The sequence below is a fragment of the Bradyrhizobium sp. CCBAU 051011 genome (assembly GCF_009930815.1).
In the GTDB taxonomy this organism is placed as follows: domain Bacteria; phylum Pseudomonadota; class Alphaproteobacteria; order Rhizobiales; family Xanthobacteraceae; genus Bradyrhizobium.
On sequence record NZ_CP022222.1, the window covers coordinates 9,027,374 to 9,084,286 of the forward strand.

Here is a 56,913-nt window from a genome sequence, read left to right on the forward strand (position 1 = left end):
AGATACGAATCTCTCCGCAAAGAATTGCGACGATTCGGCTTCCCGATTGAGCGCGCTAACATTCCGGACGCACCAAAGCCGGAGGATGCCAATGGGTTTCCGTCGCGAGGCGTTTATGGGAATTTCCTTAGTCATCTCGATATCATTCGCAGGGCGGAAGCCGACCAATTGGAATCGGTCTTGATCCTGGAAGATGACGCAATTTTCAGAACCGCAATTGGCTCGCGGGCATCTGAGATCGCCGAAACCATTAGAACGCTCGATTGGGACATTCTCTATCTCGGCCATTCGCTTCGCAAGCCCCCACCCTCTGACAATGGCTTTGTCGCCTACTCGGGTGGATTCTATTGGGCTCATTGCTACGGTGTGCGAGCCAGAGCAATTCCGAAGCTTGCGAGATTTCTTGAATCGGCGATAGAGCGGCCAGCAGGACATCCACTGGGCGGCAAGTTGTATATTGACGGAGCGTTCACGTTGTTCCGACAGCAAAACCAAGACCTCAAATTCTTGATATCGTCTCCCCGGCTATCTATCCAGCGAGGTTCCGAAAGTTCACTCGGAAAGGCCACTGGTTTCGGACGCCTGCCCTTCATTTCTGCTATGAGATCAACGCGCGACGAACTCTGGCGCCATGGATTTATAGGTGGCGGGCCACATTGAAACGGGGTTTTGGGCTGCATTCAGCACTCGGCTTAACTACCCTTCCAATCTCTCAAGAAAGCCGGCTGCCGGGCCTGCAAATCCCAGCGATATTGTTTCCTGGCCAGTCCAGCATCGTGCTACAGCACGGTCGATTAATTAAACTCGGAAGCCGATCGCCGGAACCGCATTGCAATGTTTGAAAATATTCGAGCTGATTTCAACGCCCATGGCCGTGACGCGGGCGCCCAGGGCTTTTGGGCCATGGTGGTCTATCGATTCGGCCGATGGCGATACGGCGTGCGCCCGGCATTGCTGCGCAAGCTGTGTTCGTTCGTCTACAAGGTGCTCTACAAGATCATTCAAATCGTTACCGGCATAGAGCTGCCCTGCGAAGCGAGTGTGGGCCGCAACTTCGTCATCGATCATTTTGGCGGCATCATCGTCAGTGGCTATGCCCGCTTCGGAGACAATTGCCGCATCCGCAACGGCGTGGTTGTCGGGCTGCGACGTGTCGAGGAGCCGGTTGCGCCTGTCATCGGAAACAATGTCGACATTGGCGCGGGAGCCAAAGTGCTGGGGCCGATCAGGGTTGGCGACAACTCGATTATCGGAGCCAACGCCGTCGTGATCGAGGATGTTCCGGAGAACAGCATTGCCATCGGCGTACCCGCCATCGTCAAGCCGCGCCGTCAGCAATCCGAAGCAGGTCCCACCCGTGATGCCGGCTGAAACGTCACACCGCTACGGCGTCGTTGCGATCGGCCGCAACGAAGGCGAGCGCCTCAAGCAATGCCTGACATCCGCGCAAGGCGCCGACGCCATCGTTTACGTCGACTCCGGCTCGACCGACAGCTCGGTCGCCTGGGCCAGAAACTGCGGCGTCGAAGTCATCGAACTCGACATGAAGAAGGGCTTCACCGCCGCGCGGGCACGCAATACGGGCTTTCGCCGCCTGATGGAGCTGCGGCCTGATCTGGCGTACGTTCAATTTGTAGACGGCGATTGCGAATTGGCGAAGCAATGGCCCGAGCGTTCCATGGCGTTTCTGGATGAACACCCACGGGTTTGCGCAGCTTTCGGCCGGCGTCGAGAACGTCATCCCGAACATTCTTTTTACAACGCGCTTTGCGACCGCGAATGGAACGTGCCGCTCGGAGAAGCCCGCTTCTTTGGCGGCGATGTCATGATCCGGACGGCGGCGCTGACCCAGGCAGGAGGATATCGCGAAGAGCTGATCGCAGGTGAGGAACCGGAACTCAGCGTGCGGCTACGCGCGTTCGGATGGGCGATCTGGCGGCTGGATCAGGAGATGACCCTCCACGATGCCGCGATCAGCCGGTTCAGCCAATGGTGGCTGCGGATGGTTCGCAGCGGCTACGCGTTCGCACAAGGGCGCCATCTGCACGGATCGACGCTGGAGAAGTTATGGATTTGGGAGAGCCGCCGCGCCTGGCTTTGGGGCTTCTGGCTGCCACTTGTATGCTTGGGCGCGATCGCCTCGTTCGGGATATCTGGCCTTACCAGCCTCCTTGTCTATCCGTTGCAGATCCTGCGAAGAATGACGCGTCTAAGCGGGCCCTGGTCCGAACGGTTTCAGCTCGCACTGTTCGAAATGCTTGCGAGGTTTTCCGAAGCTCTGGGGCAACTCAGGTTTCTGCGCGACCGGCTCGCCGGACGGCATGGCCGGATCGTTGAATACAAGTAATTCGCTTTTTTGACTGACAGGATTATTTGATGACCAGCACAACCATCGTTACATGCGTCGAAGCCGGCGGGCTGGAAGCAGAGGTTCTGTTGCTGGCCGAATCATTGAGAGCGTTTGGAGGGGCGTGGTCAAAATCGGACTTCCTCGCCGTCAAGCCTCGACGCGGCCCCGCTTTGAAGGCGGCCACGAAATCGGAGTTCCGCCGGCTCGGCGTGGAATTTATCGACAAACCCTACAATTCGAAATTCGAATGGTGGAACAATGCCAATAAGAGCGCCGTCATGTCGGCGCTTGAGACGCAGATTTCGACGCCAAACATAACTTGGCTCGACGGCGACATGATCATTCTGAAGCAGCTGGACGACATCACCCCTGCCCCCGGCACTCAGTTCATTGCGCGAGCAGGCGAAGGTTATCTGGGTTCCGACGGAGCTGATGCGAACGCAGCCTATTGGAATAAACTCTGCGATCTGATTGGGATTGATTTCGCAACGTTTCCGCAAATCGTCTCGTTCCCCGAGCGGCGCAACATTCGGGCGTACTGGCAATGCGGCATATACACCTATGCGACTTCCAGCCGGCTCGGCGCAGCGCACTTTGACATCATATCGAGGCTGCTCTCTAACAACATTGGCTCAAAGCAGGCCGGCATTTATCATCAGGACCAGGTTTCCATTTCGCTTGCAGTCCAGAAACTCAAGCTTAAGCATTCGGAATTTGACCCGACCATGAACTTCAACATCAATCCCCTTGCTAAGAAAAACGCCGCTATCGTACCAATTTCAGATGTAAAGATCCTGCATTATCACAACTCTCTACATAAGGAAGGAATCGATTGGGCGACTCAATACATCCAGCAATTGCCTGCTGACCGAAGGGAGTTGATCCAGCGGTACGTTCCGATTTCCTCCGATGCCTCTCTGTTGGCACGCCTCCATCGGAAGGTCCTGAAATTGAGCCGGCAGAGGCGAGTTGATCAATTTGCGCAGAGAGCTATCCTCTACTAGGTGCAACGATGGCACAAAACGCAATTTATTATGCAGCTGTTGCTGGTGATATTAGAGGAACGTACCTGTGTTGGCGTGATGGGCGGCGCGATGAGCGCCAACTTGCGGCGACCTACTCGGGTCAATTTTTCGATCTATGTAAACGCCTCCGCCGCCGTGGCGTTGCTTCATTTCCGACTCACGAAACTGTTTTGATTAATGACGACAGCTTCGAAATTCGCAGCCGACCGCACCACACGGCTTTCACTGGTGTATGGTTTCATCTTGCCCAGCTACGCAATGCCTGGAGGCTATGGTTGGACGTCTGGAGATCAGGCGCGAGCGACGTCATCGTAATGGACGGCGTGACCAGCTTCTATCTCTTGGCTCCGCTAGCCATCAGCGGACGAAAAGTATTTCTTTCGATACATACAGTCTTGTGGCGTAAGAATGAAAAGCAAAACAGCCGCAAGCGCCTGCTTGATCGTTTCAATGGATGGTTCTTTCGAAATTATTGCGCCGGTTGCTTGGTTGCATCTCCGACAATCGAATCGCAGTTGCGGAGCTTGAGTCACGACAAAATTCCGATAAAGATGTTCAATCCGCTTTATCGCCACGAGGACTTCGAACGGTTCAACCCACCGACCATCGGCGCCAAGCCTTTTCGAATACTCTACATTGGCAGAATTGAAGCCGATAAGGGGATTTGGGACTTGCTTACCGCGGCAAAGAATCTCATTGCCAATGGATATAGCGTGCGAGTTGATTTTTGTGGTGATGGCAGTGAGTTGAAGCGGCTTACAGAGCGGATTGTATCATCCGACCTCGAAAGCGCAGCCTTTACACACGGGCATCTAAATCGACCTGAATTGAGCAATTACCTTGAACAAGCTCAGGTAATCGTAGTCCCCACTAGGAGCTCTTTTCCAGAAGGACTGAATCAGGTCGTGATAGAAGCGGTACTTGCGAAGCGGCCGGTTATTACGTCAAACGTCTGCCCTGCTCTCCAACTCGTCGCATCGGCTGCGTTAGAAGCCGAATCCGATAACGCCGCCAGTTACGAACGTTGCATTCAGCAGTTGATCGAAGACCCTAAATTTGCAAGCGAGTTAGTGGCAGCCGGCTCAACCGTCAGGGATCAATTCTTCGACGTCTCGCTGGCATGGACAGAACAGGCATTCCGATTGATGCAGTGCTGACCTGATGCACCTGCAGAGCACAGTCCATTTGGTCACGGACCAACAACGGCCTTCGGAAACTCTGTCCTGCTCTTTCTCCATGCGCGGCCGAGAGCACCCTCAAAGAGATCAGTGCTAGCCTCCCAGGAAGATGTTGCCACCGTCGCCAATGCATTGTCCGAAAGCCGGCCCCACTCATCCTCGGTCCGCAGAAGGATCCATTCAACGCCTCGAGCGAGTTCGGCCACGTCATCTACATCGGCGAGCCACCCGTTCCATCCCGGCTTGATTGCCTCTTCCGGCCATCCGGCGCGGGTTGAAACAACCGGAGTTCGACAGGCCATGGCTTCCATGGCAGGCAGGTTGAACCCCTCGGACCTGCTGGCCGTGAGCCAGACATCGCAGCTGGCGTAGATTTCGCGAATTTGATCCTGTGGCGGTGAACGCAGATACTCCGTACCGGCGGGAAGAGCGAGATGAGCCGACGGATCCTGGCTGCCGAAAGACACGATCTGGAGCTCCGGGATATTCGTCCGAACCAACTCCAGAGCGGCCAGAGCTATGTCCACCCCCTTGAACTCGGATGTTGCATAGAGCAGGCCAACAGTCGGCCGCCGTTGCTTGAGTCTCTGTTGGGCAAAGAACTGGCTCCGATCAACGCTGTTCGGCACCAGGTCTACGTTTGCATCTCCATACTCACTCTCCATCAGATCCTTGAGCCATCTAGCGACGACGATCTTATGGAAGGGGAACTGGTAGGTCGCGCGGCACCGCTCCACCGGAAGGTACGGGAAGACTTCATGATGCTGCACGAAATAGACCTTCACGCCCTTTCTGTCACTGAAGGAACGAATCCACTCAGCGGTTTCCCACCAGGTTGCAATCACTATGTCAGCATCGGGAACGTCTTCCTCCTCGACCCTTCGCCAATGATCAAGAAGTTTTACGTTAGTAGACCTTCCGTCGAAATGCGACGGCCTGCGACTGCGATATCGCGTCCACCCTTTGCCGGCTAAATAGTCTCGCACACGTTGAAAGCCGGGAACCGGTCGAGCCGGCGGAGCAACCACGAAAACCTCGTGACCTCTTCGCAATAATTCATCCGCATAGATGGCTACGACCCGGGTGCCCCCGCTCATATTGAGTCCAGGCAATACAAAGGTAACACGCACTCAAGTATCCTTCAGAATTCGAGGCGAGATCGCTGTCCGCCACCGGCATCGCTACAGCGATGTTTTGCCTGACGCTAGCCCACCTGCTCTAGCTGGTTAGTGAACGAAGTTAACGATGCCATGCTTAAGCATCCATCCGCAAACCGCCCCCAACAACGCAGCGGGAACCGGGAGCAGCTCTCTCTTGATGTCAACCAAGCCTGCCCGCGATGCATAAATCAAAGTGAGAGGGACACTCGAAAAGTACGAAAGTACAACGCCTCCGATCGCGCCAGGAAATCCCAGAAAATTAAAGCCAAATGGGACCGCCAAGAATAAAACGACAATCCTGATGAGGTGAAGCTGAAAATACACCTTGGCCAGCCCCAGCGCCAGAAACGTCTGCGTGGCTATACGAAACGGATAGGCTAACAGGGCGACCGACAATATCTGCAGTGCTGGCCCGGCCTGCTGATATCTCGCATCGTAAAGGACCGAGACGATTTTCTCGCCAGAGACCATCAGGCAGCCGGCGGAAAAATAAGCAGCTGATGCTATAGCCAGGTGAAACCGGTAATAAGAGCGCTTGAGATCGATAGGGCGACTGCGAACCACCTCGCTCAAGGCAGGAAAGGAAACATCCACAACCATCTTCGTGAGGACTTGGTCGACCGAACTGAACATGAGGAAGGCGACCGCATACGCGCCAAGGGTGGCGGGATCAACCATTGCGCCAAGAAGAATCCGGTCTCCGTTTGTCGCGACGAAGTATAAGGCGGACGATAGAAAGAGCCATTTACCAAACCGGATAATCTCGGCACAGGCTGCGCGATTCCACTGAGGCGTGTTTGAAGTACCCGGAAGCGCTGTGTGCGACAAAACCGTTCTAGTCAAGGTCGACGCGAAACCACCGGCAATCAAAGCCCATATTGATCTGTCAACAATAGCCCAGGTCACCATCGCCGCAAAGCCGACGATTTGAGAGACAATCTCAAGGCCTGTAATTCGGGCCAGCAACAGATTGCGACTTGCTTGGAGCGTCTTTGTGGACTCAAAGCCATTTACTATGACGGCTAATGAAAGCGCCGCGATGACGTAAGGAAGACTTGGATGCTCATAGACACTTCCAGTTGGGATCGCACCTAGGCGACCGGCAAATCCGACCCCGATGGCGACCAAGATCAGACAGCCGGCGAGCACTAGTCCGCGACAAATCTGTAATAGCCAAACTGTGTTCAGAAATGAGGGGTCGCTTCCTCGGGAATTCTGCACAACGCTTGGTTTTAACCCCAAGTCAGATAACATTGCTAAGCCGACCGAAATCATCGTCGCAATCGCCATGATTCCGAACATCTCCGGAACCAGCAATCGCGTCATGATCAAAGTGCTGCCAAGCCGAAACGCGTAGCTGAATGCATAGCCGGCCAGACTCCAGCTACCAGCGGCCAATACTCGCTGCTTCAGCGTTCGCGTTTCGGCAAATGACATTCGAATTACTGCGTCTTGAATGCGGACGGAGCGAACAGGCGTTCCGGAACCGCCACCGCGTTTCTTGCCTCTACTCCCTGACCCCTCGCCGCCATCTTGGACGCAGTCATGCTTCGGCCCAACAAGGCTCCCGCAAGCAACCAGCCCCAAGGGTTGATCGACGCGTTCGGAATCTGCTCCACCGCCGTAACGGCGACGATCAGGCTCAAACAGGAAAGCAGGGCGATCTCGCGTCGAGATCGAAGAAAACGCAAGCTGCGAGCCGCTTTGAAGACAGGCCACGTCAGCAGGCCAAACTGCGCGACGAAACCGACGAAGCCGAACTGGCCAAAGGCCAATATCCACTGCCCGTCCGTTATGCTGAGATCCTTGCCATACTCATCGTATACACGATTTCGGCCGTACCTCCCCCAGCCGAACCAGAAACGCTTAGCTCCATGCGCGAGGAGTTGGTCTTCCTGATCGAACCGGAACTTGAGCGAGTCGGCGCGCTCCTGATTGAATGCCGCAGCGACCTGATATATCGGGCTGACAGGCACGAGGTCATTTATCCGCAAAAGCGGATAAGACAAGGCAATTGACGCAAGCAGGACCGCCACGCGCATTTGTGCTCTTGGTGAGAACCAACGAGCCAACGCTCCGATGGCCATAGCATAGATGAGCGCACCCGCAGATTTGCAAAGGACCAGTACCCCGCCGAGATAGATGCTGATACCGGCCGGAGGCAATTTGCCAATGGCTATTTTGGTACGCCAGAGCGCAACCGATGCAATAACCGCAGTGGCGAGAAAGAATGCAGCTACCAGGCCATTGTTCGTGAACACGACGGGGCGAAATCCGCCGTATCGCATTTCAACGGCAAATGGAGTCACTACCCCGTAGATCCATGTCGCCAACTGCGGACTGAGTCGAACTTCGAGCAACATCAATAGTGAATAGGCCAGAGCCGCGACGACCAAGGCTCTCAATAAGGTCTCGATATCCTCAGGGCGGGAGAGAAATCGTAGACCAACAAGGAAGGGAAAAAAGAGAATCAATTGACTCAGCAAGGCTGAGATGCCGTCGTAGTAGTCCACACCGGGTATGATCCGGGGGCCAGCCACGATCAAATCTCCATTCAGGATAGACGTAACGACTGGTGAACAGATGTACACCGCGATCAGTGCGCCGATCGCGACACCAAGCTTAGCGAATCTCCGATCTCGCGGAAAAAAAAGAAGGCTACCCAATATTGCAGCAAGACTGCCGACAGATCCCTTGTCGATCGCCGGAATCATCGGAACTTTCAGGAAGGCTTGGATCGGCAGAAAGAGAAACGCGCCGAGGACAGTCCACGCCGTTGCCTCTACCGGCGGACGGGTTTTGTATAGTACAAGCGCGACCAACGGCCAGCCGACAATCGCTAAATGGGCGATCCAATTTGCTCCGCCGACTTCCATTAGCGTTTCCCAAACCGGCAGAAGATAAGCCAGCCTTGCCAGCTTCAGCAGTCGCAGACCTAGCGGAAAGCGGGCTAATGATCTAGCCCGACAATCAGGTTGTCGGACCGACCAGAAATTGCAGCCCCTAAGAGGCTAGGCAAGTGGGCGAATGTGACCTCCGTCACGTCTGTTTGTTGAAGGCAACAATGGCCGCCCACTGGGGAGGCGTCGTGGTCTGATAAACGTCCTCCAGGACGGACCAGGCATTATTCGAAGGCGCACGCCCAGAGAGCTGGAAGCAGGAGGGAAATTCAGCAACGAAGCTTGCGTCAGTAAGACCTATGAAGTTGGCATAGTTCTGGGCAGTTGCTGTGCTTAGCACGGGAGACTGTTTTGACGCTGCTCTAAGAGCGTTGACGCTCGCCGATCCACCATAATCGGGAGAATACCCTCCTTCGTATCCACACATTTTATTAATTCCGAAAGACTTGGCCCAAATCTTCCAATTTGCATACATCTTCGCAACGTTGGAAACGGTGAACGGCCCGGTTCCGCCAATTACAGTCGCGGCATAGGCTGACGCGATCGTATCCTTGGTTGCCGAGTCCCCTGCCGCAAACGCCTCCGCATTGGTCTGCTCTTGCGCGGTCTTGTATTCGCTCGGAGTAATGTATTGCGCGCAGGCTACATGGGTGACCCACTTCGAGGCGGGCGTCTTGCTGTACGGCGCCTGCGGCGGAGATGACTGCTCCAGATACTTCGATGATGAAAGTCGGGCATTGCTAGAACTGGCGCCTCCTGAACTATGCCCGAGCGCCGTCTGCACGCCGCAAATGACATGGTACTTGGTGCGATCGTCGGCATAGACGGAGCTTACCGCTTGTCCCAGAACCGACATTGCCTTTCCGTACCAGTTGTGAACGTCGACGCCCCAGCCATATGCAGTCGCCTTGGCTTTGGCATAGCCCGTTGAGTAGAATCCCGCGGCTGAATTCCAGAGCTCGTTGGGACCTTCAAACCGCGGTACCATCCATGATGGCCCGTTTGCTTTGCAATATGCTGCGAGGCTGGTCATGTAGTCCGTGGCCGGATCGATAGCCAGCGGCGGCGTCACAAAGTGGGGGTGAGCGCCCACCTCGGCGCAGAGTCGCACCATCAGCTCGGGTGGGCAACCATTGTTGATGCCCGCGCTACCGCGATCAATGTCCCCTCCCTGCTTGATCCAGGCATTGAGCACCGAATCGAAAACAAGCGTTGCGAGACTTTGCCAGGTGCCGCCGATCGGATAAGAATTCGACCCTGCGGAAAGCGGACCGGAGTACGCATTGAGAATGGGAATGGCTCCGGTCTCACTCACATTCAATGTACATGGCCCGTTACAACTGACGTTGAATTTAATGATGACGGTCGCCTTGTCGGCGAGTTTGAATCCCGGAAGTTGAGCCGAATAAGCGCTTCCGGTATTGGTCGTCATGCCTGCATAGAGTGAAGGCCGGAACTCTGAACCAGCGTAGAAGACGTAGGAGACTGGTTTTCTCGTTGCCCATGTCGTCACGTTGGTCGTATTGCCGGCTTGCCAATTCAGGAATCGGATCACACCAAAATTTGCTTCAATCAGGCGTTGCTTGAACTTCGCGCCGAACACTTGGCCGGCGCTGATGGCAGCCTCATCTGCGGCATGAAAAACTTGCAGATTGGAGATGCGGGGATTGCCTATTGCGGAGATACCGACCACGAAACGTGTGTCTGTCGTGGAAAAAACGTAGCGACCAGCCCCACCTGTGCTGGTCTTGCTTCCACTCACCGGAGTGTTGCTCATTCCGCAATGGATCGTACCGTTGCCACTCCAGGTAATCACGTAGTTACCGGGCCGCGCCGCTTGGGAGGGCACGAAGAAAACAGTGTAGACCCCCTTGTTGGTGATTGTTGTCGGGTAACCGTCACTGTCCAGCGTGCTCGGATCGGGCCAACCGCTGTTGTCGAGCAGCGCCCAGCTCTGCGCATTCTTAAGGCAATTGAGGAAGGGATAGTCCCCGCCACCTTGAAGGAAGTTCAAATTGACCTGCGAGCGGCCGCCATTGAATTTGGGCGCCACCAATGCAGACACCCTGGCGCTCATCGGCGCAGCCAACGGCACCGGCGCAGCAATCGCGCTCGCCGGCAGCATCGACGTCAGGGAAGCAACGCTCACTCCTTGCAGAAATGTTCTGCGGTCCATTCTCGACGTCATAGTCAGGTCCAATCATCGGTTAAAGATAAATTCCAAGACGATTGATTACGCGACCGATCTGATTTTACCGCAGGCCGCGTCATCCACGCTAGTCTGACTTACAAAACCATTAAATCCGCCCCGTTAACCACCCCGGAACGTCGGCGCCGTGCCGGCGCTCGCGGATTTGGCCTTGCCGGTTGGCCCCAGCGAATAGACCTCGTACTGGCCATCGGAGACGGCGTATTGATAGGGCCGCCCCCACGGATCAAGCAGGTTCTTCGCCTTCTTTAAATACGGGCCGTTCCAGCGCGGCGCCTCCGGCGGCGCCTCGACCAGGGCTTTCAGGCCGGCGCTGGCGCTCGGATAGGCGCCATTTTCCATATAATAAAGCTCGAGCGCGGTCCCGATATTCTCGATCTGGAGCTGCACCGACTGGGTCTTGGCCTTGCCAAAATAACCCATCAGCTGCGGCGTCGCGATTGCCGTCAGTACCGCCAGAATACCCATCACGACCAGCAGTTCGAGCAGCGTATAGCCCGCATTTTTACGGTCGCGAGACCGCAATGCCCCACCCCGGAACGGCTTTCCGACACGGGGTCGTCCCCTGTCCAGTATCTTTGCCAACATCCTGATCGCCCCTGAATTCATCTTCGTGAATTTCCGGGAACGATACTGTTGTGCGCTGGTGTCCAAAGAGTTTACGAATGGAACCCGCTAGGAAGACGGTCAACGTCAAGTAACGGATATCGGGAAAGCTCGGCATAATAGCTGAAGGGCTTATTGAGAGGCGGCCGCGGTCTGGTAAATATCAAATTAAACAACACGATCCGGGCCTGCGATTTAATCCAGGACCCCGGCAATTTCGAAAGACTGGAGCATCACATGCGGCGCCCGCTCTGCCGGCGCCATGGACGAGATTGAGCATGGCCTCGATTTCCGAGCCCTTCATCCGCCGGCCGGTTGGAACCACGCTGCTGGCGATCGGGCTCTTCCTGGTCGGCATGGTCGCCTATGTCTTCCTCCCGGTCTCGGCGGTGCCCAACGTCGACTTCCCGATGATCCGGGTATTCGCCAATCGCCCCGGCGCCGATCCTGCGGTAATGGCGGCGACCGTTGCCGCGCCGCTGGAGCGACGGCTCGGCCAGATCGCGGGTATCGAACAGATCACTTCGACCAGTTCGCTCGGCTCTACCAGCATCCAGCTGCAGTTTGCGATCGGCCGCAACATCGACCGCGCCGCGCGCGACGTACAGGCGGCGATCAACGCGTCGCTGGCGGACCTGCCGAGTGACCTGCCGTCGCTGCCGCGATTCAAGAAAGCGAATCCGTCGGCGACGCCGATGTTCGTGCTGGCGCTGACGTCGAAGACGCTGCCCGCGAGTGCGATGTATGACGTCGCCGACACCGTGATCGCACAGCGCATTTCGCAGGTGCCCGGCGTCGGCGAGGTCACCGTCTCCGGCGCCGATCAGCCGGCGGTGCGGATCGCGCTCAACCCCGTGGCGCTTTCCAACGCCGGTATCGCAACCGATGACGTGCGGCTCGCCATCATCAACGCCAATCCGCTCGGGCCCGTCGGCATCTTTGACGGCGGCCACCAGAGCGAGACGATTTCCACCAACCGGCAAATGCGCACCGCGGCCGAGTTCCGCGACATCATCATCAAGAGCTCGGCCGGCAATTTCGCCCGCCTCGCCGATGTCGCCGAGGTCGAGGATTCCGTCCGCAACCACCGCTCGAGCGCCTGGTTCAACAAGCAGCCCGCGGTGCTGATCCAGATCACCAAGCAGGGCGATGCCAATGTGATCGACACCGTCGACCGCGTAAAGGCCTTGCTGCCGGAGTTGAAGCGATGGCTGCCCGCCGGCCTCGAGATATCGACGCTGGTCGACCGCACCGGCACCATCCGCGCCAGCGTGCTCGACATGCAGTTCACGCTGCTGGCGGCCGTCTTCCTGGTGATGGTGGTGGTGTTCGCCTTTCTGCGGCGGCTGACGCCGACGATTGCGGCCGGCGTCTCGGTGCCGCTGGCGCTGGCCGGCACCTGCTCCGGGATGTGGCTCGCCGGCTTCTCAATCGACAACCTGTCGCTGATGGCGCTCGCGATCTCGGTCGGTTTCGTGGTCGACGATGCCATCGTCATGATCGAGAACATGTATCGCAATCTCGAACGCGGTATGGCGCCCTATCCGGCTGCATTGGAGGGCGCCAGGCAGATCGGCTTTACCGTCCTCGCGATCAGCCTGTCCCTCATCGCCGCCTTCACGCCACTGATCTTCATGGATGGGATCGCCGGCCGGCTACTCCGCGAGTTCTCGTTAACGCTGACCTTTGCCGTTCTGGTCTCGACCCTGGTCTCGCTCACGATCACGCCGATGATCTGCGCGCACTACATCAAGGAAGCCACATCGGATCGCGCGACCCGGTTCGACCGCATGGTCGAGGGCACGCTGTCGCGCATCGTCGCCTTCTACGCCTGGACCCTTCGGGCTGTTCTGGGTTTCCCGTTGCTGACCTTGCTCGTATTCTTTGCCACGATCGCGCTGACGGTGGTGCTCTATATCAAGATCCCGAAGGGTTACTTCCCGCTCGACGACAGCGGCCTCATCGTCGGTGCTTCGCAGGCTTCATCGGACACCTCGTTCCAGTCGATGACCCGATTTCAGCAACAGCTCGAGGATGCCATCGAAACCGACAACGCCGTCGCTGGCGTCGGCTCAATCCTCGGCAGCATGACCGCAAACCGGGGACTGTTCTTCATCAGCCTCAAGCCGCCGCAGGAGAGACCCGGGTTGACCACGCAGATCGTGATCGATCGCTTGCGTAAGAAGCTGGAAACGATGCCGGGTGTGCGGCTCTACATGTTCCCTGCCCAGGATATTCGGGCCGGCGGGCGTCAAAGCAGCTCCTCCGACTACCAGTACACGGTCTCGAGCGTCAACGTCGACCTGCTGAAGAAATGGGCCCCCATCGTCGCCAAGCGCATGGAAACGGTCGAGGGCATTACCGACATTTCCACCGATCGCGATGCCGCCGGGCTGCAGCTCACGCTGATCATCGACCGCAATGCCGCCGCTAAGCTCGGGGTCCGCGTCAAGGACATCGATGACGCCTTAAACAACGCATTCGCGCAGCGGCAGATCTCGATCGTCTACACCCAGCGCAACCAGTACATGGTGGTGCTGGAGATCGACCCGAAATTCCAGAGCGACCCTGCCAATCTCGACCGCATCTTCGTGGCGGGCGCCAACGACGCGCAGGTGCCGCTGTCTGCCGTAGTCCGCTATGACCGCGGCCTGGCATCGCTGGCGATCAATCACACCCAGTCAATCCCGTCGACGACTGTATCCTTCAACATCGTCTCGAACGTGCCGATCGAGGCCGCGATCTCGAACATTCAGCGCGCAGTCGACGAATTGCACATGCCGGAAGGTATCCGCGGCAGTTTTGACGGCAATGCCGGCGATTTCAACAAGACCAGCGGCCGGCAGCCGCTATTGATCCTCGGCGCACTGGTCGCGATGTATATCGTGCTCGGCGTGCTCTATGAGAGCCTGGCGCATCCGATCACTATCATCTCGACATTGCCGTCGGCAGGCCTCGGCGCGCTGCTGGCACTGCAGGTGACCAATACGCCGCTCACCGTGATCGCCTTTGTCGGCATCATCCTGTTGATCGGCATCGTCAAGAAGAACGGTATCATGATGGTCGATTTTGCGCTCGATGCCGAGCGCAACCGCGGCCTGTCGTCGGCGGATGCGATCTTCGAGGCATGCCGCGCCCGCTTCCGTCCCATTCTGATGACGACGATGGCGGCGCTGTTTGCCGGCATTCCGCTGGTCATCGCCACCGGGCCTGGCACCGAGCTGCGCCGGCCGCTCGGCATCACCATCATCGGCGGCCTGCTCGTCTCGCAGATCCTGACGCTGTACACGACGCCCGTGATCTATCTCCTGATCGACCGGCTGCGCCAAAAACTGCGATCCCGCGGCACGCTTTCGCCGATATCGACGTCGTCTCCATCGGCATTGCGATAGGCCTGCAACGCAATGCAAACGGGCCGGTGCGCCCCGCGGGCACAATGGCCGCCTTTAACGTTTATCCCAATGCATTAAACAAGAGCCCGAAAGACGTCTTTTCTTTTCCCGTCCGCAAGATTAATGATCGCCGATTGTTTGTATCAACTGGTCTCGCACCCGTGAAATTGCTCGTCGTCATTGTTAACTATCGCGTCACCCAGCTTGCGATCGATTGCCTGCACTCGGTCGCAAAGGAAATCGCCAGCGTCCCCGGCGTCCATGTCGCAATCTGCGAGAATGGATCGGGAGATGGTTCCGCCGAACTCATCCGGCGGACGATCGAGGACAATGGCTGGTCATCCTGGTGCACCCTCAAGGCGCTCGACGTAAACCTCGGCTTTACCGGCGGCAACAATGCGATTCTGCGGCCGGCGCTGGAATCTGCCGACAAGCCCCAATATTTCCTGTTGCTCAATTCCGATACGATTGTCCGCCCGAACGCCTTCAAGGCACTTGTCGACTTCATGGACCAGAATCCGCATGTCGGCGTCGCCGGCAGCCGGCTCGAAGATCCCGATGGAACTCCGCAGCGCTCCGCATTCCGCTTTCAGTCACCGCTCGGAGAAATCGAAGGCAGCTTGAAGCTTGGGCCAGTGAGCAGGTTGCTAGACCGCTGGATCGTAGCTCCTCCTGTGGTCGATTACGCGTTCGAAACCGATTGGGTTGCCGGCGCTAGCATGATCATCCGGCGCGAGACGATGGAAGCGACGGGATTGCTCGACGAAGGCTTCTTCACCTATTTCGACGACATCGATTATTGCTTCAATGCCAGGAAGCAGGGATGGCCGACCTGGTACGTTCCGGCAAGCCGTGTGGTGCACCTCGTCGGTCAGTCCACCGGCGTGAACAGCAAACCGAAGCGTTTGCCACCCTATCTCCTGGAAGCGCGCAGGCGCCACTTCCTGAAGAACTACGGCGCATTCTACGCGGCCATGGTCGACATCTGCAGAATTGCGGGCCTGTCGCTCTGGCGGCTGCGGGTCATTCTCACGGGAAAGGAAGATACCACGCCTCCGCGGCACCTTTCCGATTCAATCCGGCACAGCGTGTTTTTCAAAGGCTTCAAGGTGATCGACGTCAAGAATCCGGCCTTAACCTCGTGATTTCCGAACCCGATCCGGGATTTCGTTATGTCCGTCGACGATGAGATTGATCGGAGCCTGGTAGAGTTTGCCCAAAAAGTCGCAGCCATACCGAAGGGCATTGCGAACGAAGCTCGTTCCGAACAACCGTCGCCAGACGCGCTCGACGCGTCGCCAGCCGTAGCCAAAATCGGCTGATCCGGACACCCAGCCCTCCCCGCCCACCGGCGCGATCGGCAAACAGATTCGCAATGCGGATGAAATCGCTGGCCTCATCATGAAGTCACTGCGCTCCATCGATGGTTGCCCTGCTCGCGGATTTGTCGTTACGGTCTATGGGTCAAACCCCTGGAACGCCATGCTGACGATTCGGCCGGAAGCGGGCCTCCGTATCGATCGCGGACTCTGGCGTTCCCGGTGCAAGAGATCGGCGCGCGGCTCAGAAAGGACTTCGACGTGGTGTCAACCATCTCGACCAGTGGCTCGTCGTAACCATTCCACAGGGTTGTGCCAGCGAGAGCAGGTCGGGTATCCCAGATATGGCAATCAATTCGGCCAACAACGTCCTGCCTTCCGGGTTTGATCCGTCAGCTCAGCCGTTCCGTCTCCTCGGAATCGACCCCGGCGCAACGGCATCGGAAATCCAGTCCGCCCTCGGCCGGGCACGCGAGATGCATATCGCGCCGGAGAAGAGTCTGGCGGAGGCATCTGCGGCGATTTTGGACCCGGTCCGACGTCTGGCGAGTGAGCTCTCCTATCCCCTCGGCAGCACGCCCGATCGCGTTGACCTCTTCTACATCGAACGGCCCGCCGATGCTTCCGACGACGACATCCTGCAAACATCGGCCCAGTTTGCGCCGCTCTCGGCGGCCAACTTCATTGCGCGTCATGCGGTGCGGCACGGCGCCTCCAGCGAACTGCTCCTTGGCCTGATCGACGCGCACAATTCCATCGATGCAATGGAAATCTATCAGACCCTGCAGGCGCTCCGGAATCGCGCCGGTTGGCCTCCGCCCTCCCTGGCGAGCGTGAGGGATGGGCTGGACGATCTCCTGGACGCGCATTGCGTGGCCGTTATCGAGGCCTACGATCCGATCGAAGCAGCCGCAGAACCGCTGCTGGAAGCCACGCACCGGATCCTCGCAACCCGCGAACCGACGCTCATCCAAAGGCATTCGCTGCTATTGGAAGCCTATCGGCACGCGACTGCGAAAGTGCGCGTCAACGCCGATCAGCAGGTCGACAGCGCCTGCCAAGCGCTGGAACAACAACCGAGCGACGCATCGTCGATTGAGAGATTGGCAGACGCGCTGCAAGTCTGGATGTCGCTGTGCGAACCGCTGTTGTTGCTCGACGCACACCAGGGGTTCAGCGACGGCGAAACGAACGTCACACCTGATCGCGTCTTCGGCTTGCTCGGCGAACTCAGCAGCCGACGGCACTACCGTACGGCACAGCAGGTTCTGGATCACGTACTCGTCGCTTTCGGGTCAATCCCGGATGCGGCTGCACGCCTCGCCAAAGTCGGAGACATACTGCGCGAAATGCTGCAGGCCGGTTCGACTGCCATCGTGCACGAGCCGGGCCTTGCAGTGCCGACGCAGAGCGGCGGCTTCCCTCATGCCAGAAAGGCTGCGCTAGCGGCCGCAGCGCTGCTGATCATGCTTGGGTTTCTGGTTGCGTATTGGGCTTTCGACGGAGAAGTGGCACCCTCCGTCGCCCCAGCACCCAATCCGCCCGAGGCGAAGGCGGAGCCGGAATTGCTTCCTGCCGTCGGCAAGGGCCAGCGCTTCGCGCGAGAATACGTCCGTTACTGCCGTTTTCAGGAGGAGCGGCTGCGTGTCGTGAAGCAAAAGGTTCGAGGTCCCGAAGACATCCGCGCCTATAACGCGCTTGCAAACGACTACAATTCACGTTGCTCCGATTTCTTCTATCAGGACGAAGATCTAAGAGCGGTGAAGGAGGAAGTCGTCGCGAAACAAAAACTTCTCGAAGCCGACGCCGAGCGCATACTTTCGACCTGGCCCTGGCGTACGAACGTCGGTGGAGCACCTGGGGCGTCCTCCAAATGAGCCGAAATCGTTCGGATAACCTTACTGGCGTCACAAGCCCCTCATGGTGAGGAGCGCAAACAGCGTCTCGAACCATGCGGCCCCGTCCGTGGCCCTACATCCTTCGAGACGCCCGCGTCTCGCGGGCCCCCTCAGGACGAGGTTTTTAGAGGCCTTGGCGCGCCAATATCGGGCGAAGCATCGCACAAGCGTCAGCGCAAAGTTCCCGATTTAACTTTTTCCGCGGCTATCAAGCTTAACGCGCGAGTTGCATTGCGAATGGCCTGCGAAAAACTATGGTTGTTTTCGAGTTACCGTATTCGGCCGAATTGATTGCATCACCTTGCGGGGTATTACGTGAAGCGCCAGCCTTTGAGCAGACCCAAGAACGTCCGGGCATTACCGGCCACGAATTCGCTGAGAGACCGCTACGCTGAAGTGCTGAGGTTGCGTCGGGCCATTTGCCAGACCCAGGCCGCGCTGCAGGCGCCGGCTACCGTCAATCGGCTCGCCGCGAAGTAACCTCATGCGTTCGACCGTTACCAGGTGCGCCTACCTGTTTGCTATCGTCACAGCCATGATCGGCTGGTCGTGGCTGCTTCTGCATAGCCTCGCCTGGGCGTTTGATTACTAGACTGATTTGAGGACGGACGTGGCGCCGCCTCGAGGCCTGCGCTCAGTCGCAGACTCTGACCGCTCGTTGCCGCCAGCCCCTGGCGGTCCAGACGCGGCGCAGCACATAGCAGGCAGCTTCGCTGCGATAAGCCCATGGACCGTACTCGGCATACTCGCCATAGCCGAACGGATAGTCATAGCCATCGTCAAATGGATGACCGTAGAGACGCGCGTAGCCGTAGGCCCCTGGATAGCCAATCCCGCGGAATCCCGGCGCGACGATATACGTGCCACCGGCTGCCGCAACTTCAGGGACGATCGTGAGCGTCAGGCAAAGCGAAAACAAAGCTGAACTTGCTTTACGCATATTCCGGCGTCCTTGCACTACCCCGCGGAGCAGAATGGTCTGATGGAGCCTTGGCCAGATGATCGATGAACTGAGCGCCGAACTCGCATCCGATGCGCCATGCCAGCCGGCACCGGCGGGGGCGGCCGGTCGAGAGGATCAGCGTGAACTCCGCGGGCACATCGAGATTTTCAGCGATAACCCGCACGCCGCCATCTGATATGTCCGTGATCGTGCAATCGCGCGGCAGCGAGCCGACCCCCAGCTGAATCTTAGCCGCCCCGTGACAGGCACGACGTTCGCTTTTTCGCCGATCCACAAACACCCCGACCCCACCCATATTTGTTGATTTTGTCTTTCGGCAATCTTATCGAAAATCCGTTGGGCTTCGCCTAAGCGATCGCCCCGCAGTCGATGGTTTCCATTGGTGGAAAGTTTACCGCTACCACCGGCCGACAAGGCCTCGCAAAATCTCTGACGGCCCAGGGTAAGGTTAAAGATTCAATTGCCTCGAAAGCAGCTCTGAACCGGTACAAAGTGCGAAGATGAGAAGGCACACAGCTATCAGGCGCGGAATTGCGGCGATCGCGATCGTTCAGCAGCATCATGATGGGTTAATCGAACCCGCCCCAAATCTACGGCAGATTTACTGATAGATTTGTTTTGAGAAGCATTTAAGAATGCAGATCTCCCCGGCGTTACTGGCGAGAAAGGTCACACATGGTTACTTTGCATCATCACTTTGCGGTGGGGTTATGAATTTTCAACGCATCATGGGCCTTGCGGATTACTATTCTCGCAGCAAAGGCAAGTTTTATCCTTGGGGTTTTGCAATGAACGGCATGACCTCCAGATTGGAGGCCGCGCGTCAGATCATTCACGTGCTCGCCATTGAAAGAATTGTCGAAACCGGATCGTTTCGCGGCACGACGGCTGAATGGTTTGCTCAATTTGGCCTTCCGTTGGAAACAGTCGAGCTCGCGGAACGCTATTGGACTTTTTCAAGGGCTCGACTGGCCAAGTTCACGAACGCGAAGGCTTACTTGCAATCCTCGGTCCCGTTTTTGAAGGAACGGATTGCCCTCGGATCGGTGGAGAAGGACGCGCGACAATTTTTTTATCTGGATTCTCATTGGGAAAACCATCTCCCCTTGCGGGAGGAACTCGAGTTGATCTTCAATCACTATACCAACGCCGTCGTCCTGATCGATGACTTCAAGGTAGAGGATGATCCGGGTTATGGCTTCGACCACTACGCGCCGGACAAGGAACTGACCCTCGCCTATGTTCGGAATTCCGATCTCCCGAACCTGTCGTGCTTCTATCCTGCCATTCAATCAAGGGAAGAAACTGGCGCCAGAAGGGGCTGGGTAGTCTTGACTTCAAATCCCGGGATGGCCGAACAATTGAGGACGGTACCCTTGCTGCGAGAATATCCGCTCAAGACATAGATTCGGCAATTTGGGGCAGTGCATCGTTTCCAAATTGATTTCAGAGCTAATCTGGATGCAAGCACGGATCAGACAAATATGCCGTGTCATTGAAGGCGGGCCGGCGCATCTACGCTGACTGGGCTACGTTTCATGCCATCGCCGGTTCTGATGATAGCGCGCCAAAGGCAACCGTACCGACGTGGGGCATCGATCTTTGGAGGTCACTGATAGATGCGACGGTTTCACCCTTCCGGTGTTCTTTGCCGAACAGGCGCGTGTTCGGCAACGATTGAAGGGCGACCAGCTTACTTCGACAATAACCACCTCGCCGCGTCAGCCTCCGAGTTTTGGTCTCGTATTTTTGACGATTTCGATCTTCCCACAGGCAGACATGAACCGTGATCGCAATCGCCGCACGGGTCGACGGCGCTATAAGGTGGAGAGACGTTTAATTACCCTTTAAAAAAATGATCCAAATTTTGAGTCATATCCAGCCGGGAAAGCTTCCGATTGGAATCATCTCCAGCATTAGAATGGCGAATTGCCCCGGCCGAGACCGCTATATTGGGTGGTCCGAATAGGATTCGCTGCGAAATTGACCTTCTTGGTTCAAAAATGGACAAAAACAGCCTAAAAAACTGATAGAGAATGATTAGAATGCTGTGCGCCGCGGTTGACTTGGCTAGAATTCGCAGATATTAATATCTTATTAAATTCCAGGAGTGAAAAAATGAATAAGCTGCTCAAATTTACTGGCGCTGCATTATTTGGCGTTCTGCTTCAGAGCGGCGCCTCACAGGCGAATGTGCTTCTAAATGGCGGGTTTGAATCAGGGGATTTCACCAATTGGACGGTGAATCTTGGCACTAGCTATCCTCAAGTCGTTATTGCCTATAATCAACCTGGCGGTTATCCCACCGGCGCGTTCGGGGAACCTATCCCCACAGCACCCAACGGTGGAACCTACGGTGCTTACTTTGTTTCGGACACTGCCACCCAATCGATCTCCCAGTCGATCAGCCTGACGCAGGGGCAGCACTACCAGGTCAGCTTCCAGGTCTATTCCCCCAACAACGGTCGGAATAACCCATTCGATGCTACACTCCAGTCGAACGTGGATGGGGTGCTCTCCCCGCTGTTCACGGCCAAGACTTTGGCGAGCGGATGGACCCTTTACTCGGCGATTTTCGCGGCCAGCGCCGGTCCCTATACTTTCTCGCTGAATTTCCACGGCCAGGGCATTCCTGCGGCAGACTTTGTGGTTGATAATGCGACGGTGGCGGCTGTTCCTGAGGCTTCCACTTGGGCGATGATGATCCTGGGCTTTGTCGGCGTCGGCTTTCTGGCCTATCGCCGCCGGGAAACTCCGAAGAAGATCGGCTTTCGCCTCGCTTGATGATTTCAGCCGTATCTGAGTTGGAAGCCGCCCAATTGGGCGGCTTCCTTTTTTGTCCACCGGCTTGATGGTGCAGGGCGAATTCCCAGCCTAGCCACAATGTGGCGTCGGCGGACTTCACCGATTGAATAATTTATTTAATAATATTAAATATAAAAAACTTTAATACACCGCGCCGCACATAGCCAACTGCAACAACGTCGAGCCACTAACCATACGCGCCAGCGTAGACTCCAAGAGCAACTCCACTAGCGGGAAGGCAAGAACTTCCCGTTTGCCGTCAAGCACGCCGCCATCCGCACGTACGAACTGCCGCCTGTCTGCAGTCGGGCGCGAAGATCGACAAGCAACAACCGTTCATCCCGATGCTTCACCACGGTAAGGTTAAGCAGCCAAATCATTCGCACGAAAGCGATCGCCAATGCACAAGTCCGGTATGAACCGGAAGATCGTTACTAAGCTAATGCCGATAGCGGCATGGATGGCCGTCATCACGATCGCTTACGCCACGCTGACGCATGTCGGCTTCGTCTATGCCATCTATTTCAAGCTCTCGCCGTTCGTGATGCGGCCGGCGATGCAAACCTACGCGCATTTCGAGCACGTGATCGCGTTTGCCAGCCTCGGCGCCCTGTTCGGGTTCGCCTACCCTCGGCGCCTGATCCTGGTTTGCTGCATCGTACTCGGCGCCGCGGTGCTGCTGGAGATATTACAGACCGTCACGCCGGACCGGCACGGCACATTGATCGATGCGCTGGAGAAAATGGCGGGCGGCGCGGCCGGTATCCTATTTGCGAGAACTGCGTGGCGGATATGGCCTGCCAAGGACATACCATCCTGAGATTGGCAGCCCCTTCTGACTTAACTCCCAAGGCAGCCGACCACATGACGGTTCCGCAATGCGAAACCAGCAGGCTCATTTCACGTGCAACGAGGCGTTATCCCCACCGGAGATTGACTCAAATTAAAAGAATGTGTTTAAAGGAAGTACAACTATTAATAAACGGGGGTATTATGCGGTTTTGGACGCTGGGCTTGATCGGTCTGGGGGCCGCGCTGGCGTTGACGTCGTTTGTCAGCTCCGCTTCGGCGGTCGTCACGTTTAATCAGAATCTGGCGTCGGGCTGGACCCAGGGGAGTGGCACCAGCAACGGCCATTTCACGGTCGACACCGAGGACAATGGGGTGGAGCTCGGACTGCGTGCCTCCCTTCGATTTATCGGGCCGATCACGCCGACAGGAAATCTGTACATCGCGCCTGTGGGCAGCACTCCGCCCGGCAGCGCACTGTGGAATTTCGAGTTCTCGGTCAATCCCGGCTCGCTGGTAGGCACCCATTCGCTGCTGACGATTACCGGTCCCGGAGGATCATTGGCGTTCGATCCGATTATAATCGGGGACAATACGCCGATCGGCGGCCCGCTCTATCAGAACAGCGAGAATCTTGGCTTTGCCTTTCTGGGCGGTCCGATCAATTTCAACCCGAATATTTCCGGCATCTACACCTTCGATCTCAAGCTCCTCAGCGCAAACAACGACGTGCTGGGCGACGTCTCGATACAGGTCAATGCCATACCCGAACCCTCGACCTGGGCGATGTTGATCCTCGGCTTCGCCGGCATCGGCTTCGTGGCCTATCGTCGAAAATCGCGGCCGGCCGCGCTGGCCGCCTGACCCCATCTTCCTAGACGAAGTGAAAGGCCGCCTTCGGGCGGCTTTTCCATTGCGCCCACTGATTTGAAATCCATCTGAAAGCCGCTCTGCCTAAACTGGCTGCTGCCCTAAAACCCAGATCCACCAGAGGCCGATGGCAAGGTGCGGTCCGAACGAGATCGCCTGCTTGCCGTCCAGCTCATGTCCTTGCGCTCTCAGGATCAGCAAGCTGGCCAAAGCGGAAGCCACCGCGATCAACAGCAAGCCCGGGATTCCTACCGCGCCGATCCAAAAGGTGCCCGCCGCGACAAATTTCACGTCACCAAAACCCAGCCCGTCATGGCCTCGCAGCCAACGATAACAGGCCCGGAACAGGACCGCGGCAGCGAAGACCAGCGCAGCCTCCACCCCACGCGACCAGACGTCTGCCGGGCCCCACAGATAGGCCTGTAGCGCTCCGCCTGCGGCCAGCGCCAGGACCATGCTGTCCGGAATGATGCCGTAGCGGCCGTCTATGGCGCATACGCTGGCCGAGAGAACGACGAGGTAGCAGCCTGCGAAGGCCGGCAATGCCCAGCCAGGATCGCCTGCAAGGCTAAGTGCGAGCCAGATCGCGCCGGCGATCAGGCCCCATGCCACGGCGACGTATTGCCGTCCGGACGGCTGCCACACCAGCACGCCGCTGAAGAAGCGGCCGGTACGGTCGCAGGTCTTGCGGAGCGCGCGTATCATCTCCCGCTCGCATGCAGGGGAACGGTCAGCTTCTCGCCTTGCCCCTCCAACACGACCTGCTCCGGCGTAACCGCGGCGACGCGCCAGCCATCGATCTGGCCATTGACCTGAACCCACACGCCCACCGGGTTTTGCGACGTCATCAGGAACGCCTTGGCCACCCCGTCGCTCATGAACACCCCTTTCAGGGAAATTCCGGAGTCCAATGTCGGCGCCATCGGCAGTGGCGCGGAAATCGGCTCCGCCGCGACAGGAACCTGCCGATTCCGCACGAACAGGGGGCGCTGCAGGATATTCTCGAACCCTGCGGAGGCGCGCGCACCGGCTGCTTTGGCGGCCGTCCCACCGCTGCCTAACCATGCCGGGGCCGAGACCGTCGACAGCTCCAGCGAAATCACCGCGCTTATCGTCATCACGCCGACCAGCCCGATCCAGGCTACAAAAGCGATGATGAGGACACGCGTCGCAGGGCGCAGCGCCGCCAATTCGCTTCGGCCGGGCAGCTCCGACCGCCCCAGCATGGCGGCCAGCCTGCCGGCTGCGAATTGCCGCGGCGAGCCGGTCATGCCCGCCAGCCGAAGCTGAACCATCTGGGCCAACGACGTCATGGCGTCCGCTCCACCAAGGTCGATCGGCGGCCGGCTTGTTGGCCGTCCACCGCCCGGTCAACGGGTGGTTGCGGGCCGTCCCGGATAGCGCCCTGAACCCTCAACTCCGCCCTGATCGGACCGTCCTCCCCGTCCGCCAGGCTGCGGAACGAGGCGGAGGAGACAAACAACAGCGGCGTCTGGTTCTCGATCGTGAAAATCATGTCTCGAACCGCCTTCAATGGCCCTTCGAGCTCGACGCTGACGGCAATCATGGGCAACGACTGGGACCGGCCGCCCTGCAATCCGCGGATCGCGAGCAGATTGACGCCGGCATTCGCGGCCATCGATTTCAGGCTGGCCTGCAGATCGGCACTGGCAACGCGCTCTTCATTGCCGGGAAGGAAAGGATCGCCTGTTCGCCCGACGCTGACGGCCGACTTCTTTGCCGCACGCGTCACGTTCTGGAAATGCGCAAGCTGTGCCGCATGGTCCGAAATCTCTTCGCCCCTGGCGGCAAAGTGACCCATGATGGGCGCGAAGATGAAGATGGCCGTGAAGAGGATGGCAGCGGCGTTGAATGCCAGGAAGGGCGTTCCGCGCGCCAATTTCAAATTCCCAATCATGGCGCAGGCCGGGATCTTGCGGCCGGCCGCGCCGCGCGGGCGCCACGCAGCTTGAACAGAATGCTGAAGCGATCCTTGCGCTCGTTCGCGTCAGTCGTGATCGCAGACGTCAGCGTCGCGCCGGAAAACAGCGGCGACTGGTCGATGATGCGAACCAGACCAGCGGCGTCCGCTGAAAACCCGGATAGCGTCACCGTGCCGTCAGCGATGCGGGTTTCGGTCAGAAAGGTATGGTCGGGCAGGATGCGCGACAGCTCATCCCACACGGCGAGAACACCGGTGTCAGCCTTCATCGCGAACAGGCGCGCCGCGGGATCCATGCCGTCGCGGCCGCTTTGAGCTGATAGCCGGGCCTCGATGAGCGCCGCTTCCAGCGCGGCGGCAACGCTGGCCTGACGCCATTCGAAGACGACCAGGCCAAGCAGGACGGCCACGAGGGCGGCGACCGCCAGCAGCCGGACCGCGCGCAACGCCCAGGCCGGATCTTCGTCGCTCACAGTGCGGAACGTGATCACGGGCACGGCCTCACCATTGGCATCCGTCACCGCAAGACAGTCGACATCGCGCGAGGCCAGACCGAGCTCCGACAGGGCGGCCTCGGCGCGATCGCGCCGGATGATCCAGTGGCACATCGGCACGACGCCGTCCGATTCCTCGCCGACGGCGGTTGCCGCATGCCAGATGTCCGGAAGCTGGAATGGCGTCCGCCGCAAGATGTCCTGGTCCAGGATCCTGGGCAGGGCACCGAAAGCGGCCTTGGGCACGCTCAACTCGCGGAGAAAGAAAAGCTCGCGCGAAATCATCGGAGCGACTGTCACAGCTTCCCGCGATACTCCCTGTTCGGTGAGCCACCGTTCGAATGTGGCGACGCTGAAGCGGGATAAGGGAATCCGGATTTCCGCCGGGCCAGCGGCGGAGGTCAGGCGGCACGTGACACTGTCGCCATTGCGCCAAAGCGTCATGACCGGTCTCGCCTCGCCCTCAGCCCATTCGCGCCAGCGCGCGGGGACCGCATCGCGCAATCCGGACAGCCACCACTGCGCAAAGCCCCTGCCCCACTCGTTCACGACGTGGAGGCCGCCGGCACGGGCTGGCAGATTGGCGACAGGCATGATCGTCACTTCCGACATCGCGGACATTCGATTCGAATGGACGAAGCCTATTTACTAATTCTTTACGAAGGGTAACGAGCGGCCTTAGAGCATGATCAGGTCAGGTCCAGCCCAACGCTGCGTTGACCGCCGGGACGAAATATCGAAAACAACCCCATGCAAAGTAGCCGTCAAGTGCCTGCCTAGCAGGCGACTGACCTAATCGCATTGGACTCTAGCCCGGTCGCGTGAGGCTTCGGCCGCACCTCACAGCCCGCTTTAACTGCATTCAATTATCGGCTCATCTTGTTGTTCGGACACGATGTTCCGAAAAATCGGTGAGGCATCAGCCCTGACGCAGCGCCACGATGGTGGCGGGCTCATTACGCCGCTCATCCTCAAACTCGATCCGGATCGAAACCAGATCCGGCAGCCGCTCGGCGCGAACCCAATCAGCGCGCCAAGCCGGCTTGATCTTGGCATCTACGGTACCGAAATATCCAATACGGATTTCACGCACGCCGCTAAGCACCACGACCCGGGTCGAGCCTGGTTCGGGCTTCTCCTTCGAGCGCGCCCCGGTAAACGCCGTGAAATCAGCGACGATATCACCACCGCTCCGTCGCAGGACGATCTTGTGCGGGCCGCCCCGCAGCGACCGCCCCTCGCTCAAGCCCACGAAGGAGATGACCTCGCCGCGGCCGTCGAACCCCATGGCGTCCTTTGAGCCCGCCCCGTCAAACCGGACCGGCAGCGCCGACCCGACCAGCGCCGCCACGGTCTGGATCGCGGCACTGGTCTCGCTTCCGATCTCGCTGGCGCGATCGGCGCCGAAAGCCCGCCGTGCCATCGACAATCCGCCGGCCAGGAAGCCGGTCAAGACCGCGAGGATAGCAAGCGACAGCAGCAGTTCGATCAGCGACAACCCCTGCTCGCCCCTGCGGCGAGCAGCAACGCGACGGATCAGCCGGTTGTGCCTGACCGGCATCATTGCTTCGCCTCTGCCGCAAGCTTCAATGCCGCGAGCCTGGTGGCGGTGCCGTCCGGTGTCTCCACGGCTACTTCAACCCAGAACGATCTCAAGGCACCACTTGCGGGGGGCGGCCGGGCGCCCTGCGGCGCACGCGTGTCGCCGGCGGCACGGACCTCCGTAACGGTCTGCCGCCACCGGAATTTGTTCGCGACCAAACCTTCGCGGGTGCCCGCCACGAGCGTCTCGGAAACGCCGGCAGCTTCGAGGCGGGATTGCGCAACCCGCAGCGCGGTGCGATTGACCTGCGTGCGCACATCGGAACGCATCGCCACCACCACGCCCGTCGATATTGCGCCGAGCCCCAGCGCCAGGATGACGAAGGCGACAAGGATTTCGAGCAGCGCAAATCCGCGCTCTCCGTCGCGCCTCGCCGGTATCCGTCCGGATCGCACGCCCATCATTGGATCAACCGCGGTTCGCCGGTCAGCCAGTTGACGGCGATCCGCGCCGACCGCCCGTCCAGCGTCAACGCGATCTCGCCGCCGGACGACTGGCCATCTGGATAGAATCTGATACCGCCCGTATCGCCCGAACGTTCCGTTCGGCAACTACCACCGCGGCAGCCATTCCACGCGGCAGAGCATGCATCGAGTTCGGCAAGCCGAACCGGCCTTTCTCCACATCGATGCGGAACAGCGTTTCCGCATTGCTCGACATCGCCTGCGCGCGCGCGAGCTGAAGCGTCGCCGTGACCGAGCGGGCCGTGACGGCGACACGCGTGGCCGCGGCCTTCGGTTTCGCGGACAGCGTGCCGGCAAGGACAAGGGCGATGATGCCGATGACCACGAGCAGTTCGGCCAGCGTGAACCCGGCTGAGGATGGCGCGGGGCGTTTCATTGGAATGCGAGATTGTTGATCGACAGCACCGCGCTCATCACATGCATGATGAGCCCGCCGATGCTGCCGCCGATGAGAAGCGTCAACGCCGGCGTCAGCAGGCCGACCATGCGCTCGATGCGCCGCTGCAGGTCGGCCTCGATCACGGTGGCCACCTGAATGAGCATGGGGCCGAGCTGACCGGACTCCTCGCCGACCGCGACGAGGCGAAGCGATGCGGGCGGCAACAGGCCATCGCTATCGAAGGCCCGGTGCAGCGGCGTGCCTTCCGGAACACGCTTGATGGCATTCCCGTAGAGCGCGTTGAGGTGCCGGTTGGTGACGAGCGCACGCGCGGTCTGCATCGCCGACATCAACGGCACCCTTGCAACGAGCAGCGTGCCGAGCGCCCGTGCAAAGCCGCCGGCTGCTCGGCTTTGCACGAGCCGACCGATCACTGGCAGCGAGCATTTCAAACGATCCACACCGAGCATGATCTCGGGGTTTTGTTTCGCCCTTCCCCACGCCACGAAACCCGCCACGCCGCAAAGCGCGGACACGAGCAGAACGATCAGCCAGTTGTCCTGAACCTCCTCGAAGAAATGCAGGATACCCGGCAGCGGAAGGCCGGCGTCGGTGAAGATCGGCGAAATGCTGGGTATCAGCACGAAAACGATGACGACGACCGAGACCAGCGACATCAGGATCAGGACCATCGGATAGACCAGCGCCGACGTGATCTTGTTGCGGATCTCGAGCCGGCGCCCCAACAGCTCGGCGATCTGCGTCAACACCTGTCCGGTGACCCCTCCGGCTTCGCCGGCGGCTAGAATGGCGCGGTAGTCCGACGGAAACACGTCCGCTCGCTGCGCCATCGCTTCCGAGAGCTGCAGTCCGGCCAGCACGTCCTTGAGAAGCCCGTTGGCAAGACGCGCGGTTTTCGGTGCCGCGCCGGGTCCTGCGATGATACGGAACGCGGCATCGAGCGTCAGCCCGGAATTGATCAGCGAAGCCAGCTCCACCGTAAAGGCCGTCAGCTCCTTCAGGCTGAAGCGGTTTGACTGAACGATCTCCCGCTTCCATATCGACGCTTCCGCCTCTTGCGGCGACGCGGATGGCTGGCTCGCGCGTGGTGGCGCATGGTCGGCCACGCCGTAGGTTTCGAACGGGGTCAGCCCCGAGCCATATAGCGCATCGATGGCTGCATCGAGTCCTTCGGCGACGATCGTTCCTGCCGTAACCGCGCCTCGCGCCGTGTAAGCCTTGTAATGGAAGGTCGCCAAGGCCGGTGCTCCCTTTAGGACGCGCGGGTGACGCGAAGGACTTCTTCAAGCGAAGTCTCTCCGGCCCCGACCTTCATGAGGCCATCCTCGTAGAGCGTGTGAAAGCCCGCTTTGCGCGCAAGCTGCTCGACCGTGCGCTGGTCCTGGCTCCTTCTGCCGATCGCCTCGCGGATGCTGTCGTCGATGACGAGCAGTTCCGATATCGTGGTGCGGCCGCTATAGCCGGTGTTGCCGCAGGCCTCGCAGCCAACTGGCTGCCGGCTGTGCGACCAATCCACTTGCGGATGGCCCGCTCTCGCCATCTTCAGCTTGCCATGGGCCCGTTCGCTCTCGCTATGCAGTCGTGAACAGGCCGGACAGAGCTTTCTGACCAGACGCTGCGCCATCACGCCTGCGATCGTCGAGGCGAGAAGGTAACGCTCCAGGCCGATGTCGATCAGGCGCGTGATCGCGGCAATCGCGCTGTTGGTGTGCAGGGTCGAAAACACCAGATGGCCGGTCAACGCCGCCTGGATTGCGATGCGCGCCGTTTCGAGGTCGCGGATTTCGCCGATCATGACGATGTCCGGGTCCTGGCGCAGGATCGAGCGAAGCGCGGTGGGGAAGTCGAGACCGATCTGGGGCTGAACCTGGATCTGGTTGATCCCGGAGAGCTGATATTCGATCGGGTCTTCCACCGTGAACAGTTTCAGCTCGGGCCGATTGAGATCCTTCAGGGCTGTGTAGAGCGTCGTCGTCTTGCCGCTGCCGGTCGGGCCGGTCACGAGAATGATGCCGTTCGGAAGTGCCATCAGGCGCTGGAGAGATCCTTGCGTCCTGCCGTCGAGCCCGAGCTTGGTGAAATCCAGCTCCACCCGTGTCCGGTCGAGAATTCGCATCACGACGCTTTCGCCGAACGCCGTCGGCAAGGTCGAGACACGGATGTCGATCTCGACGCCGCGCACGACCGTCTTGATGCGGCCGTCCTGCGGCAATCGCCGCTCGGCGATATCAAGCTTGGCCATGATCTTCATGCGCGTCGTCAGCGCGGCCCGCAGTGGCGCGGGCACGAGACGTTCCTGCTGCAAAAATCCGTCGATGCGGTAGCGAACGGCGACGGCATCGCGCCCGGGTTCGACATGCACGTCGGAAGCGCCGCGTTCGACGGCTCTTGCAATGATCTGATTCACCAGCCGAATGACCGGCGCTTCGTTGGCGATGTCGCGCAGTCGCTCGACGTCGAATTCGCTGCCGTCGTTGCCGGGGGGAAGCGCGATGCCGTCGGTTTCCTCGGCATGCATCTCGGACGCCGCGTCCTGATACAGCGTCCGCAAGGCGCGTTCGATTTCCGCCGGAGCAATCACGGCGATATCGACGCGCACGTCGAGCATGTAGCTGATAGCCTTGGCCGACTCATCGACGAAGGGATCGGCGGTGGCGATCAACAGGCGCCGGCCGTCGAACGTAACAGGCAGGATCCGGTTGGTCTTGAGGAAGGCGAGCTGCAGGCGGTCGGCCAGAACGGGCCGTGCCGGAATGTCGGCTGGCTCGATCAGTGGCAGGCCGCAATAGGTGGCATAGGCCAGGCAGAGATCGGCCTCGGAGATCAGGCCGAGCTTGACCAGCACGAGGTCGAGACGTTCGGAGGCTGCCTCAGCCGCCCGCCGCGCGCGGCCGATGGCGGCGGCATCGACCAGGTCCTTCCCGACCAGAAGGTCGGAGAACGCCTGGGCGAAGCCGGCGTCCTTTGGCCCCGGCAGTTTCGCTGCCCGGCTCAAGGGCGCGGCCGGACGCAACAATTCCTGGATATCGAATGACATGCGCGGCTCGGCGGTCTCGCGGGATTTTTCCGTCGGCGCGATTCTAGGAGGTTTTGATTAACCAAAGCTTTGACGCTTTGTTTGCCATTCCTCCGTAAATATTTGCGAAGACGCGAGGTCAGGCGGCCTGGCCGTCCCAAAGGCTTCCCGACGTGGCAGACCGGCCAACAGCTCGAACGAACCGCTTTCCCGTCCCCGGCCGGTCGGAATGCCCTTTCCTGCCCCGCCGCAAGGCCGGCCAATCAGGCTTCGCGCTGGTCGCCGTGATCTGGACCTTGGGCCTGATCACGCTGCTCGGAATGGCTGTCATCGTCGGTGCCCGTTACCGCACCAAGACATCGTCGAACTATGCCTCCGTCGCCGCCGCCGAGATGGCAGCAGAGAGCGCCGTCAACCTGGCAATCGCCACGGCGCTGGCCCCAACGCCCGAGCAAACCGTTAGTTTTCCGCTACGGTGCCGGCTGCCCGGCGGCGAACACGCCACCATCATGGTCGAGGAAGAGACGGGGAAGATCGACCTGAACGCGGCATCTCCGGCCACGCTGACGCGCTTCTTCACCGCGCTTACGGGCGATCAGTCGAGAGGCACCCGCATCGCCTCGCGGATCATCGAATTCCGCAAACCCAAGGCGCAGAGCACGCCGGGCGCCGGGCCTGCTGAAGTCCGCTTCACGACCGTGATGCAGCTCGATCAGATCGACGGCATGTCGCCCCTTCTGTTCCGGACAGCGCTCCGCCACGTCACGGTTCGCTCCGGGCGGCCCGAGCTCGATATGGAAGCTGCCTCTCCTGCCACGCTGAGGTTGCTCAATGTCGCGCCGAAGCAGGCGGCCGGCAAGCGCGGGCTGCCCACAGGCGGCAGCATAACCATCCGCGCGGATATCAGCGCCTCGGACGGCACCCGCTTCATACGCGAAGCGCTGGTCTCGCTGGAAGGCGGCAACGGGCGGCCGTTCGTCATTCGCGAATGGCGGCGCGGCGATATAGATTCATCAGGCGCGCGGCAGGAACGCGCCCAAGGCACGGGACCTGCGTGCCTGCGCGTTCGCGACACAGCGGCAAGCTGAACTTCCGCATCGGCTATCAAGCCGCAAACTAGCCTTTGGAATTGAGCACGACCGGCGGCGGCACAGGCGGCGGTGGTGGTGGACGAACGGAGCCTTCGAGCTTCAAACGCTCCTCGACAACGGCAGGGCCCGGCTCCATCACGGTACAGCCCTTGTAGCGCTGCAGATCCGCCAGCGCGTCGAGCCGCCTGCGTTCGTCGATGAGCTGCTTGGGCGCGTCGAGCGGATAACGCTCGTAGCCGTAGCCCGCCAGTGGCCCCACGGCGAGCCAATATTCCAGCCGGGCGGCACGCCGCGCCGCATAACGGAAGGACGCCGCAATGCCGCTGCAGCTCATGGATTCATCGACCGGCAGGACGGCATAGGGCGGCGGCGGTTCGATGATCGGATAGGCATAGGTCACGCAGCCGGCCAGCGAGCAGGCCAGGCTCGACAGCAGCGAGAAACTCCTCAGACAGGTTGCGGCTCGCTTCCTCACTGTGACGTTATCCGCTGAAAGGTATTTGCCGGCGTACGCTCGCGCGACGTCGTATGCGGCATGTAGACATGCATCTTGCGTCTGTACTCTTCCGTCACGAGACGGCTTTCGGTGCCGTCGCGGACCACCTTGGGCGTGATCAGGATGACGAGTTCGGTCTTCTGGACCTGGTCGCCCCGGTTGGAGAACGCGGCGCCGAGCCCGGGGATGTCGCCGAGCAGCGGGATCTGGTTGCTGGTCTTGCTGGCCTGCTCCTGGATCATGCCGCCGAGCGCCAGCACCTCGCCGTCATTGACGACGACGGTGGTCTTGACGCGGCGCTGCTGGATGGTCGGCGAGTCGATGCCGGAAGACGTGGTCTTCACGACAGCGCTGACTTCCTGCTCGATCTCGAGCTGCACCCTGCCGCTCTCGTTGATGCGCGGCGTCACCGAAAGGATCACGCCGGTGTCCTGCATCGTGATCGAATTGACGATCGCCGTTTGCGCCGTCACGACGCTGGTCGCAGTCTGCGTGGTAATGGGCACCTGATCGCCGATCTGCAAGCGGGCCGTCTTGTTGTCGAGAACCATCAGCGAGGGTGTCGAAATGACGTTGACGCGCGTCAGCGCGTTCAGTGCGCTGAGCGTCGACGCTATGCTGGCGGCGTTGACGGCATAGTTGAAGCCGGGGAAGACGGATGCCACGCCGCCGGTCAGCGCGTTGGAGAATGAGGCGGTCGGTGTGCCCTTCTTCGATAGCTGCCATTGCACGCCATATTGCAGCTTGTCGTTAAGCGTCACTTCCGCAATGACGGCTTCGATCAGGACCTGGCTGGCGACGACATCCAGCCCCTGGATGACGCGAAGCACGCGCTGGTAATCCCGGTCATTGGCCATGATGAGAAGCGAGTTTTTCGTTTCATCCGCCACGATCTTGAGCGGCGGTTCGCCGCCCGGCCCGTTGGAAGACGGAGACTGGTCCATCGGATCCTGCGCCACTGCATCCGGCTCGTTGTTCAGCGCGCGCTGCAGGCTCTGCAGATCATTGTTGCCGGGATTGACACCACCCCGGAGCAGCCCGGCTGCGGCGCCCTGATCCATATCCGTCACCGAGCCGCCCGGTCCCGGCGGCCTGGCCGAGCTTCCGGAGAAGCTTGCCTGCTTCGATCGCGGTGAAACGCTGCGCGTCGGCTGCTTCACCACTTTCATTTCGTTCGAGAACATCGACTGCAGCACGCTGGCGAGTTCGGCGACGGGCCGGTTCTGCACCTGATAGACATGAAGCTGCCGCTCGGAGCCGGCGGCCTTGGCATCGAGCCGCCTGATCCAGGTCTGCGCCCGCGGCAGATAGCTCGGCTGCGACGTCACGACCAGTATGGCGCCAAGCCGGGTGTTGGCGATGAACCTCACGCGGCCCTTGAGCGGCCCTTCCTTTTCGGCGGCGAAGATCGCTTTCAACTCGTCGACCATTTTTTCCGGCTGGGAAGTTTTCACCGGGACCACAGCGAAGGACATGCCCTTCATGACATCGACATCGAATACCGAGATCGAGTCGAGCATGCTTTCGATTTCCGCCGGAGAGCCCTTCAGCGCGAGAATGTTGCGCTGGTCGTCGGCCTGCACGATCGCGCCTTTCGGCACCATCGGCTCGAGCACGCGGGCCACTTCGGTGGCGGAAACGTATTTCAAGGAAACCACGCGAATGCCGTTGCCGGCGATGGCGCTATCGGCTGGACCGTCGCCGGTCGCGATCACGCCGGTGGCCGCCTGGTCGGCCGGCGCAATCCGATAGGTGCCGCGGCTTTGCACCAGCACCGCACCGATCGGCGCCAGCGCGGTCTGGAACATCTCCAGCGCCTCGGCCTTGCTGACCGGGCGCGTCGTCTGCACCGAAATGACCCCGTCGACGCGGGGATCGACGACGTAGTTCACGCCGATCATGTCGCCGAGGACGGTCTTGGCGGCCTGCTGAAGCGGAACGCTCGCCAGGTTGAGAACCACGTTCCCGTCGGCGCCGGCGGCCTTCCGCTTCGAATAGGTCCCGCCGATCATGCTGCCGCTGCCGCCATCCATGACGGCGACCGCCTGCGATGAGGGTGACGGAAGCGGCACGGCCCCGGTAGGACCGCCGGCCTGGGCATAGGTTTCTTCCAGAGACACCGGCTGTCCCGAAGTCAATCTGGGTTGCGACACCGTCGTCAGAGGCGTCGCGATGGGGGTGGTGCAGCCCGACACAACGAGTATTGCCGCCCAGCAGGCGGCAAATCTCGTCGCAAGGCTACGAGAAAACGACAAAGGAAAACCCCCAAACAAACTTCGCGCCCTGAAATAAATTGGCGCGTAAATAATCGGTAAAACATCATGGTTAATCGACAGTAAATCGGGGGCCATGCTGCGGGAGAGGCGCGAAGCTGCGACGCTTCCGAAAACAGCTTTGCGGCGAGAAAAATCAGGGGAGCGATGGGTCCGCTTCGGACCATTAAAATGTACCCAAGGTAGAGTGAATATCACCGATTTGACCTGGGCGAGCGCCGGCGGCGCTAGCTGGATCGGGACGAAGCTGCTACATTTAATTCCGGCTCTTGAGCCTGAATGTCAGGAATGACGGTATGACGAACCTTGTCGCAGCTCCCGTGAGCGAGACCTTCTCGATTGTTGGAACGTGCATCAACTGCACCGCTCCGGCCAGCCTTCTGGCGACGATAACCGTTATCGCCATCGGCGTTACACTGGCACTTCGCGCTGAGCATCGCAGCCGCGTCCCGCAGCACCTGAGCGATCAGCGTCAAATGAGGTCGTCGGGCTCGTATTCGACAAACTTCTTGTAGATCCAGCGCCTGCCATCGTGCCGACGCCATACCTTGCCCCACAACAGCCGCCCGGTAATCGAGCGCCTGGGCACCATGACCGTCCAGAGATGCCAGGTGTCCGCCCACGCCCTCTCCGGGCTAAGCGACGTGCTCTGAAACAGATTGTAGCGGCTCATCGGACTAACTCCGGGACTAAAATGCTAGCCGCGCCGGCGCTGGCGACGGCGTGTTCACACCTCAATTTGTCTGGAACGAAGAGAAGCCACCGCGGCTGTAATGCATTCGAGTTTGCGCCGGAGCTCGCACACTTCCCGATATTTTTTCGCGAGATCCTCGGGTCGAGCCCGCGATTTACGCTTTGTGACAACCGTCTGTTGCGGGCGATTTCGCTTCATGCTTCATCATACCTTCGCCCGTGAACGGTTCAATTAAAGCCTCGGATTAAGCTAACCCATCAACCTTACTAGGCTGCGTTCAACCTCAACGCGCGTGGTCCCGGCAATCGATTTATGAGCCGTTGCCGCAACGGAACCCGTAAATTGACGGGCGAAATCAAATAAACCATTCTGTTACGAAATGACGGCACGGCCTCGCGCCCCTTCCTCATTTCATGTAGTGATACCGGCAACCCTGTTAATCTCAACGAATTGAATGGCAAATTAATGCGCGCTGTACTGCTGGCTGGCGGCCTAGGAACCCGGTTTGCCGAGGAAACCGACGTTCGCCCCAAGCCGATGATCGAAATCGGCGGCAAGCCGATCCTGTGGCACATCATGAAGATCTACTCTAGCCACGGCATCAACGACTTCATCATCTGCCTTGGCTACAAGGGCTACGTTATCAAGGAATATTTTTCGAACTACTTCCTGCATCAGTCGAACGTCACGTTCGACCTTCGTGAAAACAGGATGGAGGTTCTGCAGAAGCACGCCGAGCCCTGGCGGGTGACGTTGATCGACACCGGCGAAGAAACCATGATCGGCGGCCGCATCAAGCGGATCCTGCCCTACATCGGCGATGACGATGCGTTCTGCCTGACCTACGGCGACGGCGTAGCCGATATCGACATCACCGAAAGCATCGCCTTCCATCGCCGCGAGGGGCGGCTTGCGACGGTGACCGGCACGCAGCCGCCCGGCCGCTTTGGCGCCATCAACCATCAGGGCCCCCGCGTTACCGGCTTCCAGGAAAAGCCGCGCGGCGACGGCAACTGGATCAATGGCGGCTTCTTCGTGCTGTCGCCCAAGGTCGGCGACTACATCGAAGGCGACGCCACCGTGTGGGAAAAGGAACCGATGACGAATCTGGCGAATGAAGGCCAGCTCAGCGTGTTCCTCCACGACGGGTTCTGGCACCCGATGGATACGCTGCGCGATAAGCGATATTTGGAAGACCTTTGGTCAAGCAATAAGGCTCCCTGGAAAAAATGGTAAAGAAGAAAGATTCCATGCGTATTCTTATTACCGGTTCGATGGGCTATGTCGGCCCCATCCTGACGCGTCACCTCCGGCAGAAATTTCCAGACGCCGAATTGATCGGCTTCGATACCGCATTCTTTGCCCACAATCTTACCGGAACTGCCAGGCTGCCGGAGTCGCTGCTGGATCGTGTGCATTTCGGCGATATCCGTAACTTCCCACCGGAGCTGCTCGATGACGTCGACGTCGTCGTCCATCTGGCTGCGATTTCCAACGATCCAATGGGCAAGGAATTCGAAGGCGTCACTGAAGCCATCAACGAAAAGGCCAGTGTCGCGCTTGCGCAGATGGCCGAGCAGCGCGGCGTCGGCCGCTTCGTGTTCGCCTCCAGCTGCAGTATTTACGGCGCGGCCGAAGGTCGCCCCAAACGCGAGAGCGATTCGCTCAATCCCCTCACCGCCTATGCACGGTCCAAGGTTGCGATGGAAAATGCGCTTCGCGCCAGCAATGCGGGCGAGATGACGGTCACGTGCCTGAGGTTTGCGACCGCTTGCGGCATGTCGGACCGTCTGCGGCTCGATCTGGTCCTGAACGACTTTGTCGCGAGCGCGCTGGCGACCGGCGAGATCACCGTTCTGAGCGACGGCACGCCTTGGCGACCACTGATCGACGTGGCCGACATGGCCCGGGCCATTGAATGGGCAATCGGGCGCGATGCCAAGCAAGGCGGGCGGGTCCTCGTGGTCAACGCCGGCAGCAACAAGGGGAATTATCAGGTCCGCGATCTGGCGGAGGTCGTGGCCGCGCAGTTGCCCGGCACAAGGGTGAGCATCAATACGGCGGCGCCGCCGGATTTGCGTTCCTATCAGGTTGATTTTTCGCTTTTTGCCGAACTGGCTCCGGCACATCTGCCTGCGGTCCCGCTCGCCCAGTCCGTCCGAAATCTCCATGCCGGACTGAACGGCATGAAGTTCTCGGACAAGGAATTCCGCACATCCTCGCTGATGCGACTGAAGACGCTCAAGGACCACATTGCAGTGGGTCGCCTGTCCGCCGATCTCCGCTGGCAGTAATCCTCGAAAGGCTCACATCGTGAAGTTTCACCCTACGCCGCTTCATGGCGCCTACACGATCGAACTCGAAAAGCGCGGTGACGACCGGGGCTTTTTCGCGCGCTTCTTTTGTCAGAAGGAATTTGAAGCGGCCGGAGTGCCGATGTCGGTCGTTCAGATCAACAACTCTCTGAGCGCGAAAGCCGGCACCCTGCGCGGGATGCACTATCAACTGGCGCCAGCCGCGGAGATCAAGGTTGTGCGCTGTATTCGCGGCGCGCTCTACGACGCCATCGTCGATCTGCGGCCGGACTCCCCGACCTTCGGCAAATGGTTTGGCGTCGAGCTCACCGCGGAAAACCGGACGATGATTTTCGTTCCGCAGGGTTTTGCGCACGGCCTCATGACGCTCACCGACGACACCGAAGCGTTCTATCTGGTAAACGCGTTCTACGCGCCCGAACAGGAACGCGGCCTGCGCTTCGATGATCCGCGGTTTGGCATTGAGTGGCCGCGGCAGCCCGTTGAAGTTTCGCCCAAGGACAGCAGCTGGCCGGACTTCGACCCTGTCTTCCATGGCATTGAAGCCTTGCGAGGCCTGACGTGAGAATCCTTCTGACTGGAGGCAGCTCGTTCACCGGTCTGTGGTTTGCGCGCAGCCTAGCCGCAAAGGGCCATACCGTCGTCGCCACCCTCAGGGGCAGCGCCTATTCGGGGCTGCGCGGCAGTCGCGTTGCCGAGCTTCGCTGTATTGCCGAGGTCATCGAGGACTGTCCCATTGGCTCGGACCGCTTTCTCGATCTCGCTAGCACCGGCTCATGGGACCTGTTGTGCCAACATGCGGCTCAAACAGGCGACTACCGCAATCCGGACTTCGACGTCATCGGGGCCGTCGCTGACAACACGAAAAATCTTGTCACGGTCCTGAAGAAGATGCTGGATCGCGGCCCGGTGGCCGTTGTGCTCACCGGCTCGGTATTCGAGCAGGACGAGGGTGCGGGAGATGCGCCGCTCAGGGCTTTCTCGCCCTACGGACTGTCGAAGGGCCTCACCTGGCAACACTATCGCTTCCTGAGCGAGACCCTGAATTTCAATCTCGGAAAGTTCGTGATCGCGAACCCCATTGGCCCGTTCGAGGAGCCGCGGTTCTGCAACTATCTGATACGCTCCTGGTTCAAGGGCGAAGTGCCGGCGGTACGAACTCCCCTGTACGTGCGGGACAACATTCATGTTGATTTGCTGGCGCAAGCCTACGCGAGCTTTGCTGAGAGCGTGCCTCTGCGTCAGGGCATAACGAAGCTCAATCCGAGTTTCTATGTCGAGAGCCAGGGCGCCTTCGCGCAGCGCTTCGCTACCGAGATGTCATCCCGCCTTGGGGTCCCCTGCCCCGTCACGTTGCTGCAGCAGCAGGAATTCATCGAACCGATGGTCCGGATCAACACCGATCGGGTTGACGGGGCGGAATTCGACTGGAGCGAAGCATCGGCCTGGGACGCCGAGGCCGAATTCTACAAGCAGGGCGCAAGATAGTTACGGACGTCACGTTCGACCCGGCGATGACGTTGCAACGAACCTGTTACTTGCTCCGGCAGCTCTGCCGGCAGGTTTGGGCCTGGCTGTCACAGGCGCTCTGGCAGGGCGCACCAAGCGTGGTCGGGCAGACGCGCTTGCAGGCATCATTCTGGCTGGCGCAGTTGGCAAAGCAGGCGTCACTGGCAGCATCGGCCAGGCGCAATTTGCCGATCGAGACGTTGCCTTGGCCTGCGGTGGCGGTTCCAATCAGCAGCAGGGACAACGCTGCACAGAGTGCGAGCTTCATGGAGACCTCCGATGATCCGGCGTGCGCGGCCGCCAAAGACGCCTATGCGCGGCGGCGTCGAGAGCTTTCGCCGCTGCCCTCCGGCTTGCCAATCACGAATTCCTCGATCTTGTGACCGGTCTTGAGCGCGGCCGTAAGCCAGCGAGGCTGTTTTCCGCGACCCGACCACGTTTCGGAAGGCTCGTCCGGATTTCGATACTTCGGGAATACGCGAGGATACTTCCGGCGTTCGCGCGGCGCACCTCGCGCCTCCGCGGCTTCCGGCTGGCGCATTTCCTTCTCACGCCGAAGTTGTGCCAACCGTTTCTCAAGCTCGCGCTTTTCCGACGTCAATCGAACTGACAACACCTGACTGAGCTCCTCATGGAGCTGCCACAACTCGTCTACCGACATTCCATCGAAATTTGGCTTCTTGTTCATCCCACTCGAGACCATCACGATTCGGAATGAACTATAAATCCAGCGCTGGGCCTTTCCAGCAAAATTGTAGATTCGGTCGAAAATCTCCGCACAACGCGAATTTGCTGGGCGCCAAACCTAAGTGCTTCAAATACCTCTCAAATCGCGCTCTGGGCCGCGAACGTTGCTTAACATTTTCCTCAATTTTCGCAGGCGGAGCGATAGTCACTAGACCACAGGTAGCAAAGTTCCCTCCCCGCCATCAGGCGGAACCGGTCAGTCTTGGAGGGTCGCCAGCGAGCGGCAGCCACATCGCTTCGATCAGTAAGCGTTGCGCTTCCGCAATACTTCGAAAAAAGTCTTGATCACGATCTGGATGTCCAACCACAGGCTCCAGTTGTTGATGTACCAGAGATCTAGTTTTACGCGTTCGGAGATGTGCTCAATCGTAGGCGTACCGCCGCGCGCTCCGTTGCATTGCGCCCAACCGGTCATGCCGGGCTTGACGTGATGCCGGAAAGCATACTCGCTCAATACCGTCTCGAAATAATTGTCGTGGGCCAGCGCGTGCGGTCGCGGACCGATCAGGGACATGTCTCCCCTCAAGACATTCAATAGCTGCGGCAGTTCATCGATGCTTGCCGATCGCAACAGACGGCCGATGGATGTCACCCGGGGGTCGTCGCGCGTAGCCTGCACGACAGCAGGCCCGTTTTCCTGCACGATCATCGTGCGGAATTTGAACATCATGAACTGCTTGCCATTAAATCCCTTTCGGAACTGCCGGAAAATAACCGGCCCGGGACTGTCAAGCTTGATAGCGATCGCCGTGAGCGCCATGATGGGCAGAAAGAACACGAGCGCCAGCGATGCGATGACAATGTCCATCACGCGCTTGACGAAGCGCTCCGCGGCACTGAGCGGGGCGCGTTGAATTTCGATGGCCAGGACGCGCTGACGCGCCGATGACGCATAATTCGTCAACGTCCGAACCCGGATGTCGGGCAGCAGCCGCACCGCCACCGGAAGCGTCTTGACGTGCTCGCGAATGAATTCCAGCCGGCCCGCGTCCTCCCAGGGCACGGCGAGCATAACTTCCCGGCAATTGTTGCGCCTGACGAAGTTTGCGGCTGCGTTGATGATGTTGACGTCGGTCGACTCGCGCTTCTGCTGGTCGTCGTCCGAACTAAGCGTGAAGCGGCTGACTTCAGAAGTTCCGAAGAAGACCAGGAGATCTCGGGGCTCCAATGCGGCGATCTCCTCGAAATCGCCGATCAGCACGATATCCCGTCGGCCGATCATGCCGCGCGACACCGCCGCCGCCAGGGCCAGCTTGGTGCCCTTCCTGACCGCGAGCAATCCTGCCGGCGCGACAAAATAAAACACCACAAAGGCGCCGCGCGAATAATCGACGCCGATCTTGAGCAGAAACGCAAAGAACGCGAGCAGCAAGCCCGTCGTGAACCAGCAAATCAGAATTTCGCCGATCTCGACGCGCGGTTTGGCGCTGTCAGGAAAATCGTAATAGCCGCTTCCGCTCATGCGCAGGATGTGAATGAAGCTCGCCAACAACCCGACTGCGCAATGCGGGAGAATGTTCGGCACCGAGTTTCCGACGGAAAGCTGATAACCGATGCCCCCTGCCACGCTGGACAGCAGGATCACGAAGGCATCTGCCGTCGATAAGAGATAGGGGACGGCGTGGCTGGAGAAACGAGTCGGAGGACCACCAGCGGATTGGTCGAGTTGGCCCACCTTGTTGCCGATATCCGCTCCAATCGACATGAGAAAATGCCCGCACAGTATTACTGAAACCAACCGTCTGATTATCGGCTGAGAGCCCATAAATCCGACAGACCTTCAAAGGTCCAAGTAACTCTTCGTTAATACCGGCGACCATACACTCGGCTGGAGTGCGACGCAACATTTAATCAGTTTGAATGCGCCTTTAACCGTTTTACGGAGCGAGTTGACAAATGTTGCCCATTCTCGCCTGCGGTGCCGGCATCTATGTGGGCCTTCATTTTAATATTCTGGCGCTGCTTCCGCTCTCTGTATTGGGCGCCGGCGCGTATATCGTCTCGGCCTGGGCCAATGGGCAAGGTTTGCTGGACAGTATAGCCGTGGTGCTGCTTCCAATACTCACCGTTCAGGTGGGGTATTTTCTAGGGCTGACCGGTCGGCCGGCCTATTTGAATTTGCGATCTCGGCTCAATATTCGGCACTCTGAGCGGGTATAATTCCGGGACCACGATTTAAAGGCGGATTATCCGCATTTTCTGCGGGCCGGACCTATCGCACCTTGCCGGCAAAATACTGGTTGAAGGCTTCCTGCACGGCACCCAGGCCACCCAGCTGACGCTCGAGTTCCTGCGTGCGCTTTTCGCCGGTCGCCATCTGCTGTTCGTATTCCTTGATCCTGGCCGCGTCCTTGGCGTCGCGCGTCAGATATTCATCGTAGTCGGTGCCGGTGGCAAAGGCAGCCTGATCGCGCGCCGCATCGACACGCGCACGCAACGCGTCCCTCTCCTTCCGGATTGAAGCGACCGCGGCCTCGATCGCCGCCGAAATCGAGCCGAGCCGTTCGCTGTCGGTCTGAGCATCGCGCTCCGCGGAACGAACCTTGAAAGCCCGTGCCATATCGAATCTCCTTGGCATACCGGTTTCGCTGCACTGCTCGCCGGATTGGCAGACCGCGAAACCAACGTTGGAAAAGAAGTTGTGTGCAGCCTACCGAACTGATGCCCAATCAACAACGTTGCTTTTTTCAGGAAAAACGAAAGGCTAGATTCTCGGATGATTCGGATTTTCCGGATTAGCGACGGGCGTGCAAGCGTGTAGGATTGCCAAGCATATGCCGAGGTGACGACCGGACCGAAGCAAGATGAGATTTCGAGACACGTTGAAATTTGCTCTCGAACTGTTCGTGCCTGAGCGGCTCATGCACCCAGGCGGGACTCTCGCGTCGGATCCGAAGCACGAAGCCTTGCAAGACGCCGCACCGGCTCCCACGGAACACGCACCGAACGGAAAGGCCCGCCGGATCATCGAGGAATTGGACCACGGAAAATTTGGTGGTCCCTCGTTTGGTCCACGAACGATCGAACTGATGTCGAAAGCCCTGGAGGACGCCGAGGCTTCATTGCCGCAACCGGCATCGGACCAGCAGCTTCGCTCGATCGCCGCGACCATTTTGAAGGTAGCCGGCGACGGCGAGCGCGATCCGGTCCGGCTGAAGACGGCGGCACTGTCCGCCCTCGAGCCTAACGTTGGCGACGCAGATGGAACGCCGTCACCGACGACCTGACGGCGACACTCGTCGCAAAGCTGGCTGCGGAAATCGCTGTTACTGCGCCTGGTCGAAGTGGGTGATTTGCCACTAAAGCAAATCGCAAGCTATAAGCTGACCGGGCGGCTGCCTGAGCGTCTCGCCCGCTCAGCCTGGGGACAATCAAAGTGGTTCATCACGAAGCTCCTAAATCGATCCTGGTTCACGTGCTTTTTGGACTGAGGAAACTTCTGGGTGTTGCAACTTTTGCCCTGATCGTGGTTCTGCTCGGCCCCAAGCTGTTTGTCCTGTTCGACAATCCAAAGAATGCAACGGTTCCGGCGAAGCTGTTCGAGGCGCGCGAGTATGTCCTCAGTAAATCGGTGCCGATTCTGCATCGCTATGTGCCGACCAACATTGCCGGCAGCGATCGCTCCGACTGGATCCTGATCGGTCTCGCCATTGTCGTTACCATTTTTTCCGGCGCCGTCGCCCAGCGCTCGCAGACCGCGCAGAACCGGCGGCTGCTGCGAAAGTCGGCTCAGGCCTGGCGCCGGAAAGAAGGCGTGAAGCCGGGATCGAGGCTCGACGCCGAACTGGAAACGACGCTGCGAATGGCGGAAAGCGGCAAGGCCGTGAACCGTCAGGAGCTGTTGCGGGTATTCGCTGAAACCAAGAAGAAGCTCGATACGTTCGGCCGCGAAGTGGCTTTCCTTGCCATCGACGTGGTTGGCTCGGCGGGAATGAAGGCCGGCGAGGACCATGCATCAATTCAGTATGACTTCGAAGAGTATCGAAAGCTCGTGGAGCGCATCTTCCGCGCCAGAGGTGTGTTGAAGACGGCTTGGACGCCCGACGGCGTGATGGCATGCTTCGCCCATGTCGAGGACGCTTGCCAGTCGGGCAAGGACGTTATCAAGAGCCTCAAGGTATTCAACCGCGAGGTGAAACTGTCCAAGGCGGATTTCGCCGTTCGCTGCGGCGTGAACGCGGGCCTGGTCTACTTCGACGACTCTACCCCTCTTGAGACGATCTCGGATCGTGTCATCGACGTCGCCGGGCACATGCAGAAAAACGCCGAACCCAACACCGTGCTGGTGGCGCGCAAGATCATCGAGCCGTTGCGTCAGCTCGAGGAGTTCACCCACACCTCGCAGGTGATTGACGGTTACGAGGCCAGCGTCTGGCGTGATACGACCTCTGAGAGGTAAGTCAGAAGCCAACACTAGCGAAGCCCACGATCATCATCGCCCGGCTCGGACGGCGGCCGATAAATTTCGCTAAACCAGGTAGCAAGCAATTGCCTCCGTCACGCGCCCCCTGCAGGCACGCACTTCGCGGCCACCGGGCGGTTAGCCTCATCGTGTATCGGCGTGCGATGGAAGCCCATTCACTCGCCTAATCGCCTGAGCCTAGATTTAAAGCCCGCCTCTTTAAGGCGTTCTCTTTGGCGCAAACGTCCGTGCTCACAGAACAATGGATAAGCGCCCGGAAATATCGGCGCAGAGAGCGCGCGCGAGCAACGCACTTGCTCGCCTCAGCGCATAGGCAATCAACACGGGAACAGCATCATTAAAAATACATTAACGTGTCATAATAAAACATTAGACCCGTCGGCGGCTGGCTAACCTTGAATTGAATAAGAACTCAGGCCCAGCCTTGGGATGCAGTCATCGACCGAGCCGTAGCGGGGACCATTCAGCGTCCGCCGCGGGTTTCTCAACTGGAGCTTACTTAAATGGTTGGCACTATCGCCAAACTGTCTTGCGCTGTTCTTCTTGCTGTGTCGACCGTGCCAGCCAAAGCTGTCGAGGTGATCACAAACGGCGACTTTCAATCGGGCCTTACAGGCTGGACCGGGTACGTCACCACGAACGGTACGATCTCGCAAATTCCGGGCTATGCGGGTGGGACGCGCGACCTCCCTGCGATCAAATCCTTCAACGTGTCGGGATCCGGCCCGTCGAACGCGTTGGCCCTGAACGCGGGAGCCAACCCTTCCAGCTCGACCCTGGAAGGTGGCGGTGTTACCCAGACCTTTACCACCACGGGCGGCACGGCGACGTTCTTTGCCAACATTGCAGACCATTGGCTAAGCGCTAGCGGTAGCATTGCTAGCATCGGCGTGTTTAGCGTCCTGCTCGACGGCCAGTTGATGGACAGCCATGATTTCGGCATCGTCACCGCAAATCCCCAAGGGTGGACGCTGCGTGACACGCTCAGCTTCACGACGACGCTGTCCGCGGGCGAGCATACGCTATCGTTGCAAGTGACGCGCCGCTTCGCTCCGGGTGTCGGCGTTGACGCGGAATACTTCGACAACGTATCGCTCAATGTGGAGGCCGTTCCGGAGCCCTCGACCTGGGCGATGTTGATCCTTGGATTCGCAGGTGTGGGTTATATGGCTTATCGCCGTCGCAACGGCACACTTGCGGCCTGATCAGTGCTCCGACCTGGATTGAGAAGCCGCCGCAGGGCGGCTTCTTTTTTGTCCCGCGCTAGAGCCGCTGCGCAGCAAATACGTCGTTCCAAGATCGAGCGGACATCAGCTTCGGTGCGGGTCGCGCCGCCGCATCGTGGGCAACCATTGCAAAAACGAGATTACAGGCTTGTGTCGGGTTCGCCCTGCCAAGCGGCCGTCAGATAATGTGAGAATGGCGCCGGACCGGGGTTTTACGGGCGTAAGCCCCTAAAATCGTTTAAGACTTTCAATCCCTGCCGCATTGACCGCCACAATATTATATTCTAGCTTTAAACTTTAATTTTTTAATTCTGTTTCCAGCGGTGGCGGCCGTGGATACCAAACTCAGTTCCGATTTGAGGCGATTGCGATATGCCCTTGAGGCAGTTTCGGCGGATTTGGACGCCATTGAACAACGCCCTCATCCCTCCCTGCGCATGGCCGCCGAAAACCTCGAGGGAAATCGGCGCGACGGGCTTGAGACATTCGTCAACCACTTTGTCTTCGCGGTAAAGAGTGGCGTCCTGCGGTAAACCACCGGCAGCCAGCAAAATATCCGATCCTTCCACCGCTATCGCGCAAGCGGCGAAATCGCCGGCAAACCCATGTGCAAGCCCATTTGTATGGCATGGCGTCCGCAGGCCATTGCCGGTTTCCTAATGGTGTTGTTACCCGACCAAGGGATTGGGTTTCGGGGTTCGGGCTGCTCGGTTGAGATCACCTTTATGCCGGTCGATATTGTAAATACCTATCTCGAAATTCAGCAGCTTCGCAAAGAAGTTCGCAAGGCGGAACTCGACCTCAGGATTTCTTTCGCACATCCGCCGAAACGCTCTTTCTCCGCCAGGCCCATGGAAGCCCGTTTCGCAGATAACCAATTCACAGATGCTTCTTTTAAAAGCGAGTCAGACTGAGCTTGGTGCGAGATCCGCTTCCGAACTCGGCGGTCTTCACCCAAAACCGCTTCTGGGCTCATGGCCAAGCATTATGCTGCACGTATAAATACGGGCGCGCATTTACCATGGATCGAAATCCCGTCCGCATTTCCACGGTAATCTCCGAAAATCCATTTAAATCAATTGTCTATTTTAGGGCTGCGGGCTAAATTGCCGCCGATTTCTAATCGTGCCGTCCGGGCAGGGATAATGGGACGGGTATTTCGGTTGGTATTTCGTGTCGTGGGGACGACGTGATGTTTTTAGAAAGCAAGGCATGCATCACCCTCGCAGAGAGCATTTCAGCAACTCGACGCCTGTCCGCACCTTCGTCTTCGTGGTTGGTACCCGCCCGGAAGTCATCAAGGTAGCCCCCATCGTTCGCAGGCTGCGCAAAGCCGAATGGGCGGTCGTTCGGGTCGTAACATCAGGCCAGCAGAGCGACCTTCTCGACAGCACCCTTGCCGAATTCGACCTCCGTCCGGACCTCTCGATCCGGCATCGGAGCAATTGTCACACGCCGGGGGCTCTCGCCAGCTTGCTCATTCGTCGCCTGGACCGATATTTCGGGCAGGTTCGCCCCGATTGCGTTCTCGCCCAGGGCGACACGACGACCGCCTATGCGTCGTCAATCGCGGCGTTCTACCGCAAGATCGCCTTTGTGCATGTGGAAGCCGGGCTGCGCACGCCAAGCCTTGATGCGCCCTTCCCCGAAGAATTTCACCGCCGGTCGATTGCCGTATCCACCTCTCTTCACTGCGCGCCCACGTCGGCCGCGGCACAGAATCTTGTGCGGGAGAACATTGCGCGGGAGAAGATCATCGTTTCGGGAAATACGGTGATCGACTCGTTGCTGGAAGTCGCGGCTTCGAAACCGGTGCTGCCCGCCGACTTTCCCAGGCTGCGGACCATCCTTCTCACGGCGCATCGGCGGGAGAATTTTGGCGAACCGCTGCGCGACGCGTTCACCGCGATCAGGGCCTTCGTCGATCTCACCCCCGACGTCGCCGTGTATTTTCCGGTTCATCCCAATCCGAACGCACGCGAAACAGCGATCGAGATCCTTTCGGGTCATCCCCGGATCAGGCTGGTCGATCCGCTCGGCTACCGCGATGTCGTCGCCGCGATACAGAATGCCTGGTGCGTGGTGACCGATAGCGGCGGCCTTCAGGAAGAGGCCCCCGCGCTTGGCAAGCCCGTTCTGGTGTTGCGCGACGTGACCGAGAGGCCTGAGGCGGTAGCATCAGGGGTAGTCGAACTGGTCGGAACCTCTCGCGACGCGGTATTCGGCGCGTTGTCCGAGTTGAACAAGAACAGCACGAAATACACCCGCATGGCGCGGCCGGTATTTCCCTATGGGGATGGCCACGCCAGCAAGCGGATCGTCGAGGCCCTCTACCGGCAATTTGTCCTGCCGCCGCAAATGCGCTCCGCCGAAATCGCTCAGCTTCACCACGCGTCCTGAGAAATGACACAAGCCCCTTCCTTTATCTTTCAATATCTCTATGTCGTCGAGATTCTGATGCTGATCGCGGCTGTGATCATCACGATCTCCAGCTTCGACGATCTATTCGTGGACCTGCTGTACTGGACCAGCCGGCTGATGGGCACGGCGGACAGCAAGTCCAAGGAATTGCCGAGCGTGGGGATACTCGAGCAGATCCCCGAGCGCCCGATCGCCATCATGGTGCCGTGCTGGAAGGAGCACGACGTCATCTTTTCGATGCTTTCATCGAACTCCCGGCTCGTGCGCTACGAGCACGCGCATTACTTCGTCGGCGTATATCTGAACGATCCCCTCACCCAGGCCGAGGTGCGCAAGGCACAGGGGCTGTACAAGAACATCCACATGGTGCTGGTGCCGCATGACGGCCCGACCAGCAAGGCGGACTGTCTGAACCAGACGATATCCGATATCTTCATGTTCGAGGCCGAGCAGAACATCCAGTTCGCGGGAATCGTGATGCACGATTCCGAGGACCTCATTCATCCCCTGGAGCTCAAGCTCTTCAACAAGCTGGTCGACGTCTACGACTTCATCCAGTTGCCGGTCTACTCGTTCTCCCGGCCGATCACCTCGCTCATCGCGGGCCTCTACATGGACGAGTTCGCCGAGATGCACACCAAGGACCTCGAGGTCCGCCAGCGCATCAGTGGCGTCATTCCCTGTGCCGGCGTCTCGGCATGCTTCAGCCGGGAGGCGATCCAGCATCTCAACGATCAGAACCAGGGCGAGGCTTTCCGGACGTCGTCGTTCACGGAAGATTACGACATCGCGTTCCGCGTCTCGGAGCTCGGGTTCAATTCCGCGTTCATCGCCTATCCGGCCAGCTACGCGATCGACATCGATATCGACAGCGGCAACCCCGGCATTCTCCACCGGACCCTTCCGGTGGCGACCCGCGAATTCTTTCCGTCAGGCCTCGAGGCCGCCTATCGCCAGCGCGCGCGCTGGCTGCTCGGCATCGTGTTCCAGGGCGCGCAGGAGCACGGTTGGAAAGGCTCGCTCGGGACCAAGTATTTTCTGGCGCGGGACAGAAAGGGCGTGATCACCAGTCCGGCGGTCATGCTCGCCTATTTTGCGCTCGCCAATTTGACCATATTCGAACTCTATCGGGCGGTCTTCGATCCCGAAAGGCAGTTTGTCTATACGCTATTGAACCAGAACTGGGCGATGTGGCTGTTCTTCGTGAACTTCCTGTTTCTGGTCTGGCGCCTGTTCAACCGAATGACGTTCACGGGCATGATCTACAATTTGCGTCACGCCCTGATGGCCGCGCCGCGACTTGTCGTCGGCAATTTTGTCAACTTCTTCGCAACCTGGCGCGCCGTGCGCATCTATCTCAGTCACCGGATATCGGGCACGGCTCTCGTCTGGGACAAGACTTCGCACTCTTACCCAGTGCACATGGGCGACCTTACGTTGCCACAGCCAGCCGTGGCTGCCGATGGCGCGGCAGCCGAATAGCCTAAGCCGCCAGCAGCGGTTTGCCTTCGCGCGGCTGCACGGCGGATGGGCTTGGGCCAAGGACGAGACGCGCGAACGAACGCGTTCCCAGGAAAGCCGCGCAGACCACGATCGCAACGAGCTGGAGGCTGGGGTAAAAAATAATCGCGCCGAGAACCAGCCAGCCCGCGGCGATGGCAAGGAAGTCGGTCAGCCCGGAGCATTTCCCGTTGGCGGAATCCAAACCCTGATCGAGCGCATTGGCGATCGCATCGAAGCCATCGATCGCATCTCTGCTGGTCGGACCGGCCAGATCACGTGAAAACATCGGACACCCCCAAAGAGCCTCTCGCGGGCTCTCAAGGGCATTTGGCGGGGAGACTATTGCCCGCCGCTCAAACCGACCGTTACAGTTTTATCCATATGGCTCTTTCGTGTGCGAAGGCGTTGCGCCTCCCGGGGTATGAATAATTCCAGCCCAACGCATTCGTTAGGATTTTAATAATGGCCTCATGAAGAGGAGCCTGCCTGAGACGGCCCCAGGGCGGCGACAAACAGCCTGCAAATACTACGGCTTTTGGGCCTGCATCCGGGTCGAAATGGCGGAATTGCCGTTGGTATGGAGACCCCTTTAATGATTCATTTGGAATCCCGATAATGCGAAAACTGCTTTCCCCACTCTGCGCGCTCTTTTTCCGCACCAACATCATCGAGCGGATCATGTGCGAGGCCCGAACGCCGCCTGCGCAACGGCTGATGACCCCCGCCACATCTCGAACGGCAATCCACGCAATGGCGGTTCTTCCGTTCTCTCATCAACGTCTGTTCTGGCCGTTGCAGCCACAAAACCGGCGTTGACAAGCATCCACGCAAGTTGCTTGCGTGCGTAGAACATCCGGCTCTTCACGGTAGCAGAGGGAATGCCGACAATCCGGCTGGCTTCGGCGACAGATTTCTCGTGATAATAGATCAGCTCGATGATTTCGCGTTGCGCCGGAGACAGCTTTTCGATGCATGAACGTAGAATCGCACTCGTTTTCTTGCGATCGAGCGCGGCTTCGGGCGTATCCACGACATCGGCAATCCCGACGACATCGTCTTGATCGATATCCTCATGCTTTCGTTCCCGCAGCGAGTACAACGCCTTGAGGCGTGCGATCGAGAACAGCCATGTGGTAACCCGCGCGCGATTTTTGAACCTGTTTGCGGATCGCCAGACGTCGAGAAACACCTGGCTGACCAGATCTTCGGCAATGGCCGCATTCCGAACTATCTTCTGAATGAAGCGAAACACCTTTGCGCGGTGGCGGGAAAACATGATGTGCATCGACGCCTTGTCGCCTTCCGCGACCCCCTTCAGAAGCATCTCGTCGGAAAAGCTCTCCGCTTCTGTTCCGCTGCCGACAGCATAGGCCAGCTTGTCATGGCGGATTGCATCGAACTGCCCGGAAAGGACCGTTCCCCGACGCCGAACCGGCAATCGAACCGGCCTCGCCGCTCCCTGTCGCCGCTCGCTTGCGCGCATCTCTCTCTCCCACTTCCATTGACGAGATTGCGCCAAGGATGCGTCGCGCGGCGTCGTCCGGGCTACCCTACGGGAGGCTCGTATTTCTAATCTCCTGGTCTAGGGTGAATTAGCCCGTGGGCGGAGAGACCGGTTCGCTGCCGTGGTAGCCGGGCGCATAGTGCCTCGTGGATGGGCAGCCGGCAGCAGGATCGGACAAGGCCTGATCGTTTTGAGGAAGACACCGGTTCTGTCCGGCGCCAAAACGCACACCGAACGCTCTCGCTCAAGATTTCAGCATGTCCGAGTTCCCAACCGGCGCCGCCACGCCCGCCTCAATCGTCGACGCCCTGAAAGGGGTAGCCAGCGATCCGAAGGCGCGCGCGAGCTTTGCCAAAGGCCGGTGCGTTCGCGGCACCTATGCCGCCTCGGACCGGGCGAAAGAGATTACGAAATCCCGCAGCTTCACCAGGCCATCGCGCGTGCTGGCGCGCTTTTCGGTGGGCGGTAGTGATCCGCACGTGGCCGATACCGACGAATTCGTGCCGCGCGGCTTCAGCTTCAGGCTCGGTGACGAAGACCATCGCTCGAACATTCTCCTGCAGAGCGTACCGGTACATTTTGCGAGGACGCCCGATCAGATGCTGGCTTTCCTCAAGGCGCGCATGGTGGGGACGAACGGCAAGCCGGATATGGCGAACATCATGGCATTCTCCGCCGCCAACCCCGAAACGCTGCATCAGGCGAACTACATCGCCGCCCATCCGCTGCCGGCGAGTTTTGCGGCCACGACCTATTGGGGTGTGCACGCTTTTCCAGCGACGAATGCAAAGGGTGAGACGCGGTTCATCAAGTTCAAGGCCGTTCCGGTGGGCGAAGACGTCACGCTGACCGACGAGGAAGCAAGAGCAAAGCCTGCCGACTTCCTGCATGACGACCTCGAAAGCCGGATCGCTGCAGGTGATGTCCGGTTCAATGTGATGGCGCTGCTCGACCGTCCCGGCGATCCCACCATGGACGTGACCGTCCGATGGCCGGATGAGGACAGTCGCGACACGGTGCGGCTGGGAACGATCGTCATCACGGGTGTTGAGGCGGATGACGCGTGCGACGCGTCCGTCTTCGATCCGGCAAATCTCGCCGAAGGCATCGGGCATCCGCCGGACGAGATCTTTGCGCTACGCCGCGCCGCTTACGCCATTTCACTGGCGAAGCGCCGATGAACGGACGAGGCGGCCGGCGTAGTGCTGGATCAGGTCTCGCTTTCCGGGATGTCCTGCGCTTCGCGGCGCCACACGCCCGGACTGACGCCGACCACCGCCGTAAACACCCGCGTAAAATGGCTTTGATTGGCGAACCCGGCCGAGATCGCAATCTCGGACAGCGGCAGGTCGCGGACCGTCATCAACTGCTTGGCGGCCTTCACGCGCTGGCGAAGCAGCCATTGGTGCGGCGGCAGGCCGGTGGACGTTCGAAATGCGCGTGAGAAATGGCTGACCGAGAGGCCAAACTCGGCCGCGATTTGTTGCAATGAAAGCTTTCCTCCGAGGTCTGCCTCGAGCCTTTCGCAGGCCTGCCTCGCTTGCCACGGCGCAAGGCCGCCACGGGTCGATCCGGCGACGGGCCGATGCCCGCCATAGGCTTGGGCGACGTGTGCGGTGAGCGCGAGCATCATGTGATCGATGAAAAGCTGGTTGACTTCCTCGGGCCGACGCAGCCCCTGTTGCAGCGACGCGCCGATATGACGGATGATCGCATCGTCATGGCCGACGCCGAGTTCACAGGCGAGTTCTCCCACGCGCGGCGTGCGGGACTGTTCGGTAAGGCCGTCGAGCGCCGAGCGCGGAAGATAGAAGAACAGTGAGTGGAACGGCTTGTCGATCACGTAGCGCGGATCGCGCTTGAGGTCGTACAAATATGTTGCGCCCGCCGGTACGTCCGCCTTCATGACGCATTTGCCATTCTCCCAGAGCTCGCAGTCTGGGTAATCGTGAAGTTTCAGGCTGACGAGAAAAGCATCCTCGGCGGTGAATGAGCCGGATAGGCCCGGCACGGGGTTATCATCGCGCGTTTCGGTAACCGCGAGTTCGACGCTGCGCAGTGAACGCGTGATCAGCGAGGGCGGCGCATCCTTCAGGTGCAGGAATTTTCCGAGCCTCTGTCCGAAGGCGCTCGCTTGTGTCATCCGGGTTGGTCTCGTGGGTGGAATTGGTCGGGGGATCGTTGTCGTCCCCGCGAGGTCATGTTCCATTATCTGTTATCGGCGAGCGACCGTCTAGATTTGCCCGTAAACCGCGAAGGGGTTGTGACAGCAACCGACTCGATCGCGCCAGAGCGATTTCAAGAGCGATTTCAACGTGATTGCCCCAATTAATCTCCCGGTCGCGAGCTCCGGGCGGCTAGGCAAAAGGTATCACAATCGCGAGCTTGGAGCAGGTTCCGACAAAGCGCGGTCGCTTTAGGAAAGACGCCGTACTTGTACGGAGTTTAGAACACGCCCCGAACGCACGACCCCAGATAAACGGACCGCGGCAGACTACGGAGCAGGAGTGATCAGAAGGAGGCTACGCAATGCTTGGTACCACTGCACTCGCCGGTTCATCCGCTTCACTGCCCTCACCCCGCACTCCCATGAGCATAGCTGCCGACAATTCGGACCGCCCTCTCGTCCTGATTGTGGACGATGACGAGGATATCCGGTTCGCACTTGAAGAACTTCTCCTGTCGGTGGGAATCGACGCGTGCTGCTTTGGATCGACGCAAGAGTTGTTGCACGCCGAGCTACCGGATCGGCCAGGCTGCCTGATCCTCGATGTTCGCATGCCAGGAGCAAGCGGGCTTGATCTCCAGCAGCATCTTGCCGCGGCCGGAAACACGCGACCGATCATCTTCCTTACCGGTCATGGCGACATCGCGATGACGGTCCAGGCGATGAAGGCGGGAGCCGTCGATTTCCTGACAAAGCCTGTAAGGGACCAGACGCTCCTCGACGCGGTTGCAGCCGGGATCGAGAAGGACATCTCGCTGAGAAGCGCGGCCCGACACGTCAAGCAGCACGTTGATCGTTATGCAAAACTGACGCCGCGCGAACGCGAGGTCCTGCGCGAGGTGGCGAAGGGCCGCCTCAACAAGCAGATCGCGTTCGATCTCGGCATCAGCGAGGTCACCGTCAAGCTGCACCGCGGCAGCTTGACGAAAAAAATGCAGGCTACCTCGGTCGGCCAGCTCATCCGCATCTGGGAACTGCTGCCTGCGGGGATCCGGGAGGAAAAATCACCCTAGACCAAAGGATGGTTACGATCAGGGCCGGCAATGGGTCAGACGAGGGAGACGGCTATCCGGCCGTACTAGCGAGAGTCATCCGTTGTCCAAAGCGCCTTTAGTCGCGATCATAGATGACGATGAAGCTGTGCGAGAGGCCCTTTCCGATCTCCTTCTGGTGCTGGAACTATCGTGTCGCACTTTCGATCGAGCGGAGGCCTTCATGGCGGAATACGTCCCGGGCAGCTTTGACTGCCTGATCACCGATGTAAGCATGCCGGGCCATAGCGGGCTCGATCTGCTGCAGCACCTGCGGAGCATTGGTTTCGCGATGCCGGTGATCGTCATCACGGCCGACATCAATCCGGCGACGCGGTCGCGCGCCATGCGATACGGCGCCTATGCCTATCTGACCAAGCCGATAGAAATTGAAGCGCTGCTTCGGCATCTGCGGTCCGCCCTGAGGCTGACTGGCTTTCCATCCGACGCCGAGTGAGAGAGGCTTTCCGATGGCCAGCCCCGTCCGCAAGGCGGTAACAGACATGGAAGTACCCGCGGAAGTCATGCGAAAATGGCAGGAGATTGTGGATCTTCTGGCTGATATTCTACATGTTCCCTCCGCCTTGATCATGAGGGTAGAGCCGCCAAATATCAAAGTCTTCGTTTCCAGCGAATCCAAAGGAAATCCTTACGAGCCGGACGAAGTCGCGTGTCTCAATACCGGACTCTATTGTGAGACTGTAATGAACACCCGCCGACCATTGATTGTCCCAGATGCTCTGCAAGATGAGGCGTGGAAGTCAAATCCTGACATCAAACTCGGCATGATCTCTTACCTCGGCGTGCCGATCAGCTGGCCCGATGGCGAGATATTTGGAACGATTTGTGCTCTCGATACGAAAAGCAACGGATACAGCGAGCTCTATCTCAGACTGCTGTTGCAGTGGCGCGACGTGTTGCAGGCAGACTTGAGATCCATTGCAACCATGCAGCGCGAGATTGAACAACGTGAGGCGAAAATTCGCCGCCTCGTCGATGCCAACATCATCGGCATCATCATCTGGAATGTGGAGGGTCAGATTCTTGATGCCAATAGTGAGTTTCTCCGCATAGTTGGATATGATCAGCACGATCTCCTGTCCGGTCGAGTGAGCTGGGCGGACATGACGCCCCCTGAATGGCGCGATCGCGATGCGCTGACGATCTCCGAGCTGAAGACCAAGGGAGCCGTGCAGCCCTTCGAAAAGGAGTATATCCGGAAGGATGGCAGCCGTATTCCAGTGTTGATCGGCGTCGCGAGCCTTGAAGGGACAGAGGGCCAGGGTGTCGCATTCGTGCTCGATTTAACCGAACGTAAGCGGGCAGAAGCAGAAGCGCGTGAGAGCGAGCGGCGCTTCCGCAACATGCAGATGGAATTGGCCCACGCTAATCGACTGGCAACTTTGGGCCAACTTACGGCGTCTATTACCCATGAGGTCAAGCAGCCGATCACGGCCGCGCTCCTGAACACGCAAATCGCTCAGCGCTTCCTCACTTGCCCGCAGCCAGATGTTGAGAAGGCGAAAAAGGCAATAGACCGGGCTGTTCTGAACGGCATGCGCGTCACTGAAGTTGTCGACCGGACGCACGCGTTGGTCAGGAAGGAGCCCACGCGAAAGGACAGCTTGGAGATTAATGACGCCATTTCGGAAGTCATCGGACTGACGCGCGGCGAAGCGTTGAAAAACGGCGTTCAAGTGCGGACTCAACTGGCGGAGGGTCTACCTGTCATTCAAGGCAGTCGGGTCCAGATTCAACAGGTGATGCTGAACTTGATCGTAAATGCAGTCGAGGCGATGAGCCAGATGAGCGACAACCGTCGGGAATTACTAATCAGCACCCAGGCTGAAGCTGACTGTGTTCTTGTTGCGGTGCGAGACTCCGGCCCGGGCCTGTCAGAAGGCGATATCGAGCGAGCCTTCGAGGCATTCTATACAACGAAGTCGAGCGGCCTGGGAATGGGACTATCGATCTGCCGTTCGATTGTCGAGGATCACGGAGGACGATTGTGGGCGGCCGCAAACCTACCAAAAGGTGCGGCGTTTCAATTCACAATTCCTATCAATTCG

Annotated in this window: 55 protein-coding genes and 3 pseudogenes (2 of these 58 only partly in view); 30 read left to right on the forward strand and 28 right to left on the reverse strand. The window is 59.3% G+C overall.

Annotated elements, in window-relative coordinates; all coding sequences use genetic code 11:
- The 5 genes from ACH79_RS42455 to ACH79_RS42475 form a co-directional block, all read left to right on the forward strand.
- On the forward strand, window positions 1–660 hold the 3' portion of the coding sequence (locus ACH79_RS42455; protein ID WP_161856077.1) for a hypothetical protein. 66 nt of this gene lie to the left of the window's left edge; the window shows 660 of its 726 coding nt (coding positions 67–726); its start codon lies beyond the left edge, outside the window; its stop codon occupies window positions 658–660.
- Between the two features lie 174 nt (window positions 661–834).
- The gene (locus ACH79_RS42460) at window positions 835–1,371 is read left to right on the forward strand and encodes a serine O-acetyltransferase (RefSeq protein ID WP_161856078.1); all 537 of its coding nucleotides are present in this window, start codon (window positions 835–837) and stop codon (window positions 1,369–1,371) included.
- Complete coding sequence (locus ACH79_RS42465; RefSeq protein ID WP_161856079.1) at window positions 1,361–2,347, forward strand: glycosyltransferase family 2 protein; 987 nt, start codon at window positions 1,361–1,363, stop codon at window positions 2,345–2,347. The genes ACH79_RS42460 and ACH79_RS42465 overlap by 11 nt, the downstream gene beginning before the upstream one ends.
- Before the next feature lie 29 nt (window positions 2,348–2,376).
- Window positions 2,377–3,354 (forward strand): hypothetical protein, encoded by a 978-nt coding sequence (locus ACH79_RS42470; protein ID WP_161856080.1) that lies wholly within the window; start codon window positions 2,377–2,379, stop codon window positions 3,352–3,354.
- An 8-nt stretch (window positions 3,355–3,362) separates the two neighbouring features.
- Window positions 3,363–4,532: a glycosyltransferase family 4 protein gene (locus ACH79_RS42475; protein WP_161856081.1), complete on the forward strand. Its 1,170-nt coding sequence runs from the start codon at window positions 3,363–3,365 to the stop codon at window positions 4,530–4,532.
- Between the two features lie 32 nt (window positions 4,533–4,564).
- Here the strand turns inward: ACH79_RS42475 and ACH79_RS42480 are convergent, their stop codons facing one another.
- The 5 genes from ACH79_RS42480 to gspG all read right to left on the reverse strand — a co-directional run bounded on the left by ACH79_RS42480 (window position 4,565) and on the right by gspG (window position 11,410).
- On the reverse strand, window positions 4,565–5,650 hold the full coding sequence (locus ACH79_RS42480; RefSeq protein WP_246738780.1) for a glycosyltransferase family 4 protein: 1,086 nt from the start codon (window positions 5,648–5,650) through the stop codon (window positions 4,565–4,567).
- A 129-nt stretch (window positions 5,651–5,779) separates the two neighbouring features.
- Window positions 5,780–7,150 (reverse strand): oligosaccharide flippase family protein, encoded by a 1,371-nt coding sequence (locus ACH79_RS42485; RefSeq protein ID WP_161856083.1) that lies wholly within the window; start codon window positions 7,148–7,150, stop codon window positions 5,780–5,782.
- Window positions 7,151–7,155: 5 nt separating this feature from the next.
- The gene (locus tag ACH79_RS42490) at window positions 7,156–8,589 is read right to left on the reverse strand and encodes a hypothetical protein (protein ID WP_161856084.1); all 1,434 of its coding nucleotides are present in this window, start codon (window positions 8,587–8,589) and stop codon (window positions 7,156–7,158) included.
- Between the two features lie 163 nt (window positions 8,590–8,752).
- The gene (locus ACH79_RS42495) at window positions 8,753–10,789 is read right to left on the reverse strand and encodes a hypothetical protein (RefSeq protein ID WP_161856085.1); all 2,037 of its coding nucleotides are present in this window, start codon (window positions 10,787–10,789) and stop codon (window positions 8,753–8,755) included.
- Between the two features lie 135 nt (window positions 10,790–10,924).
- Window positions 10,925–11,410: a type II secretion system major pseudopilin GspG gene (gspG, locus tag ACH79_RS42500; RefSeq protein ID WP_161856086.1), complete on the reverse strand. Its 486-nt coding sequence runs from the start codon at window positions 11,408–11,410 to the stop codon at window positions 10,925–10,927.
- Window positions 11,411–11,706: 296 nt separating this feature from the next.
- Here gspG and ACH79_RS42505 point away from each other — a divergent pair, with 296 nt between their 5' ends.
- The 3 genes from ACH79_RS42505 to ACH79_RS42515 all read left to right on the forward strand — a co-directional run bounded on the left by ACH79_RS42505 (window position 11,707) and on the right by ACH79_RS42515 (window position 16,142).
- Entirely contained in the window at window positions 11,707–14,820 is a 3,114-nt protein-coding gene (locus ACH79_RS42505; RefSeq protein ID WP_161856087.1) for an efflux RND transporter permease subunit, read from the forward strand.
- Between the two features lie 161 nt (window positions 14,821–14,981).
- Entirely contained in the window at window positions 14,982–15,965 is a 984-nt protein-coding gene (locus ACH79_RS42510) for a glycosyltransferase family 2 protein (protein ID WP_202639148.1), read from the forward strand.
- A gap of 27 nt (window positions 15,966–15,992) precedes the next feature.
- Complete coding sequence (locus ACH79_RS42515) at window positions 15,993–16,142, forward strand: hypothetical protein (protein ID WP_161856089.1); 150 nt, start codon at window positions 15,993–15,995, stop codon at window positions 16,140–16,142.
- A 389-nt stretch (window positions 16,143–16,531) separates the two neighbouring features.
- Here ACH79_RS42515 and ACH79_RS42520 read toward each other — a convergent pair whose 3' ends face one another.
- Window positions 16,532–16,888: a hypothetical protein gene (locus ACH79_RS42520; protein WP_161856090.1), complete on the reverse strand. Its 357-nt coding sequence runs from the start codon at window positions 16,886–16,888 to the stop codon at window positions 16,532–16,534.
- 15 nt (window positions 16,889–16,903) lie between these two features.
- Between ACH79_RS42520 and ACH79_RS42525 the strand changes: the two genes are divergently transcribed.
- Window positions 16,904–18,016, forward strand: a complete 1,113-nt coding sequence (locus ACH79_RS42525) for a hypothetical protein (RefSeq protein WP_161856091.1) — start codon at window positions 16,904–16,906, stop codon at window positions 18,014–18,016.
- A gap of 655 nt (window positions 18,017–18,671) precedes the next feature.
- Here the strand turns inward: ACH79_RS42525 and ACH79_RS42530 are convergent.
- On the reverse strand, window positions 18,672–18,977 hold the full coding sequence (locus ACH79_RS42530; protein ID WP_161856092.1) for a hypothetical protein: 306 nt from the start codon (window positions 18,975–18,977) through the stop codon (window positions 18,672–18,674).
- A 61-nt stretch (window positions 18,978–19,038) separates the two neighbouring features.
- Window positions 19,039–19,296, reverse strand: a pseudogene (locus ACH79_RS42535) (PilZ domain-containing protein); the annotation flags it as partial.
- A 340-nt stretch (window positions 19,297–19,636) separates the two neighbouring features.
- Between ACH79_RS42535 and ACH79_RS42540 the strand changes: the two are divergent.
- From ACH79_RS42540 to ACH79_RS45435, 5 genes and pseudogenes are all read left to right on the forward strand, one after another.
- Window positions 19,637–20,407 (forward strand): hypothetical protein, encoded by a 771-nt coding sequence (locus ACH79_RS42540; RefSeq protein WP_161856094.1) that lies wholly within the window; start codon window positions 19,637–19,639, stop codon window positions 20,405–20,407.
- Between the two features lie 213 nt (window positions 20,408–20,620).
- Window positions 20,621–20,791, forward strand: a complete 171-nt coding sequence (locus ACH79_RS45430) for an SGNH hydrolase domain-containing protein (RefSeq protein WP_371419347.1) — start codon at window positions 20,621–20,623, stop codon at window positions 20,789–20,791.
- 328 nt (window positions 20,792–21,119) lie between these two features.
- On the forward strand, window positions 21,120–21,785 hold the full coding sequence (locus tag ACH79_RS42545) for a carbohydrate binding domain-containing protein (protein ID WP_161856095.1): 666 nt from the start codon (window positions 21,120–21,122) through the stop codon (window positions 21,783–21,785).
- A 436-nt stretch (window positions 21,786–22,221) separates the two neighbouring features.
- The gene (locus tag ACH79_RS42550; RefSeq protein WP_161856096.1) at window positions 22,222–22,626 is read left to right on the forward strand and encodes a VanZ family protein; all 405 of its coding nucleotides are present in this window, start codon (window positions 22,222–22,224) and stop codon (window positions 22,624–22,626) included.
- Between the two features lie 728 nt (window positions 22,627–23,354).
- Window positions 23,355–23,459, forward strand: a pseudogene (locus tag ACH79_RS45435) (PEPxxWA-CTERM sorting domain-containing protein); the annotation flags it as partial.
- A gap of 90 nt (window positions 23,460–23,549) precedes the next feature.
- Here ACH79_RS45435 and ACH79_RS42560 read toward each other — a convergent pair.
- From ACH79_RS42560 to ACH79_RS42600, 9 genes are all read right to left on the reverse strand, one after another.
- On the reverse strand, window positions 23,550–24,170 hold the full coding sequence (locus ACH79_RS42560; RefSeq protein ID WP_161856098.1) for an A24 family peptidase: 621 nt from the start codon (window positions 24,168–24,170) through the stop codon (window positions 23,550–23,552).
- Entirely contained in the window at window positions 24,167–24,778 is a 612-nt protein-coding gene (locus ACH79_RS42565) for a hypothetical protein (RefSeq protein ID WP_161856099.1), read from the reverse strand. The genes ACH79_RS42560 and ACH79_RS42565 overlap by 4 nt, the downstream gene beginning before the upstream one ends.
- On the reverse strand, window positions 24,775–25,365 hold the full coding sequence (gene gspM, locus ACH79_RS42570; RefSeq protein WP_161856100.1) for a type II secretion system protein GspM: 591 nt from the start codon (window positions 25,363–25,365) through the stop codon (window positions 24,775–24,777). The genes ACH79_RS42565 and gspM overlap by 4 nt, the downstream gene beginning before the upstream one ends.
- A gap of 14 nt (window positions 25,366–25,379) precedes the next feature.
- A complete protein-coding gene (locus ACH79_RS42575; protein WP_161856101.1) occupies window positions 25,380–26,513 on the reverse strand; it encodes a PilN domain-containing protein in 1,134 nt (377 codons plus the stop codon).
- A gap of 307 nt (window positions 26,514–26,820) precedes the next feature.
- The gene (locus ACH79_RS42580; RefSeq protein ID WP_161856102.1) at window positions 26,821–27,462 is read right to left on the reverse strand and encodes a prepilin-type N-terminal cleavage/methylation domain-containing protein; all 642 of its coding nucleotides are present in this window, start codon (window positions 27,460–27,462) and stop codon (window positions 26,821–26,823) included.
- The gene (locus tag ACH79_RS42585) at window positions 27,462–27,905 is read right to left on the reverse strand and encodes a prepilin-type N-terminal cleavage/methylation domain-containing protein (protein ID WP_161856103.1); all 444 of its coding nucleotides are present in this window, start codon (window positions 27,903–27,905) and stop codon (window positions 27,462–27,464) included. Before ACH79_RS42585 ends, ACH79_RS42580 begins: the two co-directional genes overlap by 1 nt.
- 67 nt (window positions 27,906–27,972) lie before the next feature.
- Entirely contained in the window at window positions 27,973–28,344 is a 372-nt protein-coding gene (locus ACH79_RS42590; RefSeq protein WP_161856104.1) for a Tfp pilus assembly protein FimT/FimU, read from the reverse strand.
- Window positions 28,341–29,606, reverse strand: a complete 1,266-nt coding sequence (locus ACH79_RS42595; RefSeq protein ID WP_161856105.1) for a type II secretion system F family protein — start codon at window positions 29,604–29,606, stop codon at window positions 28,341–28,343. The genes ACH79_RS42590 and ACH79_RS42595 overlap by 4 nt, the downstream gene beginning before the upstream one ends.
- 14 nt (window positions 29,607–29,620) lie before the next feature.
- Window positions 29,621–31,405: a GspE/PulE family protein gene (locus tag ACH79_RS42600; protein ID WP_161856106.1), complete on the reverse strand. Its 1,785-nt coding sequence runs from the start codon at window positions 31,403–31,405 to the stop codon at window positions 29,621–29,623.
- A 152-nt stretch (window positions 31,406–31,557) separates the two neighbouring features.
- Here ACH79_RS42600 and ACH79_RS42605 point away from each other — a divergent pair, with 152 nt between their 5' ends.
- Entirely contained in the window at window positions 31,558–32,472 is a 915-nt protein-coding gene (locus tag ACH79_RS42605) for a type II secretion system protein GspK (protein ID WP_161856107.1), read from the forward strand.
- Window positions 32,473–32,500: 28 nt separating this feature from the next.
- On the opposite strand, the gene ACH79_RS42610 is transcribed toward ACH79_RS42605, so the two are convergent.
- The 3 genes from ACH79_RS42610 to ACH79_RS42620 form a co-directional block, all read right to left on the reverse strand.
- The gene (locus ACH79_RS42610) at window positions 32,501–32,950 is read right to left on the reverse strand and encodes a hypothetical protein (RefSeq protein WP_161856108.1); all 450 of its coding nucleotides are present in this window, start codon (window positions 32,948–32,950) and stop codon (window positions 32,501–32,503) included.
- Complete coding sequence (gene gspD, locus ACH79_RS42615) at window positions 32,947–35,091, reverse strand: type II secretion system secretin GspD (protein WP_161856109.1); 2,145 nt, start codon at window positions 35,089–35,091, stop codon at window positions 32,947–32,949. The genes ACH79_RS42610 and gspD overlap by 4 nt, the downstream gene beginning before the upstream one ends.
- A 625-nt stretch (window positions 35,092–35,716) precedes the next feature.
- Window positions 35,717–35,917, reverse strand: a complete 201-nt coding sequence (locus tag ACH79_RS42620) for a hypothetical protein (RefSeq protein ID WP_161856110.1) — start codon at window positions 35,915–35,917, stop codon at window positions 35,717–35,719.
- 486 nt (window positions 35,918–36,403) lie between these two features.
- Here ACH79_RS42620 and rfbF point away from each other — a divergent pair, with 486 nt between their 5' ends.
- The 4 genes from rfbF to ACH79_RS42640 are packed head-to-tail and all read left to right on the forward strand — an operon-like array spanning window position 36,404 to window position 39,741.
- Window positions 36,404–37,174, forward strand: coding sequence for a glucose-1-phosphate cytidylyltransferase (gene rfbF / locus ACH79_RS42625; RefSeq protein WP_161856111.1), 771 nt, complete (start codon window positions 36,404–36,406; stop codon window positions 37,172–37,174).
- Between the two features lie 14 nt (window positions 37,175–37,188).
- Window positions 37,189–38,232, forward strand: a complete 1,044-nt coding sequence (locus tag ACH79_RS42630; protein WP_161856112.1) for an NAD(P)-dependent oxidoreductase — start codon at window positions 37,189–37,191, stop codon at window positions 38,230–38,232.
- Entirely contained in the window at window positions 38,192–38,818 is a 627-nt protein-coding gene (rfbC, locus tag ACH79_RS42635; RefSeq protein ID WP_246738352.1) for a dTDP-4-dehydrorhamnose 3,5-epimerase, read from the forward strand. The genes ACH79_RS42630 and rfbC overlap by 41 nt, the downstream gene beginning before the upstream one ends.
- A complete protein-coding gene (locus ACH79_RS42640) occupies window positions 38,815–39,741 on the forward strand; it encodes an NAD(P)-dependent oxidoreductase (RefSeq protein ID WP_161856113.1) in 927 nt (308 codons plus the stop codon). The genes rfbC and ACH79_RS42640 overlap by 4 nt, the downstream gene beginning before the upstream one ends.
- 46 nt (window positions 39,742–39,787) lie before the next feature.
- On the opposite strand, the gene ACH79_RS43510 is transcribed toward ACH79_RS42640, so the two are convergent.
- The 3 genes from ACH79_RS43510 to ACH79_RS42650 form a co-directional block, all read right to left on the reverse strand.
- Entirely contained in the window at window positions 39,788–40,030 is a 243-nt protein-coding gene (locus tag ACH79_RS43510; protein ID WP_202639383.1) for a hypothetical protein, read from the reverse strand.
- Window positions 40,031–40,072: 42 nt separating this feature from the next.
- On the reverse strand, window positions 40,073–40,450 hold the full coding sequence (locus ACH79_RS42645) for an H-NS family nucleoid-associated regulatory protein (protein ID WP_161856114.1): 378 nt from the start codon (window positions 40,448–40,450) through the stop codon (window positions 40,073–40,075).
- Between the two features lie 300 nt (window positions 40,451–40,750).
- On the reverse strand, window positions 40,751–42,214 hold the full coding sequence (locus tag ACH79_RS42650; protein ID WP_161856115.1) for an undecaprenyl-phosphate glucose phosphotransferase: 1,464 nt from the start codon (window positions 42,212–42,214) through the stop codon (window positions 40,751–40,753).
- 191 nt (window positions 42,215–42,405) lie between these two features.
- Between ACH79_RS42650 and ACH79_RS42655 the strand changes: the two genes are divergently transcribed.
- Window positions 42,406–42,669, forward strand: a complete 264-nt coding sequence (locus ACH79_RS42655; protein WP_161856116.1) for a hypothetical protein — start codon at window positions 42,406–42,408, stop codon at window positions 42,667–42,669.
- A 52-nt stretch (window positions 42,670–42,721) separates the two neighbouring features.
- On the opposite strand, the gene ACH79_RS42660 is transcribed toward ACH79_RS42655, so the two are convergent.
- Entirely contained in the window at window positions 42,722–43,069 is a 348-nt protein-coding gene (locus ACH79_RS42660; RefSeq protein WP_161856117.1) for a hypothetical protein, read from the reverse strand.
- 286 nt (window positions 43,070–43,355) lie between these two features.
- Between ACH79_RS42660 and ACH79_RS43515 the strand changes: the two genes are divergently transcribed.
- The 3 genes from ACH79_RS43515 to ACH79_RS42670 all read left to right on the forward strand — a co-directional run bounded on the left by ACH79_RS43515 (window position 43,356) and on the right by ACH79_RS42670 (window position 46,137).
- The gene (locus tag ACH79_RS43515) at window positions 43,356–43,736 is read left to right on the forward strand and encodes a hypothetical protein (RefSeq protein ID WP_202639149.1); all 381 of its coding nucleotides are present in this window, start codon (window positions 43,356–43,358) and stop codon (window positions 43,734–43,736) included.
- Between the two features lie 149 nt (window positions 43,737–43,885).
- Window positions 43,886–44,908, forward strand: coding sequence for a hypothetical protein (locus ACH79_RS42665; RefSeq protein ID WP_161856118.1), 1,023 nt, complete (start codon window positions 43,886–43,888; stop codon window positions 44,906–44,908).
- A 527-nt stretch (window positions 44,909–45,435) separates the two neighbouring features.
- Window positions 45,436–46,137 carry a PEPxxWA-CTERM sorting domain-containing protein gene (locus ACH79_RS42670; RefSeq protein ID WP_161856119.1) on the forward strand — a complete coding sequence of 234 codons (702 nt, stop codon included), beginning with the start codon at window positions 45,436–45,438 and terminating at the stop codon, window positions 46,135–46,137.
- A 326-nt stretch (window positions 46,138–46,463) separates the two neighbouring features.
- Here ACH79_RS42670 and ACH79_RS42675 read toward each other — a convergent pair whose 3' ends face one another.
- Entirely contained in the window at window positions 46,464–46,727 is a 264-nt protein-coding gene (locus ACH79_RS42675) for a hypothetical protein (RefSeq protein ID WP_161856120.1), read from the reverse strand.
- 36 nt (window positions 46,728–46,763) lie between these two features.
- Here ACH79_RS42675 and ACH79_RS42680 point away from each other — a divergent pair, with 36 nt between their 5' ends.
- From ACH79_RS42680 to ACH79_RS42690, 3 genes are all read left to right on the forward strand, one after another.
- Window positions 46,764–47,072, forward strand: coding sequence for a hypothetical protein (locus tag ACH79_RS42680; protein WP_161856121.1), 309 nt, complete (start codon window positions 46,764–46,766; stop codon window positions 47,070–47,072).
- 298 nt (window positions 47,073–47,370) lie between these two features.
- Window positions 47,371–48,558: a non-hydrolyzing UDP-N-acetylglucosamine 2-epimerase gene (wecB, locus tag ACH79_RS42685; RefSeq protein WP_161856122.1), complete on the forward strand. Its 1,188-nt coding sequence runs from the start codon at window positions 47,371–47,373 to the stop codon at window positions 48,556–48,558.
- A 3-nt stretch (window positions 48,559–48,561) separates the two neighbouring features.
- Window positions 48,562–50,061, forward strand: a complete 1,500-nt coding sequence (locus tag ACH79_RS42690; protein WP_161856123.1) for a glycosyl transferase family protein — start codon at window positions 48,562–48,564, stop codon at window positions 50,059–50,061.
- Between the two features lies 1 nt (window position 50,062).
- Here the strand turns inward: ACH79_RS42690 and ACH79_RS42695 are convergent, their stop codons facing one another.
- Together ACH79_RS42695 and ACH79_RS42700 are read right to left on the reverse strand one after the other, a co-directional pair.
- A complete protein-coding gene (locus ACH79_RS42695; RefSeq protein WP_161856124.1) occupies window positions 50,063–50,368 on the reverse strand; it encodes a hypothetical protein in 306 nt (101 codons plus the stop codon).
- Window positions 50,369–50,887: 519 nt separating this feature from the next.
- Window positions 50,888–51,472, reverse strand: a pseudogene (locus ACH79_RS42700) (sigma-70 family RNA polymerase sigma factor); the annotation flags it as partial.
- A 371-nt stretch (window positions 51,473–51,843) separates the two neighbouring features.
- Between ACH79_RS42700 and ACH79_RS42705 the strand changes: the two are divergent.
- The gene (locus ACH79_RS42705; RefSeq protein ID WP_161856126.1) at window positions 51,844–52,767 is read left to right on the forward strand and encodes a catalase family peroxidase; all 924 of its coding nucleotides are present in this window, start codon (window positions 51,844–51,846) and stop codon (window positions 52,765–52,767) included.
- Window positions 52,768–52,796: 29 nt separating this feature from the next.
- On the opposite strand, the gene ACH79_RS42710 is transcribed toward ACH79_RS42705, so the two are convergent.
- Window positions 52,797–53,729 carry an AraC family transcriptional regulator gene (locus ACH79_RS42710; RefSeq protein ID WP_161856127.1) on the reverse strand — a complete coding sequence of 311 codons (933 nt, stop codon included), beginning with the start codon at window positions 53,727–53,729 and terminating at the stop codon, window positions 52,797–52,799.
- A gap of 446 nt (window positions 53,730–54,175) precedes the next feature.
- Here ACH79_RS42710 and ACH79_RS42715 point away from each other — a divergent pair, with 446 nt between their 5' ends.
- The 3 genes from ACH79_RS42715 to ACH79_RS42725 form a co-directional block, all read left to right on the forward strand.
- Window positions 54,176–54,826 carry a response regulator transcription factor gene (locus tag ACH79_RS42715; protein ID WP_161856851.1) on the forward strand — a complete coding sequence of 217 codons (651 nt, stop codon included), beginning with the start codon at window positions 54,176–54,178 and terminating at the stop codon, window positions 54,824–54,826.
- 157 nt (window positions 54,827–54,983) lie between these two features.
- Complete coding sequence (locus ACH79_RS42720; RefSeq protein WP_246738782.1) at window positions 54,984–55,301, forward strand: response regulator transcription factor; 318 nt, start codon at window positions 54,984–54,986, stop codon at window positions 55,299–55,301.
- 13 nt (window positions 55,302–55,314) lie between these two features.
- A protein-coding gene (locus ACH79_RS42725) for an ATP-binding protein (RefSeq protein WP_246738353.1) crosses the window boundary here: on the forward strand, window positions 55,315–56,913 show its 5' portion. Its footprint extends 9 nt past the window's final position; 1,599 of the gene's 1,608 nt are visible here — the first part of the coding sequence; the start codon lies at window positions 55,315–55,317; the stop codon falls past the right edge of the window.

Bases quoted from the DNA above. Each gene is read 5' to 3' on its own strand.
- ACH79_RS42460 (WP_161856078.1), top strand. From the start codon at position 835: ATGTTTGAAAATATTCGAGCTGATTTCAACGCCCATGGCCGTGACGCG.
- ACH79_RS42465 (WP_161856079.1), top strand. From the start codon at position 1,361: ATGCCGGCTGAAACGTCACACCGCTACGGCGTCGTTGCGATCGGCCGC.
- ACH79_RS42470 (WP_161856080.1), top strand. From the start codon at position 2,377: ATGACCAGCACAACCATCGTTACATGCGTCGAAGCCGGCGGGCTGGAA.
- ACH79_RS42475 (WP_161856081.1), top strand. From the start codon at position 3,363: ATGGCACAAAACGCAATTTATTATGCAGCTGTTGCTGGTGATATTAGA.
- ACH79_RS42480 (WP_246738780.1), bottom strand. From the start codon at position 5,650: ATGAGCGGGGGCACCCGGGTCGTAGCCATCTATGCGGATGAATTATTG.
- ACH79_RS42485 (WP_161856083.1), bottom strand. From the start codon at position 7,150: ATGTCATTTGCCGAAACGCGAACGCTGAAGCAGCGAGTATTGGCCGCT.
- ACH79_RS42490 (WP_161856084.1), bottom strand. From the start codon at position 8,589: ATGGAAGTCGGCGGAGCAAATTGGATCGCCCATTTAGCGATTGTCGGC.
- ACH79_RS42495 (WP_161856085.1), bottom strand. From the start codon at position 10,789: ATGGACCGCAGAACATTTCTGCAAGGAGTGAGCGTTGCTTCCCTGACG.
- gspG (WP_161856086.1), bottom strand. From the start codon at position 11,410: ATGTTGGCAAAGATACTGGACAGGGGACGACCCCGTGTCGGAAAGCCG.
- ACH79_RS42505 (WP_161856087.1), top strand. From the start codon at position 11,707: ATGGCCTCGATTTCCGAGCCCTTCATCCGCCGGCCGGTTGGAACCACG.
- ACH79_RS42515 (WP_161856089.1), top strand. From the start codon at position 15,993: ATGTCCGTCGACGATGAGATTGATCGGAGCCTGGTAGAGTTTGCCCAA.
- ACH79_RS42525 (WP_161856091.1), top strand. From the start codon at position 16,904: ATGGAAATCTATCAGACCCTGCAGGCGCTCCGGAATCGCGCCGGTTGG.
- ACH79_RS42530 (WP_161856092.1), bottom strand. From the start codon at position 18,977: ATGCGTAAAGCAAGTTCAGCTTTGTTTTCGCTTTGCCTGACGCTCACG.
- ACH79_RS42540 (WP_161856094.1), top strand. From the start codon at position 19,637: ATGCAGATCTCCCCGGCGTTACTGGCGAGAAAGGTCACACATGGTTAC.
- ACH79_RS45430 (WP_371419347.1), top strand. From the start codon at position 20,621: ATGCGACGGTTTCACCCTTCCGGTGTTCTTTGCCGAACAGGCGCGTGT.
- ACH79_RS42545 (WP_161856095.1), top strand. From the start codon at position 21,120: ATGAATAAGCTGCTCAAATTTACTGGCGCTGCATTATTTGGCGTTCTG.
- ACH79_RS42550 (WP_161856096.1), top strand. From the start codon at position 22,222: ATGAACCGGAAGATCGTTACTAAGCTAATGCCGATAGCGGCATGGATG.
- ACH79_RS42560 (WP_161856098.1), bottom strand. From the start codon at position 24,170: ATGATACGCGCGCTCCGCAAGACCTGCGACCGTACCGGCCGCTTCTTC.
- ACH79_RS42565 (WP_161856099.1), bottom strand. From the start codon at position 24,778: ATGACGTCGTTGGCCCAGATGGTTCAGCTTCGGCTGGCGGGCATGACC.
- ACH79_RS42575 (WP_161856101.1), bottom strand. From the start codon at position 26,513: ATGTCGGAAGTGACGATCATGCCTGTCGCCAATCTGCCAGCCCGTGCC.
- ACH79_RS42580 (WP_161856102.1), bottom strand. From the start codon at position 27,462: ATGCCGGTCAGGCACAACCGGCTGATCCGTCGCGTTGCTGCTCGCCGC.
- ACH79_RS42585 (WP_161856103.1), bottom strand. From the start codon at position 27,905: ATGGGCGTGCGATCCGGACGGATACCGGCGAGGCGCGACGGAGAGCGC.
- ACH79_RS42590 (WP_161856104.1), bottom strand. From the start codon at position 28,344: ATGAAACGCCCCGCGCCATCCTCAGCCGGGTTCACGCTGGCCGAACTG.
- ACH79_RS42600 (WP_161856106.1), bottom strand. From the start codon at position 31,405: ATGTCATTCGATATCCAGGAATTGTTGCGTCCGGCCGCGCCCTTGAGC.
- ACH79_RS42620 (WP_161856110.1), bottom strand. From the start codon at position 35,917: ATGAGCCGCTACAATCTGTTTCAGAGCACGTCGCTTAGCCCGGAGAGG.
- rfbF (WP_161856111.1), top strand. From the start codon at position 36,404: ATGCGCGCTGTACTGCTGGCTGGCGGCCTAGGAACCCGGTTTGCCGAG.
- ACH79_RS42630 (WP_161856112.1), top strand. From the start codon at position 37,189: ATGCGTATTCTTATTACCGGTTCGATGGGCTATGTCGGCCCCATCCTG.
- ACH79_RS43510 (WP_202639383.1), bottom strand. From the start codon at position 40,030: ATGAAGCTCGCACTCTGTGCAGCGTTGTCCCTGCTGCTGATTGGAACC.
- ACH79_RS42645 (WP_161856114.1), bottom strand. From the start codon at position 40,450: ATGAACAAGAAGCCAAATTTCGATGGAATGTCGGTAGACGAGTTGTGG.
- ACH79_RS42650 (WP_161856115.1), bottom strand. From the start codon at position 42,214: ATGTCGATTGGAGCGGATATCGGCAACAAGGTGGGCCAACTCGACCAA.
- ACH79_RS42655 (WP_161856116.1), top strand. From the start codon at position 42,406: ATGTTGCCCATTCTCGCCTGCGGTGCCGGCATCTATGTGGGCCTTCAT.
- ACH79_RS42660 (WP_161856117.1), bottom strand. From the start codon at position 43,069: ATGGCACGGGCTTTCAAGGTTCGTTCCGCGGAGCGCGATGCTCAGACC.
- ACH79_RS42670 (WP_161856119.1), top strand. From the start codon at position 45,436: ATGGTTGGCACTATCGCCAAACTGTCTTGCGCTGTTCTTCTTGCTGTG.
- ACH79_RS42680 (WP_161856121.1), top strand. From the start codon at position 46,764: ATGTGCAAGCCCATTTGTATGGCATGGCGTCCGCAGGCCATTGCCGGT.
- wecB (WP_161856122.1), top strand. From the start codon at position 47,371: ATGCATCACCCTCGCAGAGAGCATTTCAGCAACTCGACGCCTGTCCGC.
- ACH79_RS42690 (WP_161856123.1), top strand. From the start codon at position 48,562: ATGACACAAGCCCCTTCCTTTATCTTTCAATATCTCTATGTCGTCGAG.
- ACH79_RS42695 (WP_161856124.1), bottom strand. From the start codon at position 50,368: ATGTTTTCACGTGATCTGGCCGGTCCGACCAGCAGAGATGCGATCGAT.
- ACH79_RS42705 (WP_161856126.1), top strand. From the start codon at position 51,844: ATGTCCGAGTTCCCAACCGGCGCCGCCACGCCCGCCTCAATCGTCGAC.
- ACH79_RS42710 (WP_161856127.1), bottom strand. From the start codon at position 53,729: ATGACACAAGCGAGCGCCTTCGGACAGAGGCTCGGAAAATTCCTGCAC.
- ACH79_RS42715 (WP_161856851.1), top strand. From the start codon at position 54,176: ATGAGCATAGCTGCCGACAATTCGGACCGCCCTCTCGTCCTGATTGTG.